The 57,671-nt window shown below is 46.9% G+C and carries 47 protein-coding genes (2 of these 47 cut by a window edge); 27 read left to right on the plus strand and 20 right to left on the minus strand.

Going from position 1 to position 57,671, the window contains the following annotated elements; translation table 11 throughout:
• From ACESTD_RS02180 to ACESTD_RS02195, 4 genes are all read left to right on the plus strand, one after another.
• Nucleotides 1-1,960 carry the 3' portion of a SusC/RagA family TonB-linked outer membrane protein gene (locus tag ACESTD_RS02180; protein WP_373158610.1) on the plus strand. Its footprint begins 965 nt before the window's first position, so only the last 1,960 of its 2,925 coding nucleotides appear in the window; its start codon lies beyond the left edge, outside the window; its stop codon occupies nt 1,958-1,960.
• 18 nt (nt 1,961-1,978) lie between these two features.
• Nucleotides 1,979-3,553, plus strand: a complete 1,575-nt coding sequence (locus ACESTD_RS02185; RefSeq protein WP_373158609.1) for a RagB/SusD family nutrient uptake outer membrane protein — start codon at nt 1,979-1,981, stop codon at nt 3,551-3,553.
• 76 nt (nt 3,554-3,629) lie between these two features.
• Entirely contained in the window at nt 3,630-5,603 is a 1,974-nt protein-coding gene (locus ACESTD_RS02190; RefSeq protein WP_373158608.1) for a glycoside hydrolase family 97 protein, read from the plus strand.
• Nucleotides 5,604-5,609: 6 nt separating this feature from the next.
• Nucleotides 5,610-7,043 (plus strand): DUF4185 domain-containing protein, encoded by a 1,434-nt coding sequence (locus tag ACESTD_RS02195; protein ID WP_005825193.1) that lies wholly within the window; start codon nt 5,610-5,612, stop codon nt 7,041-7,043.
• A gap of 70 nt (nt 7,044-7,113) precedes the next feature.
• Here the strand turns inward: ACESTD_RS02195 and ACESTD_RS02200 are convergent, their stop codons facing one another.
• Nucleotides 7,114-7,992 (minus strand): DMT family transporter, encoded by an 879-nt coding sequence (locus ACESTD_RS02200; RefSeq protein WP_117704091.1) that lies wholly within the window; start codon nt 7,990-7,992, stop codon nt 7,114-7,116.
• 526 nt (nt 7,993-8,518) lie between these two features.
• Between ACESTD_RS02200 and leuS the strand changes: the two genes are divergently transcribed.
• Genes leuS through ACESTD_RS02215 form a run of 3 tightly spaced genes read left to right on the plus strand, consistent with a single transcriptional unit; the run spans nt 8,519 to nt 12,880 of the window.
• Nucleotides 8,519-11,356: a leucine--tRNA ligase gene (gene leuS, locus ACESTD_RS02205; protein WP_215421376.1), complete on the plus strand. Its 2,838-nt coding sequence runs from the start codon at nt 8,519-8,521 to the stop codon at nt 11,354-11,356.
• Nucleotides 11,357-11,361: 5 nt separating this feature from the next.
• The gene (locus tag ACESTD_RS02210) at nt 11,362-12,264 is read left to right on the plus strand and encodes a YitT family protein (RefSeq protein ID WP_005825197.1); all 903 of its coding nucleotides are present in this window, start codon (nt 11,362-11,364) and stop codon (nt 12,262-12,264) included.
• 37 nt (nt 12,265-12,301) lie between these two features.
• Nucleotides 12,302-12,880, plus strand: coding sequence for a non-canonical purine NTP diphosphatase (locus ACESTD_RS02215; RefSeq protein ID WP_005833965.1), 579 nt, complete (start codon nt 12,302-12,304; stop codon nt 12,878-12,880).
• An 85-nt stretch (nt 12,881-12,965) separates the two neighbouring features.
• On the opposite strand, the gene nadA is transcribed toward ACESTD_RS02215, so the two are convergent.
• Entirely contained in the window at nt 12,966-13,904 is a 939-nt protein-coding gene (gene nadA / locus ACESTD_RS02220) for a quinolinate synthase NadA (RefSeq protein WP_005825202.1), read from the minus strand.
• A 464-nt stretch (nt 13,905-14,368) separates the two neighbouring features.
• Here nadA and ACESTD_RS02225 point away from each other — a divergent pair, with 464 nt between their 5' ends.
• From ACESTD_RS02225 to ACESTD_RS02235, 3 genes are all read left to right on the plus strand, one after another.
• Nucleotides 14,369-14,896, plus strand: a complete 528-nt coding sequence (locus tag ACESTD_RS02225) for an RNA methyltransferase (RefSeq protein WP_009037513.1) — start codon at nt 14,369-14,371, stop codon at nt 14,894-14,896.
• Nucleotides 14,897-15,219: 323 nt separating this feature from the next.
• Nucleotides 15,220-16,182 (plus strand): YitT family protein, encoded by a 963-nt coding sequence (locus ACESTD_RS02230; protein ID WP_373158607.1) that lies wholly within the window; start codon nt 15,220-15,222, stop codon nt 16,180-16,182.
• A gap of 129 nt (nt 16,183-16,311) precedes the next feature.
• On the plus strand, nt 16,312-17,052 hold the full coding sequence (locus ACESTD_RS02235) for a DUF5131 family protein (RefSeq protein WP_009037514.1): 741 nt from the start codon (nt 16,312-16,314) through the stop codon (nt 17,050-17,052).
• Here ACESTD_RS02235 and ACESTD_RS02240 read toward each other — a convergent pair.
• Complete coding sequence (locus ACESTD_RS02240) at nt 17,047-17,679, minus strand: DUF4294 domain-containing protein (protein ID WP_005833968.1); 633 nt, start codon at nt 17,677-17,679, stop codon at nt 17,047-17,049. The two genes, ACESTD_RS02235 and ACESTD_RS02240, sit on opposite strands and share 6 nt — an antisense overlap.
• Nucleotides 17,680-17,776: 97 nt before the next feature.
• On the opposite strand from ACESTD_RS02240, the gene ACESTD_RS02245 reads away from it, so the two are divergent.
• The gene (locus ACESTD_RS02245; protein WP_373158606.1) at nt 17,777-19,822 is read left to right on the plus strand and encodes a helix-hairpin-helix domain-containing protein; all 2,046 of its coding nucleotides are present in this window, start codon (nt 17,777-17,779) and stop codon (nt 19,820-19,822) included.
• 80 nt (nt 19,823-19,902) lie between these two features.
• Here the strand turns inward: ACESTD_RS02245 and ACESTD_RS02250 are convergent, their stop codons facing one another.
• Together ACESTD_RS02250 and ACESTD_RS02255 are read right to left on the minus strand one after the other, a co-directional pair.
• Nucleotides 19,903-20,106: a helix-turn-helix transcriptional regulator gene (locus ACESTD_RS02250; RefSeq protein WP_008662275.1), complete on the minus strand. Its 204-nt coding sequence runs from the start codon at nt 20,104-20,106 to the stop codon at nt 19,903-19,905.
• Nucleotides 20,099-20,542: a hypothetical protein gene (locus tag ACESTD_RS02255; RefSeq protein ID WP_117588639.1), complete on the minus strand. Its 444-nt coding sequence runs from the start codon at nt 20,540-20,542 to the stop codon at nt 20,099-20,101. The genes ACESTD_RS02250 and ACESTD_RS02255 overlap by 8 nt, the downstream gene beginning before the upstream one ends.
• A 250-nt stretch (nt 20,543-20,792) precedes the next feature.
• Between ACESTD_RS02255 and ACESTD_RS02260 the strand changes: the two genes are divergently transcribed.
• Together ACESTD_RS02260 and ACESTD_RS02265 are read left to right on the plus strand one after the other, a co-directional pair.
• Entirely contained in the window at nt 20,793-21,566 is a 774-nt protein-coding gene (locus ACESTD_RS02260) for a radical SAM protein (protein ID WP_005833970.1), read from the plus strand.
• Between the two features lie 10 nt (nt 21,567-21,576).
• Nucleotides 21,577-22,086: a flavin reductase family protein gene (locus ACESTD_RS02265; protein ID WP_009037517.1), complete on the plus strand. Its 510-nt coding sequence runs from the start codon at nt 21,577-21,579 to the stop codon at nt 22,084-22,086.
• A gap of 5 nt (nt 22,087-22,091) precedes the next feature.
• On the opposite strand, the gene ACESTD_RS02270 is transcribed toward ACESTD_RS02265, so the two are convergent.
• Together ACESTD_RS02270 and ACESTD_RS02275 are read right to left on the minus strand one after the other, a co-directional pair.
• Nucleotides 22,092-22,931: a DNA/RNA non-specific endonuclease gene (locus tag ACESTD_RS02270; RefSeq protein WP_005833972.1), complete on the minus strand. Its 840-nt coding sequence runs from the start codon at nt 22,929-22,931 to the stop codon at nt 22,092-22,094.
• Nucleotides 22,932-22,938: 7 nt separating this feature from the next.
• Complete coding sequence (locus ACESTD_RS02275) at nt 22,939-24,621, minus strand: SulP family inorganic anion transporter (protein WP_005825218.1); 1,683 nt, start codon at nt 24,619-24,621, stop codon at nt 22,939-22,941.
• 321 nt (nt 24,622-24,942) lie between these two features.
• Here ACESTD_RS02275 and rbr point away from each other — a divergent pair, with 321 nt between their 5' ends.
• Nucleotides 24,943-25,521, plus strand: a complete 579-nt coding sequence (gene rbr, locus ACESTD_RS02280; protein WP_005825226.1) for a rubrerythrin — start codon at nt 24,943-24,945, stop codon at nt 25,519-25,521.
• A gap of 134 nt (nt 25,522-25,655) precedes the next feature.
• Nucleotides 25,656-25,796, plus strand: coding sequence for a hypothetical protein (locus ACESTD_RS02285; protein ID WP_155517507.1), 141 nt, complete (start codon nt 25,656-25,658; stop codon nt 25,794-25,796).
• Here the strand turns inward: ACESTD_RS02285 and ACESTD_RS02290 are convergent.
• The 4 genes from ACESTD_RS02290 to ACESTD_RS02305 form a co-directional block, all read right to left on the minus strand.
• On the minus strand, nt 25,793-27,976 hold the full coding sequence (locus ACESTD_RS02290; protein ID WP_005833973.1) for a DUF3857 domain-containing protein: 2,184 nt from the start codon (nt 27,974-27,976) through the stop codon (nt 25,793-25,795). The genes ACESTD_RS02285 and ACESTD_RS02290 overlap by 4 nt on opposite strands.
• Before the next feature lie 30 nt (nt 27,977-28,006).
• On the minus strand, nt 28,007-29,755 hold the full coding sequence (locus ACESTD_RS02295; RefSeq protein WP_195288467.1) for a transglutaminase domain-containing protein: 1,749 nt from the start codon (nt 29,753-29,755) through the stop codon (nt 28,007-28,009).
• Between the two features lie 18 nt (nt 29,756-29,773).
• On the minus strand, nt 29,774-31,345 hold the full coding sequence (nadB, locus tag ACESTD_RS02300; protein ID WP_005825234.1) for an L-aspartate oxidase: 1,572 nt from the start codon (nt 31,343-31,345) through the stop codon (nt 29,774-29,776).
• Nucleotides 31,346-31,421: 76 nt separating this feature from the next.
• A complete protein-coding gene (locus tag ACESTD_RS02305; protein ID WP_175332415.1) occupies nt 31,422-33,341 on the minus strand; it encodes a tetratricopeptide repeat protein in 1,920 nt (639 codons plus the stop codon).
• Between the two features lie 221 nt (nt 33,342-33,562).
• Here ACESTD_RS02305 and ACESTD_RS02310 point away from each other — a divergent pair, with 221 nt between their 5' ends.
• A complete protein-coding gene (locus ACESTD_RS02310) occupies nt 33,563-33,937 on the plus strand; it encodes a hypothetical protein (protein ID WP_044468766.1) in 375 nt (124 codons plus the stop codon).
• 33 nt (nt 33,938-33,970) lie between these two features.
• Entirely contained in the window at nt 33,971-34,363 is a 393-nt protein-coding gene (locus tag ACESTD_RS02315) for a PH domain-containing protein (protein ID WP_373158605.1), read from the plus strand.
• A 33-nt stretch (nt 34,364-34,396) separates the two neighbouring features.
• On the opposite strand, the gene ACESTD_RS02320 is transcribed toward ACESTD_RS02315, so the two are convergent.
• Complete coding sequence (locus ACESTD_RS02320) at nt 34,397-35,002, minus strand: hypothetical protein (RefSeq protein WP_005833978.1); 606 nt, start codon at nt 35,000-35,002, stop codon at nt 34,397-34,399.
• Between the two features lie 202 nt (nt 35,003-35,204).
• On the opposite strand from ACESTD_RS02320, the gene ACESTD_RS02325 reads away from it, so the two are divergent.
• Nucleotides 35,205-35,951: a LytTR family DNA-binding domain-containing protein gene (locus ACESTD_RS02325; protein ID WP_057256730.1), complete on the plus strand. Its 747-nt coding sequence runs from the start codon at nt 35,205-35,207 to the stop codon at nt 35,949-35,951.
• Between the two features lie 153 nt (nt 35,952-36,104).
• Here ACESTD_RS02325 and ACESTD_RS02330 read toward each other — a convergent pair whose 3' ends face one another.
• Together ACESTD_RS02330 and ACESTD_RS02335 are read right to left on the minus strand one after the other, a co-directional pair.
• Nucleotides 36,105-37,319, minus strand: coding sequence for a hypothetical protein (locus ACESTD_RS02330; protein WP_272195835.1), 1,215 nt, complete (start codon nt 37,317-37,319; stop codon nt 36,105-36,107).
• Nucleotides 37,316-38,632, minus strand: a complete 1,317-nt coding sequence (locus ACESTD_RS02335; RefSeq protein ID WP_272195836.1) for a DUF4270 family protein — start codon at nt 38,630-38,632, stop codon at nt 37,316-37,318. The genes ACESTD_RS02330 and ACESTD_RS02335 overlap by 4 nt, the downstream gene beginning before the upstream one ends.
• Before the next feature lie 242 nt (nt 38,633-38,874).
• Between ACESTD_RS02335 and ACESTD_RS02340 the strand changes: the two genes are divergently transcribed.
• Both ACESTD_RS02340 and ACESTD_RS02345 read left to right on the plus strand, forming a co-directional pair.
• Entirely contained in the window at nt 38,875-39,954 is a 1,080-nt protein-coding gene (locus ACESTD_RS02340) for a kelch repeat-containing protein (RefSeq protein ID WP_005825248.1), read from the plus strand.
• 25 nt (nt 39,955-39,979) lie between these two features.
• A complete protein-coding gene (locus ACESTD_RS02345) occupies nt 39,980-40,312 on the plus strand; it encodes a DUF4907 domain-containing protein (RefSeq protein ID WP_005825250.1) in 333 nt (110 codons plus the stop codon).
• Here the strand turns inward: ACESTD_RS02345 and ACESTD_RS02350 are convergent.
• The gene (locus ACESTD_RS02350; protein WP_061412812.1) at nt 40,309-41,256 is read right to left on the minus strand and encodes a hypothetical protein; all 948 of its coding nucleotides are present in this window, start codon (nt 41,254-41,256) and stop codon (nt 40,309-40,311) included. The genes ACESTD_RS02345 and ACESTD_RS02350 overlap by 4 nt on opposite strands.
• Before the next feature lie 188 nt (nt 41,257-41,444).
• On the opposite strand from ACESTD_RS02350, the gene lpdA reads away from it, so the two are divergent.
• Together lpdA and ACESTD_RS02360 are read left to right on the plus strand one after the other, a co-directional pair.
• Complete coding sequence (gene lpdA / locus ACESTD_RS02355; RefSeq protein WP_195288463.1) at nt 41,445-42,803, plus strand: dihydrolipoyl dehydrogenase; 1,359 nt, start codon at nt 41,445-41,447, stop codon at nt 42,801-42,803.
• Nucleotides 42,804-42,837: 34 nt separating this feature from the next.
• Entirely contained in the window at nt 42,838-43,260 is a 423-nt protein-coding gene (locus tag ACESTD_RS02360; protein ID WP_061412806.1) for a DUF2007 domain-containing protein, read from the plus strand.
• 8 nt (nt 43,261-43,268) lie between these two features.
• Here ACESTD_RS02360 and ACESTD_RS02365 read toward each other — a convergent pair whose 3' ends face one another.
• On the minus strand, nt 43,269-44,540 hold the full coding sequence (locus ACESTD_RS02365; protein WP_373158604.1) for a M1 family aminopeptidase: 1,272 nt from the start codon (nt 44,538-44,540) through the stop codon (nt 43,269-43,271).
• A gap of 177 nt (nt 44,541-44,717) precedes the next feature.
• Here ACESTD_RS02365 and ACESTD_RS02370 point away from each other — a divergent pair, with 177 nt between their 5' ends.
• Nucleotides 44,718-46,220, plus strand: a complete 1,503-nt coding sequence (locus tag ACESTD_RS02370) for a D-alanyl-D-alanine carboxypeptidase/D-alanyl-D-alanine-endopeptidase (protein ID WP_005833985.1) — start codon at nt 44,718-44,720, stop codon at nt 46,218-46,220.
• A gap of 97 nt (nt 46,221-46,317) precedes the next feature.
• Here ACESTD_RS02370 and ACESTD_RS02375 read toward each other — a convergent pair whose 3' ends face one another.
• A complete protein-coding gene (locus tag ACESTD_RS02375; protein WP_005825269.1) occupies nt 46,318-47,229 on the minus strand; it encodes an AraC family transcriptional regulator in 912 nt (303 codons plus the stop codon).
• Between the two features lie 222 nt (nt 47,230-47,451).
• Here ACESTD_RS02375 and ACESTD_RS02380 point away from each other — a divergent pair, with 222 nt between their 5' ends.
• Genes ACESTD_RS02380 through ACESTD_RS02390 form a run of 3 tightly spaced genes read left to right on the plus strand, consistent with a single transcriptional unit; the run spans nt 47,452 to nt 53,211 of the window.
• Nucleotides 47,452-48,558, plus strand: a complete 1,107-nt coding sequence (locus ACESTD_RS02380; protein WP_009037532.1) for an efflux RND transporter periplasmic adaptor subunit — start codon at nt 47,452-47,454, stop codon at nt 48,556-48,558.
• Nucleotides 48,559-48,595: 37 nt separating this feature from the next.
• Complete coding sequence (locus ACESTD_RS02385) at nt 48,596-51,775, plus strand: efflux RND transporter permease subunit (RefSeq protein WP_061412798.1); 3,180 nt, start codon at nt 48,596-48,598, stop codon at nt 51,773-51,775.
• Between the two features lie 29 nt (nt 51,776-51,804).
• Complete coding sequence (locus tag ACESTD_RS02390; protein WP_117958541.1) at nt 51,805-53,211, plus strand: TolC family protein; 1,407 nt, start codon at nt 51,805-51,807, stop codon at nt 53,209-53,211.
• A 431-nt stretch (nt 53,212-53,642) separates the two neighbouring features.
• On the opposite strand, the gene ACESTD_RS02395 is transcribed toward ACESTD_RS02390, so the two are convergent.
• Both ACESTD_RS02395 and ACESTD_RS02400 read right to left on the minus strand, forming a co-directional pair.
• Nucleotides 53,643-55,139 (minus strand): acetyl-CoA hydrolase/transferase family protein, encoded by a 1,497-nt coding sequence (locus ACESTD_RS02395; RefSeq protein ID WP_117880925.1) that lies wholly within the window; start codon nt 55,137-55,139, stop codon nt 53,643-53,645.
• Between the two features lie 73 nt (nt 55,140-55,212).
• Nucleotides 55,213-55,593, minus strand: a complete 381-nt coding sequence (locus ACESTD_RS02400; RefSeq protein WP_005825277.1) for a hypothetical protein — start codon at nt 55,591-55,593, stop codon at nt 55,213-55,215.
• A 394-nt stretch (nt 55,594-55,987) separates the two neighbouring features.
• Between ACESTD_RS02400 and miaB the strand changes: the two genes are divergently transcribed.
• Nucleotides 55,988-57,361 carry a tRNA (N6-isopentenyl adenosine(37)-C2)-methylthiotransferase MiaB gene (gene miaB, locus ACESTD_RS02405; protein ID WP_120137250.1) on the plus strand — a complete coding sequence of 458 codons (1,374 nt, stop codon included), beginning with the start codon at nt 55,988-55,990 and terminating at the stop codon, nt 57,359-57,361.
• Nucleotides 57,362-57,463: 102 nt separating this feature from the next.
• On the opposite strand, the gene ACESTD_RS02410 is transcribed toward miaB, so the two are convergent.
• Nucleotides 57,464-57,671, minus strand: the 3' end of a protein-coding gene (locus ACESTD_RS02410) for a DUF3836 domain-containing protein (RefSeq protein ID WP_373158603.1). The gene runs 296 nt beyond the window's last position; the window shows 208 of its 504 coding nt (coding positions 297-504); the start codon falls outside the window, past its right edge; its stop codon occupies nt 57,464-57,466.

Here is a 57,671-nt window from a genome sequence, read left to right on the forward strand (position 1 = left end):
AGCTAAAATAGGTCTAAATCATAATATGTTCAATAATAAATTACGCTTTCAATTCAATATCAATGATAGTTATGTCACCCAACAACGTGCATGGTATGCAGCCTATTTAAATGCTTTATTAGAAAATCCTACCCGCCCTATCTATGATGAAAATGGAAATTATACGGAATATAAAGTAAATCTTAAACCTTATAATCCGGTTGCCATGATTAATGAAGAATATGATGTAGAAGGATACAATCAATTAATGATGAGCGGGAAAATAACTTTATCACCAATTGAAGGTCTTAATCTAAGTGTGATGGGAGCTATGCAACGTTTTGATCGCATGGAGAATAAAAGCAATACATTTAAACATATGACTACTGTGGTAAACGGAGATTATGGTAATGTTTGGAATTGGGCTGATAATACAATGCAAAAGAATTTAGAATTGGTAGGTGATTATACCAAATCATTAGGTTTACACAATCTAGGTGCCATGATAGGTTATAGTTACCAAGATGATGATGCTAAAGGTATATATCAATGGGCAAAAGATTTTCCAACAGATATGTTTGGACCTTGGAATATTGGTTCTATGAATGATATGAAGGATAATAAGGCAGCTATGACCAGTTATAGAAATACTCATAAACTAATTTCATTTTTTGGTCGATTGACTTATAATTACAATGAAAAGTATATGTTTATGGCCAGTTTACGCTGTGAAGGTTCATCACGCTTTGGAGATAACCATAAATGGGGTTGGTTTCCTGCTATATCAGCAGGATGGCGCATTAGCAAAGAGAATTTTATGCAAGATATCCAATGGTTAGATGACTTAAAAGTTCGCATAGGTTATGGCGTTACAGGTAATGAAGTCACATCTAATTTACTATCCATGTATTTGTTAAATTATGGTGGATATGCATATATTAATGGAAAATGGACACAAGGTGCAGGTCCATACCAAAATCCTAATCCCGATTTAAAATGGGAAACGAAGAGTGAGTTAAATTTGGGACTTGATTTTTCATTCCTAAAAAATAGACTTTCTGGTTCTATTGATATTTATCACCGTGAAACTTCAGATCTACTTTCTACCTATGAAGTACCAACTCCACCTTACATTGTATCAAGTATGATGGCAAATGTTGGAAAAATTAGAAATCAAGGCATCGAATTGTTATTAAGTGGTACTCCTATTAAAACACGCGATTTACGTTTTGACATTACAGGAACATTTTCCTATAACAAAAATAAAATCATTTCTTTATCAAATGGACTTTATCAAAAAGATTATTGGTATGAAGGAGCTACCGGTTCACCAATTCAAACCCATACTCACATAGTAAGAGAAGGTGATCCCGTTGGTAATTTCCATGGTTTCCAGACTCATAGTCTTACATCTGATGGTTTATGGATGGTATATGGTACTGATGGTCAACCCAAATTATTGACTGATGCTGATGATGGCGACAAAAAAGTTATTGGTAATGGTATTCCAACAACTTATGGAAGTCTAAATTTAGCATTAAGCTATAAAGGTTTCGACGTATCTGTTATGTTCCGCGGTGCATTCAATTTTCAAGTCTTGAACCGCCAACGTATGCATTGGGAAACAACCTCACGTATTGGAGAAGGCAATCTACCTCGCTCAGTATTGGAAAAACCATTTGGTAGTAATTCATATGTAAAAGGTGCTCCTGCTATGCAAAGTTATTATGTAGAAGATGGTGATTATGTAAAATTGGATAATATAAATGTTGGCTATACATTTAATCTTAAAAAACAAAAAGTCATTCAACGTCTTCGTCTATATGTAGCAGGCAATAATTTACTCACAATGACTGGTTATAAAGGACTAGATCCAGAAGTTAGTATTAAAGGACTTGCTCCTGGTGTTGAAGGATCTGGTGCAGGCGAATTATATCCTACTACACGTCAGTTCACTGTTGGCTTAAATCTTTTATTTTAACCTTAAAAAATTACAGCAATGTTCAAAAAACAATATATTACTGGTGCATTTTTAGCTGTTATCTCTTTATTCAGTTCTTGTACCAATTTGGATGAAGAAATTTTTAGTAGCATCCCTGAAAAAGACTTTTATAAAACTGAATCTGAATTCTTGGCAGCCATGGTTCCCATATATTCCAGTATGCGTACCTTAACAGAACATTCAAACTGGTGGGATTTAGAAGAAACTACCGATGTTTGTGTTACTCCAGTTAAAAATCATGGCTTATGGTATGATGGAAGTATTTATATTCGCTTACACCAACATTCTTGGATGGAAGAAGATGCACATCTAAACAATATATGGAATGCATTATATTCAGGTGTCTCAAGTGCTAATAGAGTTCTTTACCAATTTGAAAATTCAACAATAGAAATGAATGGTAAAGAAAATTATATTGCAGAATTAAAAGTAGCTCGCGCATTTTATTATTACTTACTACTAGAAGCTTTTGGTAATGTTCCCATTATTGATCGATTTGATGTTCCTGATGGTTATTTACCAGCAACAGAGCCACGGTCTAAAGTTTTTGAATTCGTTGAGTCGGAATTAAAAAATAATATCAATAACTTAAGTGAAGATGTCTTAAACACCTATGGACGTTTTAATAAATGGAACGCAAAAATGCTTTTGGCACGTCTATATTTGAATGCTGAAGCATGGATAGGAACTCCCATGTATAATGAATGTGAAAATTTATGCAATGAAATTATTGCTACTAATAAATATAGACTAGACGGAGATTATTCACTCCCATTTTCTACAAATAACGAATTGAGTAATGAAACAATGTTTGTAATTCCATTCGATGAAACCAAATCAGGTGGTCAAATTTATATGTGGGCACGCAAAACTTTACACTATTCTCAAATGCAAACTTTCAACCTCCAAGCCACTTGGCTTGATGGTGGGTGCGTCGGAGTTCCTACTTTCTTTGATAACTATATAGAAGGTGATAAGCGTTTAGAAAAAACATGGCGCATGGGACAACAATATGCACTTGATGGTACTCCATTATGGACAAATGGTTGGTGCGGAGACCCACAAATGCTGCTCAGTTATACCAAAGATGTTACTAATATTAGTGGAGATGCTACCATGTATCAAGGGTATCGTTTTGGCAAATATGAAATCAAAATAGGTGCAACAGGTACTCCTGATAATGATTATGTCATTATGAGATATGCCGAAGTATTAATGATGAAAGCTGAATGTATACTCCGTACAGGAGGTAGCTCACAAGAAGCTGCCGAATTAGTAAATGAAGTACGTAGAAGAAACTTCGATACAACCAATGAATTAACCGGTTCAGAATTAGAAGCTACCACAATTTATAATGGAGTTCCAGTAAAATATGGTCGTTTTCTTCAAGAACTTGGTGTAGAATTTGCATTAGAAGGCTTACGTCGAAGTCAACTTATTCGTTTTGATAATAATTTCACAAAAGGTACTTGGTGGGAACACCAGCCTACTAATGATACAAAACGTAATCTCATGCTAATACCATTTGATCAGCTACAACGTAATTCTAATTTAGTACAAAACCCTAAATAATACTATCATATTTCAAGCGGAATTTGAAAAATGTAAATTCCGCTTGTATTTTCTAACTAAATATATTATTATAAAAATGAGAAAACTTTTTATTATATGTGCCCTCCTATTCTGCCTTGGTACCGCTTCAGCCCAGCAGAAGTTCTCTGTGGCATCTCCCGACGGGAAGCTGAAGCTTGTGCTGGACATAGCACCTGAGAAAGTGGCCTACAGCGTGAAATACGGGAAACAGCAGTTGCTGGAGGACTCAAGGCTGGGATTCGAGTTCGACAGCGGGGAGTTCGGGGCAGGACTCAAGGCGGGAAAGGTACAAAGGAGGAAGATAGACGAGACATACGAGCTGGTAGTAGGAAAGATCAGTAAGGCAAGAAACCACTGCAATGAGATGATAGTCCCCCTGGTGGAGAAGAACGGGAAGGAGAGAACGGTGAACCTGGCTGTAAGGGCATTCAATGATGGGATAGCATTCAGATACGAATTTCCCAAGCAGAAAGCATGGAATTCATACGTGATGTACGATGAAAGGACACAGTTCAACTTACAAGGAAACCCGATGGCGTTGCTCATGTACCTGCCCGGGTATGTAAATACACACGAAGGGGTATACAGTCATGTAAGATATGACAAGGTCGCAAGGAAGAGGCTGATAGAGATGCCCGCCACATTCGAATTCGACAATGGGGTGGCCCTGGCAATAACAGAGGCGGCAATAAGGGACTACGCGGGAATGTACCTGGTGAAGGAGAAGAGTGGACTGGTGGGAAAGCTCTCGCCAAAACTCGGGCAGGAAAAAATAAAGGTTGAAATAGACAGTTTCCCACACCGTACCCCGTGGCGCGTGATATCCGTTGCAGACCGGGTAGGAGGATTACTGGAGACGAACATACTAACAAGTCTGAACGAACCATGCAGGATTGAAGACACTTCATGGATTAAGCCTTACCGGACCACGTTCACATGGTGGAACGGGAATGTCGTGCCGGACAGCACGTTCTCTCCAGGGAACAATTTCGACACGAACAAGTACTACATTGATTTTGCTGCGCGCAATGGCTTGGATGTACATGGAATCTACGGATATGCGGAAACTCCTTGGTACTATGATGACAACTTCAATTTCGGATGGGAGGGACCCAATGCGGACATCACAAAACCGATACCATGCCTGAACATGCCAAGAATTGTGGAATATGCAAGGAGCAAGGGGGTGGGCATACATCTGTGGGTACACTGGAGACCGCTCTATGACAAGCTGGAGGAGGCATTCACGCTGTATGAGAAATGGGGGGTCAGGGGACTCATGGTGGACTTCATGGACCGCAATGACCAGGAAATGATCCGTATCCAGGAGGAGATACTGGAATGTGCGGCAAGGCACAGGCTCTTCATACAGTTCCACGGATCGAGCAAGCCCTCAGGGCTGGTGAGGACCTATCCGAATGAGTTCACGAGGGAGGGGACGCTCAACTACGAGGTATGCAAGTGGGACACGCTGGTGAATGCGGACCATGACATTGCGATACCCTTCACCAGGATGCTGGCGGGAGCGACGGACTATCACCTGGGAGGGTTCAGGGCACTGCCGCGCTCGGAGTTCAAGATACAGTATGTAAATCCTCATGTAATGAGCACACGCTGCCATATGTTGGCCATGTATGTGGTTTTGGAAAACCATCTCACCTCGTTGTGCGATACGCCAAAGGCTTATGAAGGTCAACCGGGGTTCGAGGTGCTCCGTACCGTGCCGGGAACGTGGGATGAGATAAGAGTTCCGCTGGCAAAAATGAATGAGCATGTCACGGTGGCCCGCAGGAGCGGTTCGGACTGGTGGGTAGGCTCGCTGAACAACGGTACGGAAAAGAATCTGAAATTGAAATTGGACTTCCTTAGTGAGGGGGACTACCAAGCAACGATCTATACCGATGCGGAGGATGTGGACCGGAATCCAAACAATCTGAACAGACTGGTGCGGAAAGTTACAAGGAAGGATATCATTGAACTGAATCTGGCAAGGGATGGAGGAGCGCTATTACATATTACAAAATTATAAAAAATCATGATACGAATACATGTATTATTACTTGCAAGCCTCCTTTCTATATGGGGGCTTACAAGTTGTGAAAATTCGGATACAGATAAAGTAAATAGTTATAATTTAGAAGTTAACCTTTCTCAAAATGAAATTACTGCGATTAATGGTATAATATCTATCAAAGTATCAATAAAAGAATTCGATCAACTAGCTTATTTAGTAATAAATAAAATTAACGATACTAATAATATTTCTGAGAAATATATAAAATCAAATTTATCACCAGAATATATATTTGAATATATTATAAAAAAGGATGATTCTTCTACATTTTATTTTGAATTTATTGCAGTAGATAATAATAATCAGTCATCAGAAATTTCCAAATTGATAGTCAATAAAGGTATCGTCAATTATTCTAGAGAATTAAAATTTTCAAATTTAAAATGTGTATCCCGTATTACTGGTGCTGAAATAAATGGCACAAACGGATTACCTATTGTAGAATTTGAAGTAAATAATCGTACTAATGAATTATACAATGTAGGTGGTACAGATTTAGGTATTGTTTGGGAATTACAACCCGGACATTATGGACTTTTTTTCGGCGATACATTCGGTAGTGACTTTTATCCAAATTTTGTAAATCCAGGACCCAATGGGAGTAACTGGAGAAGTAATGTTTTGCTTTTCTCTGACGATCAAGATCTTTCTGATGGGCTCACCATTAATGGTGCTACTATGGATGAAAGTGGTAAAAATGCTCGTGAAATATGTTATGGAGGTAAAGATGGAAGTGGTAATGGAGATTGGACTTCTATTCCCACAGCAGCCATTCGTGCCAATGGCATAGATTATGTTCATTACATGAATATTCGTAATTGGGCAGGATGGATAACTAACTTTTCAAGTCTTTACAAATCTTCAGACAATGGAATTACTTGGACACGTTGCCAAAATGTAAAATTTGGTTCAACAAGTAATTTTGGTCAAGTAAGCTATTTCAAAAAAGACGGATATATTTATATGGTGGGTACAATTACTGGACGTGACAATAAGCCTCATCTTGCTCGTTTTTTAGAAGAAAATATTGAAAATCAAACAGAATACGAATTTTGGAATGGAAGTGGATGGATTAAAGGAAATGAAACTGCAGCCACTCCATTATTCAATGATATATCTGGAGAACTTTCCATCGCTTATCATCCAGAATTTAAAAAATGGATATTGCTCTATTTCAATAGTACACGCTATGATATCTCATTCCGAACAGCAGATCATATTATAGGGGAATGGAGTAAACCACAAAAACTAGTCGATGGCTGGCAATATTCACAATTGTATGGTTCTTATATTCACCCCATATCACTCAAAGGAAATATACTTTATTTCATTATGTCTATGTGGCTACCATATAATACTTATTTAATGTCTGCTGAACTCAAATGTAATCCATAAAAAGAATTTTGCTAAATCACATTAATAATGGGGCTGTGTCTTTGCAGACACAACCCCATTTATCTTGTATTTATTTTTTTCCTGCCCAATAAACTCCCCCCAATATCAGTATCGCCCCCATCAAAGCAACTATAGTAAGCTGTTCGCCAAGCAGAAAAGCAGAACCTACCAGAGTGAAGAGAGGATTCAGATAAATATAGTTGGAAGCTCTTATCGTTCCCAGCTGTTTTAATACTACGTTCCAGACTACAAAACAAATCAAGGAAGCCAATACACCCAGGAAAAGTAAATTGAACAGAATAGCCGGCTCGAGAAGACGGGCAATGTCGAAATTCCAGGGATGAATCAGAAATGCAGGAAGAATAGTCAATACTCCATAAAAAAATATCTTACGGGTAATGAAAGTTATACCATAACAATTGGACATTTTTCTCATTATCAAGCTATAGAATGCCCAGGAAAAAGCAGCAAGCAAAGTAAGGAAATCACCTAAAGGAGAAATCTCCAATACAAAACTACCATTATAAACCACCAATGCCACACCAACCAACGCCAGCAAAGAACCAGCCATCAATCCACGGGTAGCCTTTTCCTTTTTATAAATCCACAAAGAAAGAATGGTGGTGAGCAACGGAGCCGTACAGACAATAAACGACACATTCGTCGCCAATGTAATCTCCAAAGCTGTATTTTCTGTAAAAAAGTAGAATGAACCGCCTGTCATGCCTCCTAAAAACATCCAAAATTCATCTTTCCAATTGTCGGCAAACAGTTTTCGGGGAGAAATAAGCCAAATGCCCATATAAGCTATCAGGAAACGAAGCAAGAATATTTCCTGCGGAGAAAGACCGTGCCCAATCAATACTTTCGTTGAAATAAAGGTCAGCCCCCAAATACCTACCGTAAGGACGGCGACAAGATGATAAGTATAATTTTTCATTGCGTTCATACACTTCCGATAAGTCGCACAAATATACGTACTTTCTTTTTTCAATACAATGAAACCAACCATAAATAATGTTCAGGGAGGATTTACTAAAACTCGAAGGAAGATTTACTAAATCTTTCCTCCCGTTTTAGTAAATCTTTAAACCCCTTATTAGAAGCCTATTGAACGAACTCTCATTTATCGGCAGAATAATAAACAACAATCTGCCGAATACACAGACAAAAAACACAAAGGATGAAATCTTCCCAGACTTCATCCTTCGCTATATCCTAAAAATCTTTTAGTAAATATCCTATTGAATTAATTTAGCTATTATTTGTATTACAAACAAAAAATTAGTTTTAAAAGCACATCACAAATGTAAGTAATAAAAAGTGAATTATCAAGTCTTTGCCATTGTTTTTTATGTTACTTCGCTACAAATCTGAAAATAAACCCGTAACTTTGCACCGATATTAACCGAATACTAACCGGTTTTAACCATTGAATAAACAATGTTTTCAACAAAATATTAATAAGTACCACTATGGAATACAATTTCAGGGAAATTGAAAAGAAATGGCAGAAAAGGTGGGTGGAAAACAAAACCTACCAAGTGACGGAAGACGAAACGAAGAAAAAATTCTATGTACTGAACATGTTCCCCTACCCCTCCGGTGCGGGATTGCATGTAGGTCATCCGCTGGGATATATTGCTTCGGATATTTACGCCCGCTACAAACGACTGCAAGGTTTCAATGTACTGAATCCCATGGGATATGACGCTTACGGACTTCCAGCAGAACAATATGCCATACAAACGGGACAGCACCCTGCAATTACGACCGTCAACAATATCAACCGATACCGTGAACAGTTGGATAAGATAGGTTTCTCTTTCGACTGGAACCGCGAAATCCGTACCTGCGAACCGGAATATTACCATTGGACCCAATGGGCATTCCAAAAGATGTTCAACAGCTACTACTGCAACGATGAAAAGCAGGCACGTCCCATCCAGGAACTGATTGAAGCATTCAGCCAAACCGGTACCGAAGGAATAAACGTGGCTTGCAGCGAAGAACTGAGTTTCACCGCCGCAGAGTGGAATGCCAAGAGCGAAAAGGAACAACAGGAAATCCTGATGAACTACCGTATAGCCTATCTGGGCGAGACGATGGTAAACTGGTGCCCTCAGCTGGGAACCGTACTTGCCAACGATGAAGTGGTGGACGGCGTAAGCGAACGAGGCGGCTTCCCCGTCATTCAAAAGAAGATGCGTCAATGGTGTCTCCGTGTATCTGCCTATGCACAACGCTTGCTGGACGGACTCGATACCATCGACTGGACCGAATCCCTGAAAGAAACCCAAAAGAACTGGATAGGACGCAGCGAAGGCGCTGAAATAGAATTCAAGGTAAAAGACAGCGATTTGGAATTCACTATCTTCACCACCCGTGCAGATACCATGTTCGGCGTCACCTTCATGGTATTGGCTCCCGAAAGCGAACTGGTACAGCAACTTACCACCGACACACAGAAAGATGAAGTAAACGCTTATCTGGAACGCACCAAGAAACGTACCGAACGCGAACGTATTGCCGACCGTAGCGTTACCGGTGTATTCTCCGGAAGCTATGCCATCAATCCCTTTACCGGTGAGGCAGTTCCCATCTGGATAAGCGACTATGTACTTGCAGGATACGGTACGGGTGCCATCATGGCTGTGCCTGCGCACGACAGCCGTGACTATGCTTTTGCCAAGCACTTCGGTCTCGAAATTCGTCCGTTGGTAGAAGGCTGCGATGTAAGCGAAGAGAGCTTCGATGCCAAGGAAGGCATTGTATGCAACTCTCCACGCGAAGGCGTTACTCCCTATTGCGACCTCTCACTGAACGGGCTGACCATCAAGGAAGCGATTGCCGCTACCAAGAAATATGTGAAAGAGCATAACTTGGGACGTGTAAAGGTGAACTTCCGTCTGCGCGATGCCATCTTCTCACGCCAGCGCTATTGGGGCGAGCCGTTCCCGGTTTACTACAAGGACAACATGCCTTACATGATTGACGAGAGCGCCCTGCCCTTGGAACTGCCCGAAGTAGCCAAATTCCTGCCTACCGAAACCGGTGAACCTCCATTGGGACATGCCGCAAAATGGGCTTGGAATACCGTAAACAAATGCGTCGTAGAAAACGAAAAGATAGACAACATCACCGTCTTCCCGCTGGAACTCAATACTATGCCCGGATTTGCCGGTTCAAGCGCCTATTATCTGCGCTACATGGACCCACACAACAACCAGGCACTTGTAGACAAGAAAACGGATGAGTACTGGCACAATGTAGACCTTTACGTAGGCGGTACCGAACATGCCACCGGTCACTTGATATACTCCCGTTTCTGGAATAAGTTCCTGTACGACCTCGGCATTTCCGTAGCCGAAGAACCGTTCCAAAAGCTGGTGAACCAGGGCATGATTCAAGGACGGAGCAACTTCGTCTATCGCATCAAAGATACCAATACATTCGTGTCCCTGAATCTGAAAGACCAGTACGACACTACCCCACTCCACGTGGATGTGAATATCGTATCCAATGATGTTCTGGACCTTGAAGCCTTCAAGGCATGGCGTCCAGAATACGAAACTGCCGAGTTTATTCTGGAAGACGGCAAGTACATCTGCGGATGGGCTGTGGAAAAGATGAGTAAATCCATGTTCAACGTTGTCAATCCCGATATGATTGTCGACAAATACGGTGCCGACACTCTCCGCATGTACGAAATGTTCCTCGGCCCGGTAGAACAATCAAAGCCGTGGGATACAAACGGAATAGACGGTGTGCACCGCTTCATCAAGAAGTTCTGGTCACTGTTCTACGACCGCAACGACAATTATCTGGTAACGGATGAACCTGCCACCAAGGAAGAACTGAAATCCCTCCATAAACTGATTAAGAAAGTGACGGGAGACATCGAGCAATTCTCTTACAACACAAGTATCAGTGCCTTTATGATTTGTGTAAACGAGCTGTTCGGAATGAAATGCAGCAAGAAGGAAATCCTGAACCAGTTTATCATCGTTCTGGCTCCCTTTGCTCCGCATGTATGCGAAGAGTTGTGGGAGACACTGGGCAATGCAGGCTCCGTATGCGATGCCAAGTGGCCGGTATGCAACGAAGAATACCTGGTGGAAGATACGGTCAACTATACGGTTTCCTTCAACGGAAAAGCACGGTTCAACATGGAGTTCCCGGCAGATGCGGCATCGGATGCCATCCAGACTGCTGTATTGGCCGACGAACGTTCTGAAAAATGGATGGAAGGCAAGTCCATCGTCAAAGTAATCGTAGTGCCGAAGAAGATTGTGAACATCGTTGTCAAATAACAGATATGCAAATTACAAAACCAACCAAAGCGGAAGTGACGAGAGAGCTGAAGGATTATATCTTCATCACTCTGGGACTCATCAGCTATGCACTGGGATGGGCGGCATTCCTCATTCCCTATCAGATTACGACCGGAGGTACTACCGGTATCGGTGCCATCATCTATTATGCCACCGGATTTCCCATCCAGTGGTCATACTTCATCATCAATGCCGTACTGATGACTTTTGCCATCAAGATACTCGGACCGAAGTTCAGTATCAAGACTACGTTTGCCATCTTCGGACTCACTTTCTTCTTATGGTTTTTTCAGTTGCTGGTGAACGGTTCGGACGGCGTCCCTCCCCAACTGCTGGGCGAAGGACAAGACTTCATGGCTTGCCTGATAGGTGCGGCAATGTGCGGTGCCGGACTGGGTATCGTGTTCAACTGCAACGGCAGCACGGGAGGTACGGACATCATTGCAGCCATCATCCATAAATACAAGGATGTCACTCTGGGACGCATGATTATGGCTTGCGACTTCATTATCATCAGTTCCTGCTATGTGGTATTCCATGACTGGCGACGCGTGATATTCGGTTTTGTAACTTTGTTTGTCATCGGATTTGTACTGGATTACATAGTCAACAGTGCCCGGCAATCCGTTCAATTCTTTATTTTCTCCAAAGAATATGAAAAGATTGCCGACCGCATCACCAAAGAAACCCATCGCGGTGTAACGGTACTCGACGGTATCGGCTGGTACAGTAAACACAACGTGAAGGTACTGGTCGTCCTTGCCTACAAACGCCAATCGGTAGAAATATTCCGGATGGTGAAAGATATAGACCCGAACGCTTTCATTTCCCAAAGTTCCGTCATCGGTGTATACGGAGAAGGTTTCGACCGGTTGAAAGTGAAATAGGGACTTGTATAAGCCACAAGTATAAGGAGAACATAATATGAGAAAGAAATTTGTATTTGCCACCAACAATTCACACAAACTGGAAGAAGTGACTGCCATTTTGGGAGAGAAGGTCGAACTTCTCAGCATGAAGGATATCAAATGCGATACTGACATTCCGGAAACTGCAGACACACTTGAAGGAAATGCTTTGCTGAAAGCAAGATATATCTTCGATAACTATCATCTGGACTGTTTTGCCGACGATACCGGTTTGGAAGTGGAGGCCCTTGGTGGGGCACCGGGTGTATATTCCGCCCGTTATGCCGGCGATGCACACAATTCGGAAGCAAACATGAAGAAGTTGCTGAAAGATATGGAGGGCATCGAGAACCGTAAGGCACAATTCCGTACCGTATTTGTACTTATCATCGACGGAAAGGAACATCTGTTTGAAGGCATCGTGAAAGGAGAAATCACGAAAAACAGAAAAGGCGCTTCAGGCTTCGGTTACGATCCCATATTCATTCCCGAAGGATATACGCAGACTTTTGCAGAAATGGGGAATGAACTGAAGAATAAAATCAGTCACCGGGCATTGGCCACTAACAAGTTGTGTAAGTTCTTAATGAGATAATGTTTTTAATGTGCTGATATGCCAATGTGCTAATTGGCTGCGCTGTCACGCCGAAAGGTCATTGGCACATTGGCATATCAGCACATTATAACCCCAGTTGAGCCGATATTTCCAACATCCTCTTAATCGGTTTCACTGCTTTTTCTGCAATCTCAGCATCCACCTTTATTTCCGGTGATTCGTTTTTCAAACAATCATAAAGCTTTTCCAGTGTATTCAGCCGCATGTAACTGCATTCATTGCAGGCACAAGTGCTGTCGTTGGGAGGAGCCGGAATAAATGTTGTCTGCGGGCATTGTTTCTGCATCTCGTGCAGGATACCGCTTTCGGTAGCTACAATGTAGCTCTTTTCGGGATGTGCCACTGCGTACTTCAGCAAAGCTGCCGTAGAGCCTACCACATCAGCCAGTTTCAAGACTGTACTCTTGCATTCGGGATGTGCCAGTACCACCGCATCGGGATGCTGCCGTTTTATTTCAACAATCTTTTCAACCGAGAATTCCTCGTGTACATGGCATGCGCCATCCCATAATAACATATTTCTTCCGGTAATGGAGTTGATATAATTACCCAAGTTCCGGTCCGGGCCAAAGATTATTTTCTCATCTTTGGGGAAGCTTTCCACAATCTGCTTTGCATTGGTAGAAGTTACCACCACATCGGTCACCGCCTTTACGGCAGCCGTTGTGTTCACATAGGATATCACCGTATATCCGGGATGCTCTTTGACAAACTGACTGAATTTGTCTGCCGGACAACTGTCTGCCAACGAACAGCCTGCCGCCATATCGGGCACCAGTACCTTCTTGTCGGGACAAAGCACCTTTGCCGTTTCTCCCATGAAGTGAACGCCGCACATCACGATAATGTCCGCTTCCGTCCGGGCTGCCCATTGTGCCAAAGCCAGACTGTCGCCCACGTAATCGGCTATATCCTGTATTTCACCTTTCTGGTAGTAATGGCCCAGAATGATTGCGTTCTTCTCCTTCTTCAGCTGCTTGATAGCTTCTATAAGATTATCCATAATTATATTTTTTAATTTCTCTTTCTTCTTTAAAAATCCTTTGATAGTGATGATAGGCTGTTAATAGTGTGGACAAATAAATACGATTTTTCTTGCCCATGAAGTTATTAGTATCAAGCTGAATTTTACTCTTATGCTTATAAACCGGGGTTTTTAAGTTTATCCGTTGATAATAAGACTTCTGCTAAACAGCATTAACATGTTGTTAATAATATGCAAAGTTAATAACTTTAGAGTTATAAACCGATGAAACCAGGCTGAAAAATATGTTGAATGAAGCCTGGAAAATTCTCCTTAACTTTTTTGGTTTGTTCGTTTCACTGCTGTAATATGCAGACCTTTGAATAATGCAAGGATTATTTTTAAAATTGTTTCCCTATTATATTGACACCTTTTCAACGGTTATTAACCGGGATATAAACGGAAAAAAGTATCTTTGCAGGGAGATTTAAAAGTATATTGTCATGCGTAAACTGAAGATAACTGAACTGAATCGTATTAGTGTAGAGGAATTTAAGGAAGCCGAAAAACTGCCTTTGGTAGTGGTATTGGATAATATCCGCAGTCTCCATAATATAGGTTCCGTTTTCCGTACTTCGGATGCTTTCCGCATCGAGTGCATTTATCTTTGTGGCATTACAGCTATCCCACCCCATCCGGAGATGCACAAAACAGCTTTGGGAGCGGAATTTACCGTAGATTGGAAATATGTTGATAACTCTGTTGAAGCTGTTGATAACCTAAAATCCGAGGGATACATCGTTTATTCTGTAGAGCAGGCAGAAGGTAGTGTGATGCTGGACGAACTGGTGCTGGACAAGACTAAAAAGTATGCTGTGGTAATGGGAAATGAAGTGAAGGGTGTTCAACAAGAAGTGATTGACCATTCGCACGGTTGCATTGAAATTCCTCAATACGGCACAAAGCATTCGTTGAATGTATCGGTTACGGCGGGTATTGTTATTTGGGATTTATTCAAGAAACTGAGATAATAACAGGGCTGTTAATAAGCTGTCAATATATCGGGTTTGTTGGAGCTATAGATCGAACACGGTGCATCTATAGATCCAGCGTGTTGCATCTATAGCTCCAATAAACTAGTTCTATATAGGTATGATGAGAGATTTTATGAACAGTGGTTTATTTTTATAATCAACCACTTCATTCATTGTAAATTAATGCTTTATCTCCTAATTTATCCTTTTTGTTAACCATGTATTCAACACATATCGGTTGTATGTGGAAAACTTGCTGTACAGTTGGTGTCTTTTCTTATTTTTTGTATATTTGCTGAATATATATAAATCATATCGATATGAAAAAGATAATATCTTCATGGATAGGCATTTTTGTAGGTTGTACTATTCTGGCAGCAGGTTTTGTTTACTTTATCAATCCTTATAATCTTGTTCCTGGCGGGGTGTATGGAGCCAGTATTGTGCTTCATAATCTGTTCCCTTCTATTCAGGTAGGTACTTTCGGTTATATGTTTGATATTCCTTTGCTTATCATTTCCGTGCTGGTACTGGGAGCAAAATTGGGAGCACGTACTATCGTGGCGGCACTATTCACTCCGCTTGCCATGAATGTGCTGTCTCTCCTCTCCTATCCTTCTGAAGAAGCGCTCCATCAGTTGGACCCTACACAGTTGCTGGGTGGCAGTCTGAATATGTCCGACCATTTGATGCTGACTTCTGTGATTGGTGCGGTGGTTATCGGTATAGGCTGTGGTATTGTAGTGCGTAGCCGGGCTACTACAGGAGGTACGGATATTGTGGCGATGATATTGCAGAAATATTGCCATATACGTTTTTCAAAGGCGATACTGCTGGTAGATGGTATTGTGGTGGGATTCGGCCTATTGGTTATCGGTTTCGGTATCGGAAATCCGGATGATGCTACACAACCTTCGTGGCATTTGTCTTTCTATTCACTGATAGCTATTTTTGTCACTTCGAAGGTATTGGCCTATGTGATAAATGGGGAGAAGAATGACAAGATACTGTTTGTCATCAGTGATATGCGCCTTACCGCTTTGCACGACTATATTCTTAAAGATTTGGACCGTACAGCCACTTGCATCAAGAGTAGTGGTCTTTATACCAATGTAGACAAGGAAATGCTGTTTCTTGTGGTGAGTTACAAGGAAGTGGTAGGTATCAAGCAGAAGATAAGGGAAGTAGACCCAAAGGCTTTTGTAGTGGTTACCGATGCTTATGATGCATTTGGTGAAGGTTGGAAAGAGCTTCCGATGGCAGGAGAGGTACAACCCGAATAGGTAGTAATAAACAATTGTTCATTCTATTATTAACTGAATATATAGCTTAATATCAATTGTTTAATAACTAATTATTTGTGTTGCTAACATAGTTTTCAACATGGTGTTAACGATAAGTTTTTTGTTTGAATGAACGGTATTGTTGCGAAGTCGATGATGTGGAACTTATGGCATGGTTGCCATAAATTGAGTGCAGGTTGTAAGCATTGTTATGTTTATCGTGGTGATGCCCGGCGAGAGGTGGACAGTTCGGTGGTGGTGCGGACAAAAAACTTTGACCTGCCTTTGCGTAAAAAGCGTAACGGAGAATTCAAGATACCACCTGGAACATTTGTCTACACCTGCTTTACTTCCGATTTCTTTGTGGAAGATGCTGACAAATGGCGGGCCGAAGCATGGGAGATGATTCGTTGTCGCAGTGACCTGCATTTTATGATGATTACCAAGCGTATAGACCGTTTTTCTGACTGTCTGCCCGATGATTGGGGAGACGGATATGATAATGTAACCATCTGCTGTACGGTTGAAAACCAGGCTTGCGCCGATTATCGCTTGCCCATTTATAAGAGGGCTCCCATAAAGCATAAGATAATAATCTGTGAACCGCTGCTGGAAAGGATAGATTTAAGTACTTATGCTGTTGGCGAATGGATTGAACAGATAGTTGCAGGGGGAGAATCCGGTTACGAAGCCCGCCCTTGTGATTTTGAATGGGTGATGGACCTTCGCAGAATTTGTGTGGAAAATAAAGTGGACTTCTGGTTCAAGCAGACCGGTTCTAAGTTCGTCAAAGACGGAAAGACATATAATGTGAAACGCCAATTTCAACATTCGCAGGCACGCAAGGCGGGAATAAACATCAGTTTATAATTGTCCGCTTTCTACCATCAATATCACCCGTTCGGTCAATGCATCGTCTCCCATAGGGTCGTATTGCTTCTTTAGACTGGCGCCGAAGAGTGCGGCAAAAGTCTGGTAGAAACCGGCTTTGAAAGGGCCCATAAAAGCTTTTACCAGTTCATATCCGGTGGAGTTGGTCTGTCGGTCTACCAATTTTATTAACAGTTTGCCTTGGGCAAAGGTAAGTTTCTTCATGCGGGGAGTGTATTGCTCCTTCAAGCTTTTCTCTACTGCTTTCATGTGTTTCTGGCGGGCTTTCTCGGTGGGCAGGGTCATCATGTATTCGTAGGTTTCAATGATGGCACGGTTAATCTCCTTGGAGATGGGAAGTACCTTCTTTACGTCACGAATGAGTTTGTAGTACTTGTTCATGTCGCGCTTGTTCTTGAATTTAAGCGGCTTGAAGATGTAGACAGTGGGGAGCTTGACATAAGGGATGGTATCTCCTTCGTAAACGCACATGGGAGTAAGATAGACACTCTTTTGCGCAGCAGACTGTGGTTGCTGCTGTGCAAAGCATTTCAGGCTTCCGAGAGAAAGAAACATGATGAGTATTACTATGTTAAGCCTTGCGTTCATGTTGCAAAAGTACACCATTCTGTGTAATGTTGTTGCATCATGTTGATTTTTCCTTGCTCAATTAACTTATTTAAGGTAACTTCGCTTCCCAAAACATGAAAGTGACCTACTATTAATGGAATTACTCAAGATAGGAGTTTTTGTAAGTATGCTGTCAATGACTCCTATGCTTGAAGCTCAAAATATATCCGGCCTTCAGAAAGAACAGCCTTTACTTCTTTTGGAAGAAAATTTGGAACAACTCTCCATCGGGAATGAGGAAGAATACGGTTGGGAAGATGAATTGGAGGAGTTGTCCCGACGTCTGCAAGAGCCTGTCAACCTCAATGCCGCCACTAAACGGCAATTGGAGCAGTTTCCTTTTCTTACGGATATACAGATAGAGAATCTTCTGGCTTATGTCTATATACACGGACAGATGCAGACCATTTATGAATTGCAGCTGGTGGAGGAGATGGATAAACGTACCATCGACCTACTGTTGCCCTTTGTCTGTGTGCAGGCAGTGAAAGCGGGTAGGGGGTATCCTGCTTTAAAATCTATACTGAAATACGGGAAACACGAAACATTGGCACGTTTGGATGTACCGTTCTATATCCGTAAAGGATATGAGAAGAATTACCTGGGACCTTCCCTTTACCATTCTTTGCGCTATAATTTTCATTATGGAGATTATCTCCAAATAGGCGTGACGGGAGAGAAGGATGCCGGAGAACCCTTCTTTGCCCTGCACAACAGAAAAGGCTATGATTACTATTCTTTCTATTTTCTGATAAAGAATCTGGGGCGGCTGAAGGCTTTGGCATTGGGCAATTACCGTCTGAGCTTCGGGCAGGGACTGGTACTTAGTACGGATTTTCGTTTAGGAAAAACATTCTCTATGTCTACAACAGAATATCGTACCGGAGGCATCCGTAAGCATAGTTCTACTGATGAGTACAATTATTTCCGGGGAGTGGCGGCAACGGTGGGAGTATTGCCTTACTTGGATATTTCGGCTTTCTATTCGCATCGCTCCATGGACGGTGTGGTGGAGGATGGCGAGATAACTTCCATTTACAAGACGGGATTGCATCGCACGCAGAAGGAGGCAGATAAAATGAATGCCTTTGCCTTGCAGGTGATAGGTGGAAACATGACCTATGAAAAGAACTCTCTGAAGGTGGGAGTGACGGGGATTTACTATTTTTTCGACCGTCCTTACAAGCCTCGGTTGAACAAGTATGCAAAGTACAATCTTCATGGAAGTGATTTCTATAATGTGGGCATGGATTATAGGTATCGTCTGGGCCGTTTTGTCTGGGTGGGGGAAGCGGCAACCGGCAGTAAAGGCTATGCGTTGCTGAACCGGCTGAAGTATAATCTTTCTTCCGATTATCATCTGCTACTTGTTCACCGGTATTATTCATATGATTATTGGACTTTGTTTGGGCGTTCCTTTGGCGAAAGCAGTATGCCGCAGAATGAGAACGGATGGTATCTGGCAGCAGAGGCCACACCTTTCGCCCGGTGGAAGTTTTTCACTTCACTGGATGTGTTTTCTTTTCCTTGGTGGAAATACCGTATAAGTAAGCCCTCAAAGGGAGTGGATGCCATGTTTCAGGTTACTTATACTCCTCGAAAGAGCCTTTCGATGTATTTTAATTATCGGTACAAACAGAAAGAAAGAGACGTGACGGGTACAAGCGGTGCAGTTATCGAACCTATCTATCACCATAAACTCCGTTATCGGCTGACCTATATGCCGGGAAGATATATCTTTCGTACTACAATAGATTATAACCACTTCCGTCAGCAGGATGGGAAAGGGTATCGCTTTGATAGACGGCAAGGTTATCAGTGTACTCAACTTTGCTCGTACACTTTCCCCTTCCCTCTGTCAGTTTCCGTGCAGGGAACCTGGTTTCATACGGACGATTACGATTCGCGTGTTTACGCCTCCGAGCGTGGATTGTTATATACTTTCTATACCCCTTCCTTCTATGGCAAAGGGTTCCGTTACTCCGCTCATCTGCGATATGATTTGAGTAAGAACTTCATGTTTCTTGCCAAATTCGGACAGACGGTTTATCAGGATAGGGAGACGATTGGTTCGGGCAATGATGAGATACCGGGAAATAGGAAAGCGGACTTGCAGATGCAACTGCGTATCAAGTTTTAGAAACTGTTTTAATTTTATTTTTCAGGTTGCCTCAGAAGAAAACTGAAATAAAATTAAAACAGTTTTTTAGAGTCTTCTCTTTATCTGTCACTTTCTTCCAACATGAAAATTTCATTTACAGTCTTTCCGAATATCTCTGATATTTTCAATGACAGCAAGGTGGAAGGGACATACTTTCCCGATTCTATGGCATTGATGGTTTGCCGGCTCACTCCTATGGCTTCAGCCAATTGCTGTTGGGTCATATGCTTGATGGCTCTTTCTACCCTTAATGTATTAGTCATTGTTGCTCCTCCTAAATTTATAAAGTTCAATGTTGTACTTTATGATGAACAGAAACAATATCATGAACAAGTCTATAAATACAAAATTAAGATATTGCATGTCATAAATCAGCATAGTGCATACTATCAGTAGGGAATACGCTGTTATGGTAGCCCAGATAAGAGAGTTTGAACGAATATTGGCAATGCATTCATCTTCGTCCTTTTCTTTTGAGAAAGCTATGAACAAGAGTGAAACCGTAAGCCCTATCATACTCAACTCGTCGAATAAAGAGTTCTTGATAATACCCCAGGGAATTACTGACAACGCGTTTACCTTCAACCAATCTTCATTGCTGCCGTCGAAAAGGCAGATGAAGGACGTGATGGCGAATGGGACAAATAAACACCAACCTATCTTTCTGAAAGTGGTTGGAAATAAATAGTTCTTTCTCATAATACTATGCATTTAGATGCTATCTGCAAATGTAATGTATACTTTACATATAAACAAGTAAAATAGATAAAATGTAATGTATGATTTACTTTTTTAACATGAGATGTATGCTTTATAAAGGGAATATTTTCTTTTATGGGTAAACTTTTGCAAGCCGAACATTGCCAGATACCATAGTTTTCACTTAACTTTGGAGCGGTAAGATTGTTTAAGCATTAATCAAACCGTAAATCGTCAAATCGTAAATAGTATGACTGTCATTTATCCATCCCCCATATTCGGTCCCGTTCATTCCCGCCGTCTGGGAGTATCTTTGGGAATAAATTTATTGCCGGCAGACGGCAAAGTATGCACCTTCGACTGTATTTACTGTGAATGTGGTTTCAATGCCGACCATCGTCCCAAACAGCCGTTGCCTACGCGCGAAGAAGTCCGTTCGGCCCTTGAAGCCCGTCTGCGGGACATGCAGCAAAACGGACCTACACCGGATGTACTGACTTTTGCCGGTAATGGAGAACCGACGGCACATCCCCGTTTCCCTGAAATCATAGAAGATACACTTGCCTTGCGCGACAAGTATTTTCCGAATGCAAAGGTGAGCGTACTGAGCAATTCTACCTTTATTCATCGTCCTGCCGTATTCGAGGCTTTGAACAAGATTGACAACAACATCCTTAAACTGGATACGGTGGATGAAGAGTATATCCGTGTACTTGACCGTCCTACCGGACATTACTCCATCCGGGAGATTATAGAAGGGATGAAAGCGTTCAAAGGGAACTGCATTATCCAGACCATGTTTCTCAAAGGAAGTTATAAAGGACAAGATATGGATAATACATCCGATAAATTTGTTCTTCCCTGGCTGGAAGCTGTCAAGGAGATTGCTCCCCGCCAAGTGATGATTTATACCATCGACCGCGAAACGCCCGACCATGATTTGCAGAAGGCCACCCGCGAGGAACTGGATCGCATTGCGGAACGGATACGGGAAACGGGTATATCGGTAAGTGTTTCTTATTAATAATATACTTATGAAATCAATAGCAATTAAAGATTTAAGCGAGAACTTCTTCGAAGTGATAGGCAAAGAGTGGATGCTGGTTACGGCAGGCAGTAAAGAACATTTCAACACCATGACTGCCAGTTGGGGAGGTATTGGCTGGCTTTGGAACAAGCCGGTGGTGTTTGTCTTTATTCGTTCCGAACGCTATACGTATGAGTTTATGGAGGAGAACGAATATTTCACCCTTTCTTTTTTAGGAAAGGAAAACCGGAGCATTTACAACCTTTGTGGCAGTAAATCGGGTAGGGAAGTGGATAAGGTAAAGGAAACTGGTCTGAATCCTATCGTTACCGAGCGGGGAAACATTCTCTTTGAGCAGGACCGCCTGGGATTGGAGTGCCGCAAGCTTTTCATTACCGATATGAAAGAAGAACTCTTTCTCGACCATTCCGTCTACGAGCGTTGGTATGGCGGTGACCACGGTGGATTGCACCGGGTTTATGTAGCCGAGATTGTAGATGCCTGGGTAAAGGAATAGCTCCTTTACCACAGTTTCAAGTCATATTCGGCTTCCACCTTCTCTTCTATTTCATCCGGAAGGGCGGGGAAGAAGTCGATACCTGTAATACGTTCCACTTCGTCCACTGTATTGACGTAGCTGTCCAACGGATGATTCCCTGATGCATTCTTATAAATGAAGCCGATGGCTTTGGGAGGATTGCTGTCTGCACACAGAACGACCTTGAAGAATGCTTCGGGCACTGTAATTTTGTGCTTCTTACCAATGGTGCGGTGACGTTGGTCATAGAGAATAGGACCGCATACAATGTATATCTTGCCTTCTTCTTGTGCCCAACGGCGGCATGACTCTTCCAGTTCTTTCCAGTCGCCACGGTTTAGATTGTGGTTCTGCGGGCAAATGTTTGTCGTGTAGAAGCTCTCTTGCATGGCTTTCCAGTGCCAGCGGTTGTCACCGGCCGGACACATATGTCCGCGGTCCATGCCGGCTCCTTTGTAGTCATCGGTGGTTACTGCCTCGTGCTCAGGCAGGTCGGGGTCGGGCAGGAACTTGTCTGTACGGCTTTCACGCTCCACCAGTTTTTCGGGAGTGAGTTCCCAGGCTACCCAGTTGGGTATCTTTAAATCTTTGTTGTAGGATACTGTGTAGCCTTTCCGCTGGAGAATCTGTTCGGAGACGTTCTTCAGCTTTGCCGGTATTTCAAGGCGTGTGCCTGCCGTGAGTTCTATTTTGGCAGGCGTAGAACTCTTTTGCCTGGCATCCGAAAGTATCTTTGCAACGGGTTCATAGGCAAGGCAGACCGCACATATAAACAATATAAGATAATAGACGCCTTGCGATTGTTTCTTTTTTTTTCGTGCCATGCCGGGATTAGTGTTGGATAATCATTTTGGCCCTTTCCAGTGCCACATTTATGTTCGGACAGATATTTTCTTCGCCCAACAGCTCATAGAAGCCCGATTTTTCCAGTACCTTATGTACCTTTTCATTGACACCGGAGAGCACAATGGTTATTTTTTCCTTTTGGGACATCTCACAAAGGCTTGTCAAGTTGTGGATACCGGTAGAATCGATGAACGGAACTTTACGCATGCGGATGATGCGCACTTTGGGGCGGTCGCCCAGCCGCGCCATGATTTCTTCGAATTTGGTGGCGATGCCGAAGAAGTAAGGACCGTTTATTTCATATACTTCCACATCCTCGGGGATTATCAGGTGCTCGTCATTGCTTGCAATGTCCGATTCTGCATTCGGGTCTATTTCATCTTTGATGACGGATATTTCGGTAGTCTCCATGACGCGGCGCATAAACAGCACGCAGGCAATCACCAGACCTACTTCAATGGCAATAGTCAGGTCGAAGATGACGGTCAGGAAGAAAGTAATCAGCAGTACCGTGACATCCGATTTAGGATTCTTCAATAATGCCTTGAACGTACGCCAACCACTCATGTTATAGGATACTATGACCAGTACACCCGCCAGGCAAGCCATTGGGATATACTGTGCCAGCGGCATGAGGAACAGTAGGATAAGCAGCAATACCACTGCATGCACCATGCCTGCTACGGGAGTTTTTCCTCCGTTGTTGATGTTTGCCATGGTACGCGCGATGGCTCCGGTGGCAGGGATACCGCCAAACAGCGGGGTAGCCATGTTGGCAACACCTTGTGCTATCAGTTCCGTGTTGGAATCGTGTTTGTCGCCTATCACACCATCGGCCACGGTGGCAGACAGCAAAGATTCGATGGCACCCAGTACAGCGATTGTAATGGCTACGGGGAACAAGTTCTTTATCGCTTCCCAATCCAGGGCAGGCATCACGGCATCCGGCAGTTCGGCACGGATGCTGAAACGGTCGCCGATGGTATCGATACAATCAATGCCTCCATATACTTTCATCAGCCAGACTGCCACTGTCACCACGATGATGGCAATAAGTGACCCCGGAATCTTCTTCGAGAACCGCGGTGTAATGGCAATGATGAAGATGCTGACAATACTTACAATCGTGTTCCACCAGTTTACGGTATCGAAATGTCGGAAATAAATCATCCATTTTCCTACAAAGTCTCCCGGAACTTTCTCTCCTCCGAACGTCAGCCCGAAAATGTCGGCAATCTGCGTAGTGAAGATGGTGACGGCAATACCGCTTGTAAAACCTACGATGATGGGATAGGGGATAAACTTAATGACAGCTCCCAGCTTGAAAACTCCCAGCAGGATAAGCAGTACGCCTGCCATCAGTGTGGCGACAATAAGCCCCGATTCACCGTATTGCTGGATGATGCCATAGATAATGACGATGAACGCACCGGTCGGTCCTCCAATCTGTACCTTGCTCCCACCCATCAGGGAGATGATGAAACCGGCTATGATAGCCGTAATGATACCTTTCTCCGGTGATACGCCGGAGGCGATACCGAATGCAATGGCAAGCGGGAGGGCAACGATACCTACAATGATACCTGCCATCAGGTCTGCCATGAACAGTTCTTTAGAGTAATTTTTTAAAGCCGTGTATAGCTTTGGTCTGAATCCGAACGCTTTCATTATAATCTACTTTTTTATACGTTTTTTTATACAGAATGTAATGTATATATTGCAAATTGCCTGCAAAAGTAGATAAAATAATGGATATTAGTGAACACAACTGTGATGTATTTTGTTTTCCTTATCAGATATGTGCTATTAATTATGTCTGAAATGCCTCTTCGGGTTATCGGTGAAGATAGATTCTTTCTATAAGACGATAAATAAATCCGATGGGGAAGAGGTGTGATTATTCCAAATTAAATTCGTAATTTTGTGTTGTTTATAAACAGTACGAACGACATTTATACGTAATTATATTAACTAATAAAAAAAGAGACTATGGCTAAAAGTGTTAAAGGAACTCAGACTGAGAAGAATCTGCTGACTTCATTCGCTGGTGAATCACAAGCAAGAATGCGTTACACTTATTTTGCAAGTGTAGCCAAGAAAGAAGGTTACGAACAAATCGCCGCTATTTTCACAGAAACGGCTGACCAGGAAAAGGAACACGCTAAACGTATGTTCAAGTGGCTGGAAGGCGGTATGGTGGAAATCACCGCTTCTTATCCTGCAGGTGTTATCGGCACTACCCTGGAAAATCTTCAGGAAGCTGCTGCCGGCGAACACGAAGAATGGTCATTGGATTATCCTAAGTTTGCTGATATTGCAGACGAAGAAGGTTTCCCCGAAATCGCTCTTATGTACCGTAACATCGCCATTGCCGAAAAGGGACACGAAGAACGTTATCGCGCTTTTATCCAGAATATAGAGACTGCCAGCGTATTTGCCAAGGAAGGCGAAGTGGTATGGCAGTGCCGCAACTGTGGTTTCATCTACACCGGTAAGGAAGCTCCTCAGGTATGTCCGGCTTGCTTGCATCCGCAGGCTTATTTCGAAGTAAAGAAGTCAAACTATTGATGATAATTTCCTCATAGAGAGAACAAAGTCCCGCAGAGCGAAAGCAAGCTCTGCGGGGCTTTTTGTTTGCTGTGACAGTCATATAGCTTGTAATTGCTGCACATTTGCTGCAGCGTCACTGCAAACAAATTGCAGTGCGACTGCAAAACTGTTGCAGTGCTGCTGCAAACCGGTATGCAGTGACGCTGCAAAAAGTATGCAGTCGTTTTGCAGTGGCTGTACAGTACGACAGCAAGCTGTGTATGGCGATGCTGCAGCGGGCAGAGAAGGATTAATAGCCGGTTGTTGGCGATGTAGGGGGATTAATGGTTGCTTGGAACACTATTGAAAGTGCTTCATAACTGTTGGCAGCATCGGTTATTTCAAGCAGTTTCTCCCAGTTGGCTACCGGTTCCGTCTTGTGGTTGATGCGTTTTTCGGCTTTTATTCTTAATGTTCCGTCTTCAGTGGTGGCTTGGACAATGAAAGCGCCGCAGTCGTTTTCTACTTTTACGTTCAGTCTTTCCAGGCCTTCGGGAGAAATTCGATAACCTTCCGGCAGATTGACTGTGATGTCCCATTGGTAACAACGGGGCATCTCCCAATAAATGTCCTCCTTGCGCAGGCGTTGTTCGCCTTTCAGCTCTGGCTGTGATCCTATCAACCGACCTACGGAGAGAACAAAGTTTGTACCCGCTTTCTTTACGTATCCGTCCAGTACATAGTCCACTTGATAGGCAAGTGCCGCACTGTCTGCCCGGTTTCCGATGCTGAAAAGCTGGTAGCCGAGGAGTGTTTCCAGTCCTTCTTCCGAGCCATGATAACCGATGATTTCATTACGGTAACGCTCTTTCTCCTGCTCCCGTTCACGGCGGTAACTTTCGCGCAGGTCGGCATGGAATTTTTCTTTGGTTTCGTCGTAGATGGTGGCTGTAATACCCAGTTGGCGACGAACGGAGTTGTAAAGGTCCTCGTCCATAATGAGGTAGGGTTGGAAGTGTTCTTTCAGAGCACCGCTCATCTCTTCCCGGCGGCTGATGTGGAGAGTGGTGCCGCTTATAGAAGCGTTTATGGTAGCCATATCCCGGTTGTCTTGGGGGGTGGTGGAGGGAAGGGTAAGGCATGTGTTGTCTTCCAGTATGGCTTCTTCGCCTTGCAGGCTGGCAGGCACTTCACCGGGAACAGCATAGCAGGCCGGTGGAGTATAGCATTTTCCGTTGGATTCCAGATAGATAAACCAAGTGGTATTGCTGTAGTTGATGAGCTGGTCCAGAGGCTCCCGAGTATCTTTGGTCGTGATTCCTGTCCGGTGGGGAATACCTGCTTTTTCCAGAAGTTCGTGCATCAGCAGGATGAAACTGGCGGGAGTATAGTCTGCACCGTTTTCCATATACCGGTAATAGCAGTATTGGTAGAGGTAGTCCATCAGTTTCTTATCGCTCCATCCTTCGGCTTGACGGGCTTTGAGGGCTTTGGATATTTCGCCTTTCCGTCCGCTGCGCAGACCGGACCAGTTGGTGCCGGGAGCCTTCATGGAGGCACGTGTGTCATCTGTCATCAGTTTTGGATTGGGGTTGGCATATAGTCCCGGCTTGCGGGCGCTGGGTGGCATCCAGGCATAGGGTGTCTTGCTGTTGTAGATGTACATCAGAATCATGGGCGTTTGCCGGGCACTGTTGTACCAGAAGTCGGGAATGACACGTCCGGAGTCTCCGGTATGCAAGTCGAGGATATGGTTTCCTTCGGTATCGGTGCTATGGTCGAAGTCCCTTGCTCCGTTCAGGCAACGGTAGAAAGTGCTCAGCTTCGGGTCTATCTCGCAATGGACGGAATAGGCAAGCAGAGGATAGCTGTCCATAAAGTAAAAACCGAAAGGTTCGGGATTCTGGTTGTTCAGTATGGTGTATCGTACGAAGAACAAGTCGATGATGTCTCCGATTTCCAGTCCGGGTACGGCCAGCTTGTTCCATTTCTCTTGGATGTTGCGGCTACGTGGGTGGCCGCCTTCATCGGTTTCCATGTACTCCTGCGGGTCTGTTTCCTGAATTGTTCCGTCCGGTTTGATGATGCGCACACCCAGTATACGCTGTTGTTCATTACGGGTGTAGCGTTCTTTTTCCTGGGAAAGGAAGCTGAACTGTGACATCTCTTCCAGTGCACTTTGGCTGTTGATGTATACCATTTGGCGGTAGATGCTGCGGCAGGTTATCTGTTGTTTGGTCAATCCCATTCCCCACCAGTCCAACTTGGTTTTCCGGGTTACCTCCAGACGGCTGTGTACGGCAAGGATAACGGCGGGTTCGTTTCTGTATTTCTCGGGTACAGTCATATTTTTAAAGTCGGGCAGGTTCAGCGACCATACTTCATTGCGCACTTCGCTTACGAGCGCAGCATATTTGTCTTCTTCCTTTTGGGCATTCAGTCCCGAAGTGGCAAGTAACATCAGCAGCAGTAGGAAAAAACGTGTTGTTTTCATGGTGATGGCGTTTTATGTTCAATTATTTGTTTAAAGGGTGCTTTGCCGGATTACTATCTGTTCGTTGCAGGCTTTTTTCCATTGTCGCAGGGCATCATTCCAAGCAGGGATAAGAGCAAGTGGAATACGTTTTCTGCGTATCTCCATCACTTTTCGGAAGTGGATATATCCTGCTCCGGCGCGGTAGGAGCAACTGAGGATGCCCTGATTCGTTTCAATGTGAAAGTCTGCAGGCAAATAAGACACGGCATATCCTTGTGGAATATCAATCGTTACCTCGCGTATAATACGGCATCTCCACGGCAGTAGGTAATCCTGCTTGCGGCGGGTGGTGTCAATGGGCTGGTGGAAGAAATCTTCGTGCGGGTCTGCTTCGAGGCAGTACTCTCCATCGGCCGATTGTACGGCAGCGGTATTGTTTATCTGATTGTTTAGCAGGTCTGTCTGCTTCTCCTTGGGGGTGTCATGGTAGAGACTGAGCAGGTATTCCTTGTATTCGCCCGTACTTACGCGGATGGCGGTGCCTTTCAGGGTAGGGGGATTGCTGTCCGTCATCAAGCGATAGTGATAATTGAGACTGTCCGTAGAGGTAGAGGCATCCTGCTGGGGAAGAGTCAGTATCAGGCAGCTGTCTCCGTTTTCTACCAGTGCTTTTCGGCCTTGTATACCTTGGGGGATGTCTTCGGGCGGTAGGTATCGGTAGGTGGCATCCAGGCAATATCTTTTCCCTTGATGGAAAAGAAGGCAGAAGGCATGGTTGATGGCAGCCAGTGTCGGCACTTCGTCGGGAGAACTGGCGATGTCGTCCGTACCGATATAGGCCATTCGGGCATCGAATCCTTGGGCTTTCAGCAATGTGCGCAGCAGGAGTGCCATTCCCTTGCAGTCGCCGTAACGCTTGCGCAGCACTTCGGCAGGCCGGTCGGGCCGATGTCCTGCCAATCCGTTTTCAAAGGCGATGTAGCGTATGTTCTGCTGTACGTAGGCATAGGTGCGGCGTATCTTCTCCAGTTCATCGGTGCATCCGGCAGTAATTTCATCCGTCAGCATTTCGGCTTGGGGGAGAGTGCAGTCCACCTCGGCCAGTCCGTTCAGCCAGCGGTACATGGCCTGTACATCGGCAAAGGGACCGGTCACCAGCAGATGGGGATAGAGGCAGTTGTCTGCGGGAGCAGCTTCTTCCTTTCGGGTGGCAGGCACTCCTTTTAAGGTGTAGACAAAAAGGGAATCCCCTTCCTTATTCACGCTCTTTTCACACCGGATGCCGGGACCGAAGTTCTTCTCCACCAACCGGAAACGGGACAGTGCGGCAGGAATGGTGACGGTGATACGTTTCTTGCGGATGAAGTATTCCTCCGGAAAGTAGATGCGTGTAAAGTAGCGCAGGTCATGGAAGGTACGGCTGAACTGTACGGCCGCCTTTTTCCCCTGCCGGCTTAGGGAGAGGTTGAAGTAGCAGATGCGGGTATCGTCGAAGAATACATTTTCCGGTGTGGCATGGCGGTGGATGGCTTTGGGGGCAAGTACTCCCTTGGCTTTGGCTTCGTCCAGGGAGATGAATTCGCCATAGAACATATGAGGTTGTACGGTAGCTCCCATCCGCAAGGCTTCATATTCGGTCTTTCGGGTGTTTTGTACGATGGGGTTGTTTCCCGGGCCTTCTTTAAAAACATAGCTGTCTTCACAGCAGTTGATGATGATATTGTCGTCCATCGTCTGACTGTAGAGACAGCTTGAGAAAATATACAAAAAAATGAAAGAGAAATATTGTTTCCTCATGATGGAGAGGATTTATGTTTATTTCTTGGCGTGCGGATAGTCTATCGTGTAATGCAGTCCGCGGCTTTCCTTGCGTTCCATGGCTTGCTTTGTTATCAGGTATCCTACGTTTATCATGTTGCGCAGTTCGCACAGCTCTCGGGTAGCCTTGCTACGCTTGAAGAGTGCTTCTGTCTCCTCGTAAAGGATGTCCAGGCGGTTCCATGCACGTGTCAACCGGGTATTGCTGCGGACAATGCCTACGTATGCCTCCATAATCTGGTTCACTTCCTTCATGCTTTGTGTGATGAGGACACGTTCTTCGGTGGAGATGGTACCTTCGTCGTTCCATTCGGGAATGTCTTCGTTGAAGTCATAACGTTCCAGTACGCTCAGCGCGTGTTTGGCTGCCGCGTCGGCATAAACCACGGCTTCAATCAGTGAGTTGCTTGCCAGACGGTTGCCGCCATGCAGTCCGGTGCACGAACATTCGCCGATGGCGTACAGGCGGCGGATGCTGCTCTGTCCGTCCAAATCCACCTTGATGCCACCGCAGAGATAATGGGCGGCGGGGGCTACCGGTATGTATTCCTTTGTAATGTCTATACCGATGCTGAGGCATTTCTTGTATATGTTAGGGAAGTGCTTCTTGGTTTCTTCGGGGTCTTTGTGGGTGACGTCCAGATACACATGGTCCTCACCGCGCTGTTTCATTTCGTTGTCGATGGCACGCGCCACAATGTCACGCGGGGCCAGTGAGAGTCGCGGGTCGTACTTCTGCATGAATTCTTTTCCGTCTTTGGTACGCAGCACGCCGCCATAACCGCGCATGGCTTCGGTGATGAGGAACGAGGGGCGGTCTCCCGGATGGAAAAGGGCTGTGGGATGGAACTGGATGAATTCCATGTCTTTCACTGCTCCCTTGGCACGGTAGACCATGGCAATGCCGTCTCCCGTGGCCACCAGCGGGTTGGTGGTATGGCGGTAAACGGCTTCGCAACCGCCCGTTGCCATGATGGTGACTTTGGAAAGGAAGGTATCCACCTCGCCCGTCGCTTCGTTCAGCACATAGGCACCGTAGCACTTGATGCCGGGGGTGTGGCGGGTAACGATGATTCCCTGGTGATGCTGGGTAATGATTTCCACAGCGTAATGGTCGGTCAGTACGGTGATGTTGGGGTGTTGCTTCACAGCTTCAATGAGGCTGGTCTGTATCTCTGCACCCGTATTGTCCTTATGGTGGAGGATGCGGAATTCGGAGTGGCCGCCTTCTTTGTGCAGGTCAAACTCTCCGTCCTCCTTTTTGTCGAAGTTCACTCCCCATTTGATAAGCTCCTTGATTTGTTCGGGGGCATTGCGCACCACCTTCTCTACAGCTTCACGGTCGCTTATCCAGTCACCCGCAATCATGGTATCTTCGATATGCTTTTCAAAATTGTCTACGGCCAGATTGGTGACAGAGGCGATACCTCCTTGTGCAAAATAAGTGTTTGCCTCTTCCAAACCTGCCTTACAAATGAGGGCTACTGTTCCTTTATGCGCTACTTTCAGCGCAAAACTCATACCGGCAAGTCCGGAGCCGATAACGAGAAAATCGAACTTTCTTACCATAGGTTTTGTGTATTAAACGCCGCAAAGATAGTGTAAACCAAACGTAGAGCAAAATAAGCGGGCTTATTTTTATTTGTTATGTAAGGTATTGTTTCAATACTTCATCCAGGGATTTTTCTTTGGGCAATTCCATGTTCTTGCGCATGCGCGAACGGACTACGTTTACACTATTCCGGTTGATTCCCATGATAAGGGCTATTTCGTCGGTACTTTGGTTCATGCAGATGAGCATGGCCAGCAATTCTTCGTTGCGGGTCAGTTGAGGATAACTTTCGCGGAGCTTGGGCAGATAAGAAGGATGTATGGTGGCAAACGACCGGCGGAATGTGTTCTCATCTTCCCTGCTGAGCAGGCTTTGCACGGTGAGCTGGCGAATGGAGTTGAGGTTATTGGTAGCCATGGCCCGTTCTATTTCTTCCGTCAGTTGTTCGTTGCGGCGGTTCAGGTCTTGCTGCCGGGTAATGAGGGTCTGTATTTCCCGTTTGTTGTTTTCTATAAGCTGGTGGTTGGCCTTCCTTCGGATGATGAAATAGGCTGTAGTGGTGATAAGTAGCAACAGTAATGTAATGGAGATGCAGATGTTGTAGAACAACTGCTGTTGCTGCCATTGCACTTGTGCCGAGAGCAGTTTGTTTTCTTTCTCTTTTTGGTTGGCATCAAACCGGATGTTGGCTGCTGCCACAGCACGTTTCTTTTCGTTATTGTCCAGAGAATCGGCAAACTGTCGGTTACGGATGTAGCAACGAGCAAAATCGTCGTTCATGCCTTTGGCCAGATAGTAATCCATTAATATCTCGTTGGCATCGCGGCCTTCCATGAACTTCATGTTGATGAGGTCTTGTGCAGCCCGGTCTATCAGGCGTATGCCGTTTTGTTCCTTCCCGGTTTGCAGTAAGGCCCGGCCTAGGTGGAGGTTGAGTTGGTATTTGGCCCATTGGGGCATCCGCACGGTATCGGGACAGATGCTAAGGGCAAGTTGCAGTGCTTTTTCCAAAGAGTCGGGATAGTCCAGATAACTGTTTACCGTTTCTACTTTGTTTACGAATACGCCCTTAAAGCTGTTTTGTATCATTGACAACTTTTCTCCCAGCCTGAGGTAGTGGAATACAGAGTCCTTTTGATTCATGTTACGAAAGATCTGGGCACGGTAGCGGTACAAGTCTCCCAGTCCGAAGCTGTCTTTCAGCATGGAGTAGTATTGGGCTTTTTTGTTCATTTCCAGGGCCTGGTCGTACATACCCAGTTCGGCGTAGAGATTAGCTTGTTCTCCGTAGGCAATCACTACATTTCCAGGTGCTATGCTGTCGTTGTAAGTGGCTATGGCCTCTTGGTTAGTGGCTATAGCTTTCTCGTATTCACCACTGAGGTGGTAATAGATGCCCAACCGTGACATTATCCGCAGCATGTTCGGGAAGTTTCCGCCTTTCCGGTAGACATCTATTGCTTTTTCCAAGATTTGGATGGCTTTGGGTAGATTGTTTCCGGAGTACATGTAGACACCGCTTATGATTTCTGCCTGCCGGATAAAGTCATTGGCACTGGTACAGACCGGTAACTGGAGGTAGTCTTCTGCCAGTCGGACAGCTTCCGGGTTATTGCCATACAGTTGGTTCAGTCCGGCCTTGAAGCTCAGCAATTCGTGTGGGCAATGTTCGCGGATGAGGGGATGGTTTCCAATGCTGTCCATATAGTCGATGCCGTCTTTGTATTGTTTGGTGTTTATGTAATTGTTCCCGCAGGCATTAAATATCTTGCGGGCATAGTAAATCAGGGTATCTGTAGTTCCGTTTTTTTCTGCCGATTCCAGGATTTCGGGCAAGGTCTGTTTGGCAAGATCCAACGTTTGTTGCGCTTTGTTTTCGAGTAGTAAGGCATTGATTTGTTGAAGGACATTGTTCCAATGCCTCACTTCGTCTTGTTCCGAAGAGGTGGAGCGGTTGGTGCAGGCTACAGCTACGAGAATCAGAAGTAAAAATGAAAGTTTTTTGGCATTCATATTTTGTGGACTGTTTGTTTTGTAAGGCAAAGATATAATTTCTTAATTTAAAATTTACAACAATGGACTTGTTTTTTTGTTTCTTGTTAATTATTTGATAATAAATATAATATGAAATTGTATATCAGATTGTATATCGTATTCTTATGGTTAGGTTGTGCATATTTTGCAAATTTGTATCAAAACGATTGTAAATATGTATAATGGTGAAATAAGATACAATGAAAACAAAGAAAACAGTGACACCTTTTAATATGCAGGAGATTGCCAGAGCTTTGCGCGAAATGATTTCGGAAGATTCTCCCAATGCTTCGGAGGCTTTGTTGTCCGGAACTCGTGAGGCTGTATTCCGTGAAATCTTTATTTTTCATTATCCTTCTTTTTTAGAGAAACTTTATCAGTCTATTCCGGAGGTGGATAAGGATGAAGAACTGATATGTATGCTGGTAGCTCTTGGACAGTCTGTAAAGGAGATTGCAGAATTGATTTATTTTTCGCCGGAACGGGTAGAATTGTTATGTGCTTCGGTCTGCCGCAAGCTGAATGTGACGGAAGTTCGAGAAATGGAGATGCTAATGAAGAAGTTGTTATCATAAAAATACGTACCTTAGCGGCAAAAATCAGATAAAATGAATCGAATCTTTCATGCGCGCATTGCTATGGGGCAGTATCTGTTTCTCATCCTGATAGGTATTCTCGCCGTCTATATGCTTTGGTACAAGTCTCCGTTCCTGGCTGCTATTTTCATGCTTTGGCTGGTGGTTATTATCGAGAAGGTGATTCATACCACCTATACCGTAACGCCCGACGGGAAGTTGGTGCTGTCCTTCGGCCGTTTCTCCCGGAGTAAGGAAATTCTGATGAAAGACATCACTTCTGTGGAGCGTGCTTCTTCCATGCAGGTAGGGCGGTTTGCGGTGATGCGCTATGTGCTCGTGAAATATGGCGAGGGCAAGTGTGCAGTGCTTCTTCCCGTCAAGGAGGAGGAGTTTATCCGGTTACTAGAGGAACGGAGAGGGTGAGCAATAGGGTGTGCCCACGTATGCGATTCCGTTTTAATCTGCCGTTATCGGTTCCATGGTAATGTCTCCTGTGTAGCTTTCCGGAGTTGTTTGTATGAACTTTCCCTTTATCTGTTTTTCCGTTTTTGTATATTCACCTGCGAATGTCAGCGTATAGGTAGCTACAAGCTTGCTGTAGTGTAGTGTTCCTTTTATGATGAGCCGACAGTGAGGTTGTATGCTGATGGTGGAAGTACTGCTGTTTGGACCTTTGGCTTTTGTTGTTTCGCTGCCATATTTTATGGTTGCCCCACTTAACAATAGTTCATCTCCAAACATGTAAGGGGTATTGACGAACACATCTTCTTCCCCCATCCATACAAATGCTTCGGGGTCGTTGCTCTGGAAGGTGGTTTCCTGCCATGTGTCTTCGAAGGGGGAGTTTGTGGTGGTGATACTATTGTTTAAATTGTTTTCCATGATGAAGGGCAGGAGCTCTACATCATACGTACTGAATCCATCCCCTTCTTCAAAAGAGTATTGAATATCTTTGAACAGATATTTTTCAGCATCTTTAATTTCGTCTTTATCATAACAGCCGGTCGTGCAGACAATCAGCATGGCGGACAATACGAGGTGGAATAGTTTCTGTTGTTTCATAGCCTTTACTTTTTGTGGGGATGTACATGCAAAGATAAGTTTATTTTTTGAAACTGTTCATAATAAGTACTTTATTTTCCTGATAATATAGTCTTTCCGTAGAGGCAGATTGTTTTTGAATCATAAATAAAGCTTAATTTTAGCTCTTCTGTTTGCAGTTTTTCGGATATGGCAGCGTCCATTATGTAAAAGAGAAACGAATATGAATTTGAATTGCGCCATTTTACATGCAGACCCGGAGATTGCCGGAAGGTTGGAAGAGTATATCGACAAGGTTCCTTTTCTCTCTTTGCACGGAAAGTACGGCAATCCTCTTGAAGCGCTGAAGGATTATTATGAGACAAAAGTGGAAGTTTATTTTATCGGCATCTATCCGGTGGAAGAAGGTGAAATCAACGGAATGGATTTTTGCAGGCTCTTGTCCTCGTCCACTCGTGTCATTTTCATTACAGACACCGACCGCTATGCTGCCGAATGTTTCCGTCTGGATGCGTTGGACTATCTGATGGACGGGCTCAATTTCTCCACGTTTTTCCAGTCTGTCAGCAAAGCGGCACGCTGGTTCTCTTTGCAGGATGCAGGTACGTCCGACTCCAAACACAGGCAAGGTCCGGAAGAGGTTCCGAAGGTGATTTACATGCGGTGTGACAACCGCATCATGCGGCTCGACCTGGAACGGATAAACTATATAGAAGGTATGGGCGATTATGTGAAGATTTTCTGTAAAGATTCCCCTAAGCCTATCTTGAGCCTATGCAGTATGAAGTACATGGAGGAAAAACTTCCGGCGAACGAATTTATCCGCGTGCACCGTTCTTTTATTGTCCGCATGGACTGCATCAGCGCCATCGGGCGCAGCACATTGCTCATCGAGCAGAAGGATGTCCCCATTGGCGATGCTTACCGCGAAAGGGTGAAAGGGTATGTGTCCAGGCTGGCAATGTTGTAATACCCTGTTTTCAGATACTATATACTTTGTTTGTTGGATCTATAGTTCCAGCGTGCTGCATCTATATATGCAACGCGTTGCATATATAGATCCAACAAATGATAATCATTCGGTGTAAAATCCGTGTAATCTGTGGTGAACCGGAACCTTGTATTACTTTAGTTTTGCTCTCGAAATCCTTTCCCCGAACGTCAAGTTCAGATTCAGGCTGAATCGGCTTTCCTGCATCAGATTGCTGCGTGTGTTCAGTTGTTTCCGCCAGGTGGCGCCCAGCGAAAGATAGGAGTACCGGAGATGGGGGAAGCTCGCCCCTACACTGGCTTCCAGATACTGCATCTTCCCGCCTTTCAGGTTGATATAGGAGTTGCCGAAACCTATTCCGCCCATCAGCTCGGTGGAACGTGCCAGACGTGGCTTGGTAATGTAGCTGCCTCCCAGGTTCACTTTGTGCTGGTTCTCGTATTTCATGGAAGTGTAGGAGGAGGAGTTGCGGCTCCAGTCCAGGTAGTTGTAGTCGGCGGTCAGCACCCAGCGTTCGGTGACCATGCTGAGGCCGGTGCCGAGGTGCATGGGCAGATATTGTGTACGGCTGTGGTATCCTTTATCGAGGTTCTCGCTGGTAGATGAGTTGCTGTAAGTCAGTGTATTGTCGTGGCTGATGGGAAGGGAGGGAGCAAATACCAGCCCTGCCGCCCACTTCCGTTGTCCGGTCGCACCCCATTCGTAATGTATGCCGAAGTCCGCATAAAAGGCCTGTTTAGAAGATTCGTACTTTACGACGGCGCTTTCCTGCGTTTCGCTTTGCGTCACTGTGCCCGCTATCATCCCCAGGTTGATGCCGACCGACAGTTGCCTGCTCAGTGCAAAGGCATTGGTGACGTAGCACCGGTATAGTCCGCCCGTACCCTCAAAGAGCGAGTAGGTGTAGTTGCCGGGCATTCCCTCTATCTCTTCTTCGGTCTGGATGACATAGCCCACACTGCTGTATGGTGCTGCACCTACAAGGGCATACCAGCGCGGCAGGACACGGAAGCCCATGCTGATGCGGTTGGGGTTGCCGGTGAAGTTGGAGCTGTGTTCGCTCAGAAAGGAGTAGCGGGCATATGAGGCAGATACACCCACATCGAACGTGAAGCAGGCGGTGTCCATGCGGGTGATGGCTGCGGGGTTCAGCGTGTTCAGAAATCCGGTACGGTTCAGGGCGATGCCCGTGTTGCCCATGCCGGCATAACGTCCGCCGTCACCGGCACTCAGTTCGCCCACTCCGTACATGGAGGTGGGCAGGTTGGTGGTGTTCTGGGCCACGGCGGTGAGGCTTGCCGTACACAGACTGCACAGCAGAAGGGGAATCCGGTAATGGCGTTTCATTGCTCGTTGTATATTTTGAATCTTACGTCTAATCTGCATTGTCTCTCTTGTTCGGGGTCGTTGGTGAAGATGACCTGGTTGAAGGTGGTGGTGCTTTCTTCGTCTGTCAGACTCATCAGCAGTTTCTGCCGCTTGATGCCCGAAGTGCCGTAATTGTTGCGGATGAATTCGGTGAGGTCGAAGGAGTAGTAGGTCTCTTTCCCGTACATCTCGTCGATGGTCAGGTCGCCGGTCTGTACGGTTACGCCGTCACTGCCGTATACGTAGTCCTCCAGCACATTGTTCTCGTCCGTGATATAAAGGCGGATGTCATTGGGAAGCTGGCTCACTTCGTTGTAGCTCCGGGCCAGAGGATAGAGGTAGAGTGTGGCGCTCTCTATGGAGACTATCTGTCCGGCACTTCCGAGGCTGTTGAGGTAGGGGAATTCCAGTTGGTTGTAGTAACCCGTCAATCCCTGCATATAGGCCAGGCAACCCATGTCGTTGGAGTGGACGAGGTTCTCTATTCCGCTTTTCAGGGAAGCAAGGTGGGTGCCGGTGGGGTCGTGCCGGATACCGGTATAGGCATAGTCGGTGTTTACGTTGAAAGTCAGCACTTGTCCGGTACGTTGGTTGGAGACTTCCTGGTAGTGGAGGTTGATGCTCATGGCAGAGTCGTTCACCATGAATCCGGTGATACACTGCCCGTCGTTTTCGGGAACAAAGACCAGTCCGGGGAATTTCTTCTTGAACTTGTCTTGGGTATCGAAGTAGTCATCTTGGGCCACGAGGTCATTCAGCAGTTGTTGTCCCCATGAGTCGGGCAGGCGGACGCTTACTTCCTTCTTCCGCCCCGGGCAGGGGGTGAAGGTAAAGCTGAAGAGTGGGGCATCTTCCGTCGGGAGTACGGTGCTGTTGTAAAGGTCCTCGTCGTTGTCCAGCACGATAGGGCTTTTCAGCCGGTAGATGGAGATGCGCTGTTGCGTCAGGGTATCTCCCCAGAAATGGCCCGAAGGTATCATTCGCAGTACGAGGGAGTCGAGGGTATAGGTATAGTCTGTGTTGGGGGTGAAGTCGGACGTGGAGTATTCGGCATAGTAGGTGGCGGATACTTCTCCCCAGGCGCTGCTCCGGTAATGTCCTAGCTGGCAGATGCTGTCGCCCCGGGTCTCTATGGAGTCTAGCAGGATGGTGCTGATGTCTACCGAGCAGGTGTCTGCGTATACATTATAGAAGGAGCTTTCCACGAGGCTCTTTCCAAGCTGCGAGTTCTCGTCCTGGCAGGCGCAGAAGATAGCGAGGACTGCGAATAAGCTGTACAATGACTTCTTCATTTCTGTTCTTTTAGTTGGCGGCAAAGGAAAGGCAAAACTTTTATATCTTCCTACAAAAATCGGCGTTCGGACGGTTTTTATCGGTAAAGGCGTTTAACGGGAATTTCGGACTGTTCGTCGGTTATTTTTGTCGGTGTGGTTGCGGTGGTTTACTTTTGCGGACAGACAAAAAGGACCTCCCGCAGCTTCTTGTTTTGGAAAGTGGGAAGTATAAAGCTTAATCATTAAAAAAACAATAAACAATGAACAGACTATTGGTAGGAATAATGTTGCTGGCCATCGTGTGCATTGCCGGCAGTTGTACGGACGAGGATGAATACACTCAGGGGCAGTGGATGAAGAAAGCCAGCTATAACGGTGTGTACCGCGCTTATGCCTCCGGCTTCACCATCGGCAATTATGGATATTTGTGTGGCGGCTTCTACGGAGCGAACAAGGATTACCTGAACGACCTTTGGGAGTATGACATGAGCCGGAACAGCTGGACGCAGTGTGCCGACATGCCCGTTGCCGGGCGCAAGGCTGCCGTGGGCTTTGCCGTGAATGGCAAGGGATACATTACGACCGGTTCCGTAAAGGACGGCTCCTCGTCCTACTGTGTAGCAGATACCTGGGAGTATGACCCTGCCACGGATACCTGGACACGGAAAGACGACTTCAAAGGTGGAGTACGCGATGGTGCCCTGGCTTTCAGTATAGGCGGATATGGCTATGTCGGTACGGGCTGCAACAGCGACGCTACCGGCAGCGAGAGTGCCTACAAGATGGACTTCTACCGTTTCAACCCCAATGGCGCCGAAGGTTCGCAATGGGAAGCGGTGAGCGGGTATGGAGGCGAGAAGCGCTACTTCGGTACGGCATTCGTCATCGATGAGGTGGCCTACATCTGTTGCGGGCGAAACAACAGTACCGATCTGGTGGATTTCTGGAAGTTCGACGGAAGCAACTGGACCCAGTTGCGTGACATTGCCGATACGGACTCCGACAATGACTATGACGATGACTACGCCATCACACGGTCCGAAGCCGTATCTTTCGTCATCGGTGGAAGGGGATTTGTGGCTACGGGAATACGTAACAGCACTTCCCTGAGCAGCGACTACTGGCTGTACGACCCTGACAAGGACTTATGGTACGGCGATTCCGATGACGACTTTACCCCCATTACAGATGTACATAATTATCCTTCCGGTGCTTCTTCGCGCAGGGCTGCCGTTGGTTTCTCTACCGGTGAACGTGGTTTTGTGCTGACGGGAACAAGTGGTACCAGCTACTTTGATGATGTGTACGAACTTCTACCCGATGAGGAAGAGGAAGTCTGATTCGCCCCATAACTGAACGGAACTTATGAAGCTGATGTTTATTATGATAAAGATAGGTGTACCGGCTGTGATGGCGGTATGCCTTTCTTGCTGTTCGGGTCATACTGCCGGCGGTGGCAATGAGTTGAAATGCCGGGTGATGGAGGTGGAAGGCGGTTACGGCTACGTGGTGCTGCATGGAGCCGATACCCTGATATATCAACCTTTTATACCTGCTTTGAGCGGTCGCCTGCCATTTGCAACAAAGGTGGAAGCGCTGGCGGCCGGTCGGCTGGTATGCCGTAAGCTTGCCGATGGGCAAGCTCCGGCATTGAGCAGGGAGGAGGTGGAGTCTTGTCTGACAGACACCGGACTCTAATCTTCTAAAGAATCCTTTACTTCGTGATGTATTTCCGAGCAGTCATAAGGGTATCTCTGCATGAATTTACCCTTGAGTACCTTCTTTGTATCGCTACCGGGACGTGAAAGAGTGGCGGTGAATGTCACTTGAAGCCGTTTGTAGTAGATGGTTGAAGTGTATATGTTCCATTTCATACCTACTATGTCTACTTCAAAATGTTTATATCTCAGTTCGTCTTCTTTGTAATACTTGCCTTGGTTGATGAAGAATAACAGTTGTTGTCCCATGATTATTTTTCCGTCTTCTATGTGGTTGGGCAGATAGATGCTACGTTTCTCCGGGTCTATGCTTTTGAAGGTTTCATCAGAGTGCCCATCGGGTATGAATGCGTATTCTGTCCATTTATTGATGAATGGATAGTAGTCATGCTTGTCGGTTGTGTTTCCCAGATTTTCATTTTTATAGGTACTCTTATCAGGTCCTGTTCCGGCTTCTTTCACTCCGTCACCTTCTTCCACGCTGTATTCGATGGACTCTATCTGATAGAAGTTAGTGCACGGTTCTTGGTGTATGATGATTTGTTCCTTGTAGAGTCCCGTTTTCATCTCAAGGTTGATGATGAGGCTACGGGATTCACCTAAGTCAAAGTTGTCTTTAAAGTGCAGGATGAGATGGCTGTCGGTGTCCCGTTCCAAGTCCCACCATTTATAATGCAGGCTTCCCGTACCTTCCAGTTGTGGGAGCTTGTTGCCATCCATCATGAGGTCTCCCCATGGGGTGGTGATGGAGGTTATGCGCCAGTCGCCGCGTGTTAGGTCTATCTGCAGGGTAGAGGCTTCGCCCTTCACGGTAGTTTCCTGAAAGGGCGAGAGGCGGATTTCATCGCTATCATTGCAAGCCGTCAGGCCGCAAAGGAAAAGAGCGAACAAAAGGATGGATTGGAATAAGTCAGTCGTTTTCATGTTGGTTATTATTTGATTATGTCCATTGGACGTGGCATTCTTTGTAAATGCTGCACGACAAAGATAATTATTTCCTCTTTACGCTGTATTCTCCGAAAGAAAGAAGTACTCTTTTTTGCCGGATAATACGGGTTTTATTAACTTGCGCACAAATTATCGCTAATCATTAACCACTAACCATTAATTCCATGAAATACCAAGTTGCCATTATCGGTGGAGGTCCTGCGGGATATACTGCTGCCGAAGCTGCCGGAAAAGCAGGATTGAGTGTCGTACTATTTGAGAAGCAGAGTCTCGGTGGAGTGTGCCTGAATGAAGGGTGTATCCCTACCAAGACCTTGTTGTATTCGGCCAAGACCTATGACGGAGCCCGCCATGCTTCGAAGTATGCGGTCAGTGTGCCCGAAGTATCGTTTGATTTGCCCAAGATTATTGCCCGCAAGCAGAAGGTAGTACGCAAGCTGGTATTGGGAATCAAAGGAAAGCTGACTGCCCATGGTGTGACGATTGTCAGCGGAGAGGCCACAGTGACGGACAAGAATCATGTGGAGTGCGGCGGAGAAACCTACGAATGCGAGAACCTGCTGCTCTGCACCGGTTCCGAAACCTTTGTCCCTGCCATTCCCGGCATAGACAAGGTGCCTTACTGGACCCATCGTGACGCGCTGGACAACAAGGAACTGCCCGCTTCGCTTGCCATCATCGGCGGCGGTGTCATCGGTATGGAGTTCGCTTCTTTCTTCAACAGCCTGGGAGTGCAGGTAACCGTCGTCGAGATGCTGGACGAGATACTGGGAGGCGGTATGGACCGAGAGCTGGCGGGTATGCTCCGTGCAGAGTACGCCAAGCGGGGAATCAAGTTCATGCTGAGTGCAAAAGTAGTGTCTGTCATGCCGGATACTGCCGAAGCTTCTTCCCTTATCCAGGTGAATTATGAAACAGCCGATGGTCCCGGTTCCGTCGTTGCCGAACGGCTTCTGATGAGTGTCGGGCGCCGTCCGGTAATGAAAGGCTTCGGATTGGAGAATCTGGGCTTGGAAAGAACGGAGCGCGGAAATGTCTTTGTCAACGGACAGATGCAGACTTCAGTTCCCGGAGTATATGCTTGCGGCGACTTGACGGGATATTCCTTGCTGGCGCATACAGCCGTCCGCGAGGCGGAAGTAGCCATACATTCCATCATTGGCCGGAAGGACACTATGAGTTATCGTGCCATCCCCGGCGTGGTGTATACCAATCCCGAAATAGCCAGTGTGGGCGAGACAGAAGAATCCCTGCAGAAGAGAGGCATTGCCTATCGTGCCGTAAAGCTGCCGATGGCCTATAGTGGCCGTTTCGTCGCCGAGAACGAAGGTGTGAACGGTGTCTGCAAGTTACTGTTGGGCAGTGACGATACCGTATTGGGAGCACATGTCTTGGGCAATCCCGCTTCAGAAATCATAACGTTGGCAGGCATGGCCATCGAGCTGAAACTTACTGCCGATGAATGGAAGAAGATTGTCTTTCCGCACCCCACGGTGGGAGAGATATTCAAGGAGGCATTGTAGACCCCATGACTATTGTTTCATATAAACATAAAAGATGAAAACCGTAAAGCTAATCACCTGTGACGATGCCTTCCAGGCACACGTCATTCAGGGTGCCTTGGAGAATGAGGGCATTGCGTCTGTTTTGCATAATGAAAACATGTCTTCCGTGATGCGCGGATATGTCCGTGATGTCACGGGAGTGGATATATTTGTCTATGAGGACGAATATGACAATGCCCTCCGTCTGCTTGAACGGAACCAGATGATTCCGGAACAGTTGAGGTACTGCCCCCATTGCGGTTCGGATGAGATTAAGTTTGTGCTGAAGAAGAGCCATCGGGTGCGTGCTGTGGTGGCTGCTGTTATTGCGGCATTGTCGGCCGCACCTCCGGGCACTGAGCATTGGGAGTATGTATGCAGGAAGTGCGGCACTCATTTTGAGAAGCCGGTGGCGAAAGGAACAGTTGAAGAATAATCAGGTGTTTATTCTTTTAACCGCTTTTCAATCCAGTCCCGGTTTTTACGTCCCAATCGGCTTTCCGCAAAATCCAGGAAAGCCGATGTGTCTGTTATATGGGCTTGGATGACACCTGCCAGAAAGTTGAAGAAAGGTTCTTCACCCACTCGGACAAGCAGGTCGGCGAGTAGTACTGACCCTTTCCTATAGAGGGCAAGATGCGCTTCGCGGTCGTTGCGGTCAATACCCCAGATAGGACGGATATGGCGTGTTTCCTTACGGTAGACGTCGATGTAAGCGGCATAGGCTTTTTCGCCGCGGGCGTGGCGTATGTATTGCAAAGCACTGAATTCGGCAAAAGATTCGTTCAGCCAGTCGTGCCAAGATTCCACCGGAGCCTTGTTCCACCAGAAGTGGCCGATTTCGTGGGCGGTGTTCTTGAGTACATATTCATTGAATGTTCGGGAACTGAGCATAATGAAATTTTTACGGCTGTACCCTCCTGAGGTGCCGGAAGCTGAAAGCAGGAATTTCATGTAAATATCCTCATCTCCCGCAATTTTATAAAGGCGTCGGAAGAATTTCAAGGCATTGTGGCAACATTGAAGTGCCGAGTCTGCACCGGCATCCGGGAAGTCTGTATAGATAAGTTCAATGGTAGTTCCGTTATCATTGATGCGGCGGCTTTTCAGCATGGGTGAAGCCAGGATAACATTGTCGAAATTCTCCCAAGGTTGTTCCATTTCCCACATCCCTTCTTCTGTATGGGAAATAATACCTGAGCCGCTCACCGTATAACCGTCAGTGATGCCGATTCGTAAGTGCGAATAATCTGCCCGGTTACCGTTGCAGACAGGATACCATCCCGTATAGTAACCAAGTTCAATCCAATGGTCATTGAATGATTTTGCAGGGCCCTGCACTTCCTGCATGTAGAGTGTGTAACGGGTATTTATGCGGCAGCGGTCATCGGCTCCTGCCGGCCGGTAGAGGGTCAAGGTCCGTCCGTCGGGAATGAATTGGGCAGGTGCCGGGGCAAGCGTATCGAAACGGTAGGTTATCTCCCGGCTGCTGTGGCGTAGTGTGTCGATACGGGCATGGCGCCATAGTACCAACGAGATTGAGTCACTGTCCTGGAAATCAACTTCAAACGAACCGCCAACTTCGACTTGTCGGTTCGGTACATCAATCTGTACGGTTAAGTCATAACTGACAATGCGCGGAGATTCTTGTGCCCGAAGCATGGGGGAGAAAAGGAGGCATATTGTAAAGCTGGCAATTGTAAGTTGTAGTTTCATGGTACATCAATTTTAGAGTGATAGTAACTGGGAGATTTTGCCTATGCAATCTATGCAAAAGTAGTATTTTTAAAGGAATATTAAGATGGATGGCTGGATATAATTTATGAAAAGACTACCTCGTTGTTGTTCATTTGTAAGATTGTCGTACTTTTGCCTTTAAAGATAAATATATTTATGAAAAGGATATTGTTGCTGTTAATTTTATCCGTCTGCCTGCTCCCATTATGGCCCCAAGAGACGGTAACTCCGGTGAAGCCGCTCTCTGCGCGGATTGATGCGTTGATAGAACACAAACTTCCCGCAGGCTCTAATGTGGCCATTTCGGTCTATGACCTGACTGCCGGAAAGCCCTTGTACGGCTATCAGGCGGACAAGCTTTCCCGTCCCGCTTCCACCATGAAGCTGCTGACCACCATTACCGCCCTTTCCCGTCCCGAAGCCGACGAGCCGTTCCGTACGGAAGTGTGGTATCAGGGAACCATTGAGCGCGATACCTTGCAGGGGGATATGTATGTGATAGGCGGTTACGACCCGGAGTTTGATGAAGAGGCATTGGATTCCCTGGTGGCTACCGTGGCCCGTTTCCCCTTCTCTGTCATCAAAGGCAAGGTGTATGGAGATGTCTCCATGAAAGACTCCTTGTACTGGGGCAGCGGCTGGTTGTGGGATGATACTCCCTATTCCTTCCAGCCCTACCTCTCACCGCTGATGCTGAATAAAGGAGTGGTGAAGGTTACCGCCACACCCGGCGAACGGGGCGACAGCGCACGCCTTGAATGCACTCCCGCCTCTTCCTATTATACACTGACGAACAAGACCCAAAGCCGTACCCCTTCTGCCGGACGTTTCCGTGTGTCGCGCGACTGGCTGGTGAACGGGAACAACATCACCGTGACGGGCAACGTCGATGCCCGCCGTGCAGGTACGGTCAATATATTTTCTTCGCAGGACTTCTTCATGCATACCTTTATGGAACGGTTGCAGGCACGAGGCATCCGGTGCATTCCGGCGGCAGAAGCGGAAAGTCCGGAGAATGAAGTAGCGGAATCCGAAGCTTTTGAAACGGGTAAGCCCTCTTCCACTGCTTCTTCTTACCTCTTCGGTGAGTTCCGGCAAGACAGCCTCTCCGTACGGATGGCTTCCTATGAAACTTCCGTGCAGGATGTGGTGAAACAGATAATGAAGGAGAGCGATAATCTCAATGCCGAAGCCATGCTCTGCCGGTTGGGTGTGCAGAGCAGCGGAAAGAAGCGTGTCTCTGCCGAGGACGGGCTTTCTGCCATCCGCATGCTGATAAAAGAGATGGGATATAACCCCGATAGGTATAATCTGGCAGATGGTTGCGGTCTTTCCAATTACAACTACATTTCACCGGAACTCTTGGTTTCTTTCCTGCGATATGCCTACTCGCGTACGGATGTTTTCCAGAAACTTTATAAGGCTTTGCCCATTGGCGGCGTGGACGGTACACTGGAGTTCCGCATGAAGAAAGGCACCCTTTCCCACAGAAATGTACATGCCAAGACGGGTTCCTTTACCGCCATCAACTGCCTGGCCGGCTACCTTAAAGCCCGCAACGGACACGAGATAGCCTTTGCCATCATGAACCAGAATGCACTGTCGGGCAGGGAAGCACGCGCTTTCCAGGATGCGGTGTGTGATGAGATGATACGTTGAGGTTTAGCCATCGTAAAGTTGACCTTTAGCGTCGTAAAGTTAAGGTTTAGCTTCCTAATGCAGACCTTTACGGAGTGAGCCCCAAGAGTAGGGGAAATCATTCCTCTTTCGTATTGCGGTAGCGTGCCGGAGACATACCCAGATAAGACTTCACATACTTCCCGAAGAAAGACTGGTTGGGGAAATTAAATTCTTCTGCAATCTCCTTGATGGACTTGTCCGAATGCTTCAGCCGGTACTTGATGTGCTCGATGGCACTTTCGTTAATCAAGTCCAGCGGTGTACGTCCGCATGCCTGCTTGATGACCTTCGAAAAGTGTTTGGGACTATAGCATAGTGCATCGGCATAATATCCTACAGAACGGTGTATGCCGTTGTCTTTGGACAACATCTCTATAAACTTACGCAGGATATAGTCGGACTGTTTGATGCTTTCTTTTGTATCGACTGTCATTTCTGAAGGGTTCACTTCTTTGTTGAGGTGTCCCAACATCTCACAGAAAATGGCAGAAAACAAGTATTGCATCACTTCCCTGTGATAGTGATGAGGCTCGTCGTTTATCTTTGCCATAAGCAGTTCCCGGTAGAATTTGAAGATTTCCTTGTCCCCTTCCTCCCCGACAGACTTTATGGGATTGTTGTGGATATGCATAACGGTATTCCATGTATCCTTCTCCATCTTGACCACGCGTTGTAGGAACTGTGTGGAGAATGCGGCAAGCCTTATCTTGTGCTTTGGGCTTACCATCGCGTGGCTGATAATGGTATTGGGAAGGCCGAGCAGTAAGTCGCCTGCTTCCAGTTGGTAGGTTTTGTAGTTGACGTCCAACTGGATGCAGCCTTCTAGACAGATAGCGATAAGGAAGCATCCCAATCTTATTGTATCTTCATTGTAGGGGCTTCCCTCCAGACTGTTGATTATGACAAAGTCATTGTCTACATAGTCAAGGACATGTTCGCTGTTTTTAAAGTCCGCGATTTCTACGATTTTTATGTTCCCTTTCTCCATATTCTTCCTTTTTCGTTTTGCAAAGTTGGTGAATAATGGGAAATATGGGATGTTCCATTATGCGGCTTTCTTGTTCTATATGTCATTTATAGACAATTCATTAGCCTTAAAAAAGATGAATGTCGAAAAAGGAACATCTTTGGAGTGTAATTGGTCATTATGGCGTTGTTCCTTTCTCCTACTTTTGCCACCAGTTTTAACAAAAAGACAATGAGAAAAAGTATGATTACATTGAACAGGAAATGGATACGGCTGATAGGGATTGTCGGTTGTACAATGTGTTTGGCATCTTGCAAGCAGGCATCGGATGCTTCCGGAATGAAACCTTCTTATGCTACCATGAAAGTGGAGGCGACGGACAAAGAGCTTTCCACTTCGTACTCAGCAACGATACGCGGACGGCAGGACATAGATATTTATCCGCAAGTGTCGGGTACCATCGAGAAGTTGTGTGTGACCGAGGGGCAGAAGGTGCGCCGGGGACAACTGCTTTTCATCATCGACCAGGTTCCCTACAAGGCTGCACTCAAAACGGCCGTTGCCAATGTGGAAGCGGCACGTGCCGCACTGGCTACTGCCGAACTGACTTATAACAGCAACAAGGAATTGTATGCGCAGAAAGTGGTTTCGGAATTCAGCCTGAAGACTGCCGAAAACAGCTACCTTACCGCCAAGGCGCAACTCTCGCAGGCCGAGGCCCAGGAGATAAGCGCACGCAACAACCTCTCCTATACGGAAGTGAAGAGTCCCAGCGACGGGGTGGTGGGGGCATTGCCCTACCGTGCAGGGGCATTGGTCAGCCCCAGCTTGCCGCAACCGCTGACAACGGTCAGTGACAACAGCGACATGTACGTTTACTTTTCCATGACCGAGAACCAGTTGCTTGCCCTGACCCGCCAATACGGAAGCATGGACGAGGCATTGAAGAACATGCCTCAAGCGGAACTGAGACTGAACGACAATTCCGTCTATGACAAGAAAGGAACCATCGAGTCCATCAGTGGCGTCATTGACCGTCAGACGGGTACGGTAGTGGCACGTGTGGTATTTCCCAATGAATCGCGCCTGCTCCACAGTGGGGCGTCGGGCACGGTGGTGGTGCCTACCACTTATAAGAACTGTATTGTGATTCCGCAAGAGGCCACCGTGCAGTTGCAGGACAAGACAGTGGTATATAAGGTAGTGGATGGCAAGGCCGTTTCTGCCTTGATTACCGTGGCCGGAATAAATGACGGACGCGAATACGTAGTGCTGGACGGACTGGAAGTCGGCGACGAGATTGTTTCCACCGGTGCCGGACTGCTGCGCGAAGGGACACAGGTGAAATAATGAACTGCTATTTATCAACTATCAATGACCCATTAAGATGAAAGGAAATATATTTATAAAGCGGCCGGTGATGGCTATCTCCATATCCGTACTGATTCTGGTGATAGGGCTTATCTCGCTCTTTACGCTGCCGGTGGAACAGTATCCTGATATTGCACCTCCCACGGTGTACGTCAGCGCCAACTACACCGGTGCAGATGCCGAAGCCGTATTGAACAGTGTCATCATGCCGTTGGAGGAGAGCATCAACGGTGTGGAGAACATGATGTACATCAGCTCTACCGCCACCAATGCCGGTTCTGCCACCATACAGGTCTACTTCAAGCAGGGCACGGACCCCGACATGGCTGCGGTGAACGTACAGAACCGCGTATCCAAGGCGCAGGGACTGCTGCCTGCCGAAGTGACGAAAATCGGTGTGACTACCCAGAAGCGCCAGACCAGCTTCCTGCAAATCGGTGCTTTGGTAAGCACCGACGGACGCTACGACCAGACTTTCCTAGCCAATTACCTCGATATCAACGTGATTCCGCAGATTAAGCGTATCGAAGGTGTGGGTGATGTAATGGAGCTGGGCGATACATACAGCATGCGTATCTGGCTGAAACCGGAACGGATGGCGCAGTATGGACTGGTTCCTTCGGATGTGACCGCCGTATTGGGCGAGCAGAACATCGAAGCGCCTACCGGTTCGCTGGGCGAGAATTCAAAGAACGTGTTCCAGTTTACGATGAAGTATCGCGGACGTCTGAAGAGTGTGGAGGAATTCCAGAACACGGTGGTACGCTCGCAGAGTGACGGTTCCGTGCTCCGTCTGAAGGACGTGGCGGATGTGGAGCTGGGTACGCTGACCTATGGTTTCCGCAGTGAGATGGACAGCAAGCCGGCGGTACTTTTCATGATGTTCCAGACGGCAGGCTCCAACGCAACCGCCGTCAACAAGCAGATTACCGCACAGATAGACGAGATGAGGAAGAGCCTGCCCGAAGGGACGGAATTTGTGACGATGATGAGTTCCAACGACTTCCTCTTCGCTTCCATACACAATGTGGTGGAGACACTGGTCATTGCCATTATACTGGTAATTCTGGTGGTGTATTTCTTCCTGCAGGACTTCAAGAGTACGCTTATACCCTCCATTTCCATTATCGTGTCGCTGGTCGGCACGTTTGCCTGCCTGGTGGCTGCGGGGTTCAGTCTCAATATCCTGACGCTGTTTGCGTTGGTGCTTGCCATCGGTACGGTGGTGGACGATGCCATCGTGGTGGTGGAGGCGGTGCAGTCCAAGTTCGATGCCGGATACAAGTCCCCTTACCTTGCCACGAAGGATGCGATGGGCGATGTGACGATGGCCATCATCTCTTGTACCTGCGTGTTCATGGCGGTATTTATCCCCGTGACGTTTATGGGCGGTACTTCGGGCGTGTTCTATACGCAGTTCGGTGTCACGATGGCAACGGCGGTGGGCATCTCCATGATTTCGGCATTGACGCTTTGTCCCGCCTTGTGTGCCATCATGATGCGTCCGTCGGACGGTACGAAGAGTGCGAAGAGCATCAACGGACGGGTGCGTGCGGCATACAATGCCTCGTTCAACGCCGTGCTGGGCAAATATAAGAAAGGTGTGATGTTCTTCATCCACCACCGCTGGATGGTGTGGACTTCATTGGCGGCTACCGTCGTATTGCTGGTTTACCTGATGAGTACCACCAAGACGGGGCTTGTGCCGCAGGAGGACCAGGGTGTCATCATGGTGAACGTCAGCACGTCTCCGGGAAGCACGCTGGAAGAAACTACGAAGGTGATGAGCAAGCTGGAGGACATCCTGAAAAACACTCCCGAGATAGAACACTATTCCAAGGTGGCAGGATACGGACTGATGTCCGGTCAGGGCACTTCCTACGGTACCATCATCATCCGTCTGAAGGACTGGGGCGAGCGGAAGGGGAGCGAACACACGTCCGACGCTGTGGTGGCCCGTCTCAATGCCCAGTTCTACGGCGTGAAAGAGGCGCAGATATTCAGCTTCCAGCCGGGTATGATTCCGGGCTATGGTATGGGTAACTCCCTGGAGCTGAACCTACAGGACAGAACGGGTGGTGACATGGCTACGTTCTACGAGGCAGTGATACAGTTTCTGGGTGCGTTGAACCAGCGTCCTGAGGTGGCTATGGCGTATACCTCTTATGCTATGAACTTCCCGCAGGTATCGGTAGATGTAGATGCGGCCAAGTGTAAGCGTGCGGGCATCTCGCCGGGTGCGGTGCTCGACGCATTGGGCAGCTATTGCGGCGGTGCCTATATTTCCAACTACAATCAGTTTGGCAAGGTGTACCGCGTCATGATGCAGGCATCGCCCGAATATCGTCTGGACGAACAGGCACTGGGTAATATGTTTGTGCGCAACGGTACGGAGATGGCTCCGGTCAGCCAGTTCGTGACGTTGAACAAGGTGCTCGGTCCGGAGACGGCAAACCGTTTCAATCTGTACAGTGCCATCACCGCCAATGTGAACCCCGCCGAAGGATATTCCTCCGGCGAAGTGCAGAAAGTGATTGCGGAAGTGGCAGAACAGACATTGCCGCTGGGCTACGGTTACGAGTACGGAGGTATGGCACGTGAGGAAGCCAATACTGGTGGTGCGCAGACTGTCTTTATTTATGCCATCTGTATCTTCCTTATCTATCTCATCCTGGCATGTCTTTATGAGAGTTTCCTGATACCGTTTGCGGTCATCTTCTCCGTACCGTTCGGGCTGATGGGTTCATTCCTCTTTGCCAAGGTTCTGGGATTGGAGAACAACATCTATTTGCAGACGGGTGTGATTATGCTGATTGGCTTGCTCGCCAAGACGGCCATCCTGATTACGGAGTATGCCATCGAGCGGCGCCGCAAGGGAATGGGCATTGTGGAATCAGCTTATTCGGCCGCCCAGGTCCGTTTGCGTCCTATCCTGATGACGGTGCTGACGATGATATTCGGTATGCTTCCGCTGATGTTCTCGAGTGGTGCGGGCGCCAACGGTAACTCTTCGCTGGGTACGGGCGTAGTAGGCGGCATGCTTGTGGGCACATTGGCGCTGCTATTTGTGGTTCCCGTATTCTATATCATCTTTGAGTACTTGCAGGAGAAGGTTCGTCCGCCAATGGAGGAAGAAGCCGATATGCAGGTATTGCTTGAAAAGCAGAAGAGTGAGGCAGAACGGGCGAAAGATTGAGGAAAATAAAATAAAAACAGATTGGAACAATGAAGAAACATATCATCCTATTGTCCGCCGCCGGTTTGCTGTTCAGCAGTTGCGGCGTGTACACCAAATACAAACCCGCTACCGAGGTCCCCGACGGCCTCTATGGGGAAGAAATGGCAGCTTTTACGGAGAGCCTCGCCGGTTCTCCGGCTGCCACCGAAGACAGCCTGGACCTTGGCCTGGGCGGCATGGACTGGCACGAGCTTTTCACCGACCCGCATCTGCAGGCACTCATCGGACAAGGGTTGCAGAACAATACCGACTACCAGTCGGCACAGCTCCGCGTGGAAGAGGCTGAAGCCACCCTGCTGTCCGCAAAGCTTGCCTTCCTGCCCTCCTTTGCCCTTGCGCCGCAGGGCACGGTGAGCAGCTTTGACAGCCGCAAGGCCACACAGACCTATTCGCTGCCCGTTACTGCCAGTTGGGAGCTGGATGTTTTCGGCCGCATGCGCAATGCCAAGAAACAGTCGAAGGCGCTCTATGCGCAGAGTCAGGACTATCTCCAGGCCGTGCGTACCCAGCTCATTGCCGGGATAGCCAATACTTACTATACCCTGCTGATGCTGGACCAGCAGCTTGCCATCTCCAGGCAGACCGAAGAGACATGGCGGGAAACCGTTGCTTCCACCCGTGCCCTGATGAATGCGGGCATGGCGAACGAGTCCGCCGTGTCGCAGATGGAGGCCACGTACTATCAGGTGCAGACTTCCGTGCTTGATTTGGAAGAACAGATAAACCAGGTGGAGAACAGCCTTGCGCTGTTGCTGGCAGAGACGCCCCGTCATTACGAGCGCGGTGTGCTGGCAGAGCAGCAGTTCCCTGTGGGCTTTTCTATAGGGATTCCTGTTCAGATGCTTTCCTGCCGTCCTGATGTCCGCTCGGCTGAGCGGACACTGGAAGCGGCGTTCTACGGCACCAATGCGGCGCGCTCTGCCTTCTATCCCTCCATCACGCTGGGCGGGAGTGCGGGCTGGACCAATTCTGCCGGTTCAATGATTGTGAATCCCGGCAAGTTCCTGGCTTCGGCAGTGGGTTCGCTGACGCAGCCGCTCTTTGCCCGCGGGCAGGTCATTGCACAGTACCGCATAGCCCGTGCCCAGCAGGAGGAGGCTTCCCTTGCCTTCCAGCAGACATTGCTGAATGCAGGCAGCGAGGTGAACGATGCCTTGACTGCCTGGCAGACAAGCCTATCCAAAAGCGAACTGCTGGACAAGCAGGTAGCTTCCTTGCAGACAGCTGCCCGCAGCACTTCCCTGCTGATGGAGCATGGCAACACCACCTATCTGGAGGTGCTTACCGCCCGGCAGACATTGCTCAACGCACAACTGGCACAGACGGCAAATCGATTTTCTGAAATACAAAGCCTGATTAACCTCTACAAGGCGTTAGGGGGAGGTCAGGAATAGAGTGTCATCATACTACTCTCTCTGCATCTTCATTTTAAATGTGAAGGAAGGGCTGTCCGGGAAGTGATTCCAGGCAGCCCGTTTTCAATGAATAGGAGGGATCAAATGGAGGCAAGTATTTCTCTAGACAAATTATTGCAGTTTTTCACTCAATGCGAACGATAAGCGTTGGCTCGGTGAGAGATCGATTGAAGAAACTGAAAAGGAAACTGAAGCAAAAGATAGTGAGTTTACCGGTAAGAAGGAGGTTTTGCCAGGAATTGATACAGGGATGTAGTAGGTACTGAAATAGCTTGTTGTTGGAACTATAGATGCAGCGTGTTCCATCTATATATGCAACGCGTTGCATATATAGATCCAGCAAACCGGAAATATACATGCAACGCGGTATATCTTTCGGGCGGTTTTTCTCCGCCTTTTTAGGGAGCAGTTTATTTATACTGTGCCCAGTCTACATTCTTCATGTCTCCACTTTTGGCCAGCTCAGCGTGCATAGCCAGTGCGGCGCGCAGGGCATGGGGAGTCTGTGACTTGCCGTCGGTCAGTTTCAGGTAATCCCACAGAATGTTCTTGTAGTCCGGATGAACACAGTTTTCGATGATGGCTTGTGCACGTTCTTTCGGACTCTTGCCGCGGAGGTCGGCCACACCTTGTTCGGTGATGATGATGTTGACGTCATGCTCCGTGTGGTCCATGTGCGAAACCATCGGCACGATAGCCGAGATTTTACCTTCCTTGGCAACGGACGGACAAGTGAAGATGGAGATATAGGCATTGCGGGTGAAGTCACCGCTTCCGCCGATGCCGTTCATCATCTTGGTTCCGCCGATGTGCGTGGAGTTTACGTTGCCGTAGATGTCGGCTTCGATGGCGGTGTTGATGGAGATGATACCGAGCCGGCGCACCACTTCCGGGCTGTTGGAGATTTCCGACGGACGGAGCACCAGTTTGTTGCGGAAGAAGTCCATATCCTGGTAGATACCTTCCAGACAGTCGTTCGTTACGGTCAGTGAGCAGGCGCTGCCGAATTTCACGCGGCCTTCGCGGATAAGTCCGATAACGGAGTTCTGGATGACTTCTGTGTACATTTCAAAAGCGGGGATGGTCTTGTCACGTCCCAAAGCACCCAATACGGCATTGGCAATGTTACCCACACCGGATTGCAGCGGCAGGAAGGTAGGCGGAATGATTCCGCGTTTCATGTCGGCGGCAAGGAAGTCGGCCACGTTCTGTCCGATTTTGTCGGTCAGCGGGTCGGCGGCGGCAAACGAACGTGCCTCGTCCGGCCAGTTGGTCTCCACTACGCCGACAATCTTTTTCGGGTCTACCTGGATGTAGGGCAGGCCGATACGGTCACTCGGTTTGTAGATGGGGATTTCGCGGCGGTAAGGAGGGTCGAGGGGTTCGTAGACGTCGTGCAGGCCCATGGCGTTCTTGCTGTGGGCGGCATTCAGTTCCACGATAATCTGGTCGGCCAGGCGGCAGACAGTCGGAGCGATACCGCCGGCTGCCGTCAGGTAGATTTTACCGTCGGGAGTAACCTCGCATGCCTCGATGATGGCAACATTCACTTTTCCCATGAAACCGTAACGGACTTCCTGAGCCATCTGTGAAAGGTGGATGTCGTTGTAGGCTATTTCACCGTTGTTCACGGCTTTACGGAAATCGGCGTTGGTGGTGTAAGGAGCACGGTAGCGGATAGCTTTGGCGCGTGAAAGGATACCGTCGCAGGAATCTCCGGTAGAAGCACCGGTGAAGATACCTATCTGGAACGGGTTTCCTTTTGCATGTTCTGCTTCCGCGATTTTTGCTAATTCAGCCGTAACGGCTTTGGCTGTTCCTGCGGGGGTAAATCCGCTCAAGCCGATGTTGTAGCCATGTTTAATCAGGCTCGCAGCTTCTGCTGCCGAAATGTAATTGAGTGCCATAATATAAATAGTTATTTTTTCGTGTAAAGATTCTGAAGGGGCTCGTAATTGGTTCTGCAATTATCGACTGTCTTTAATATTTCCGTTGAAGTATTTCTGACCAGATGATGGCTTTCCTCGCTTCTTCTGCCGAGTGGATGCCGTATTCGGACGTTACTTCATCGGATTCCTGCGGACGGGATGCCGGGGAGGGAGGGGAAGCCTTTATGGAAGTGTGCTTGGATTTGGCAGACGGTTTGGATACCGGCTTGGGCTTTTCTGCCGGCTTGGGGCCTTCGGGAATAAAGCCTCCGTAAGTATCTCCGCCCCAGTATTCGGGCAGTGGGTTGTCAACGTCGGGCATAGGTATGTCGGGACTCTTGTCAGCATTTTTATTTGCTTCTTTCTTAAACTGCTTGACGAGTCCGATTACTATGACAGCCGCAACTAACAGAAACTTGAAGACATCTTCCATATTCTTTTTGATTTTCCACCCAAAGATAGTGCAATTATCTCTTATCTTTGCTTTTGGGCAAAGTTAATTATTTAATCTGATTACAGCCAAGGAATTGGTAATAAAAAAGGGCAGCTTCACAGCTCCCCTTAATTTTTTTAACCTAAACCTTAACTATGAAAAAATCTAATGTTTCTTTCATTCCACAAATTTGTGAATTAATTTGCTCTATGCCAAATTAACACTCGGAAAATGTTTGCTCTCTTAACATAAATTAGCTGATAAGGCGCAGATTGACAACTTGTAATGGCATTTTTCTTTCATTTCATCCGTTTATTGGGAGGGAAGAAGTATCTTTGCGCTCCGGATGACAGATACCAACTTATGATATAAACTGATTTTAAACGAACTGATTATGGAAAAAGTAACGGGAGCAGACTTTAAATCTGCAACTGCTGATGACAACAAGAAGTTGTTTATCGAGACTTACGGCTGCCAGATGAATGTGGCCGACAGTGAAGTGATTGCATCCGTCATGCAGATGGCAGGATATTCGGTGGCCGACACCCTGGAGGAAGCCGATGCAGTGTTTATGAACACCTGCTCCATCCGCGACAATGCGGAGCAGAAGATTCTGAACCGTCTGGAGTTCTTCCACTCGCTCAAGAAGAAGAAACGCGGCTTGATAGTGGGTGTGCTGGGCTGTATGGCAGAGCGTGTGAAGGACGACTTAATCACCAACCATCATGTGGACCTGGTGGTGGGGCCGGATGCCTACCTTACTCTGCCCGAACTGATTGCCTCGGTAGAGGCCGGTGAGAAAGCAATGAACGTGGAGCTCTCCACCACAGAGACCTATCGGGATGTCATCCCCTCGCGCATTTGCGGAAACCACATCTCCGGCTTCGTCTCCATCATGCGTGGGTGCAATAATTTCTGTACTTACTGCATCGTTCCCTACACCCGTGGCCGTGAGCGTAGCCGTGATGTGGAAAGCATCCTCAATGAAGTGGCCGACCTCGTGGCAAAGGGTTATAAGGAAGTCACCCTGCTGGGACAGAACGTCAATTCCTACCGCTTCGAGAAGCCGGACGGAGAGACGATTACTTTCCCAATGCTGCTGCGCACCGTGGCAGAGGCAGCGCCGGGCGTACGTATCCGTTTCACTACCTCGCACCCTAAAGACATGAGCGACGAAACTCTCCAGGTCATTGCCGACATGCCCAACGTATGTAAGCACATCCACCTGCCGGTACAGAGTGGGAGCAGCCGCATCCTGAAGCTGATGAACCGCAAGTACGACCGCGAGTGGTATATGGACCGCGTGGCAGCCATCCGCCGCATCATCCCCGATTGTGGCTTGTCTACGGATATATTCTCCGGTTTCCATAGTGAGACGGAGGAGGACCACCGGCTTTCCCTCTCGCTGATGGAGGAGTGCGGATACGATTCCGCCTTCATGTTCAAGTACAGCGAACGCCCCGGTACGCATGCTTCCAAGCACCTGCCGGACGATGTGCCCGAGGAGGTGAAGATTCGCCGTCTGAATGAAATCATCGCCTTGCAAAACCGTCTCTCTGCCGAGGCGAATGCCCGTTGCGTGGGCAAGACGTACGAGGTGCTGGTGGAAGGTGTTTCCAAACGCAGCCGCGACCAGCTGTTCGGCCGTACGGAGCAGAACCGTGTGGTGGTGTTTGACCGTGGCACGCACCGTGTGGGCGATTTTGTGATGGTGAAGGTTACCGAATCCAGTTCGGCTACGCTGAAAGGAGAAGAGGTAGCCGGCTGACGGGATAGAAAAGTCTCGATGACATCAGTATGATGACACCGGTATATAGAATAAAAGCACGAGCCGTGAGGCTCGTGCTTTTCATATTATAAACTTTAAATTTTATTCTGCCATGGCCAGAATATTCGCTACGTAGTCGGTCTTGTTGTAGCTTACCAGGGTCAATTCGGACTTTGGCGCGTCCTGATTGTAGAGTTTGTAAGCTACCGGCATGTTTTCATCGTTCAATTCATACACACTTTTCTTTATGTCTTTGTCATAAGCCTTGTGAGACTCGTTCCAACGTGCGTAGGACATGGTGATTTCATCA

The organism is Bacteroides sp. AR20 (genome assembly GCF_964250605.1).
In the GTDB taxonomy this organism is placed as follows: domain Bacteria; phylum Bacteroidota; class Bacteroidia; order Bacteroidales; family Bacteroidaceae; genus Bacteroides; species Bacteroides uniformis.

What these genes read in the sequence shown, in the direction of transcription:
- ACESTD_RS02185 (WP_373158609.1), top strand. Translation starts at nt 1,979, where the DNA reads ATGTTCAAAAAACAATATATTACTGGTGCATTTTTAGCTGTTATCTCT.
- ACESTD_RS02190 (WP_373158608.1), top strand. Translation starts at nt 3,630, where the DNA reads ATGAGAAAACTTTTTATTATATGTGCCCTCCTATTCTGCCTTGGTACC.
- ACESTD_RS02195 (WP_005825193.1), top strand. Translation starts at nt 5,610, where the DNA reads ATGATACGAATACATGTATTATTACTTGCAAGCCTCCTTTCTATATGG.
- ACESTD_RS02200 (WP_117704091.1), bottom strand. Translation starts at nt 7,992, where the DNA reads ATGAACGCAATGAAAAATTATACTTATCATCTTGTCGCCGTCCTTACG.
- leuS (WP_215421376.1), top strand. Translation starts at nt 8,519, where the DNA reads ATGGAATACAATTTCAGGGAAATTGAAAAGAAATGGCAGAAAAGGTGG.
- ACESTD_RS02210 (WP_005825197.1), top strand. Translation starts at nt 11,362, where the DNA reads ATGCAAATTACAAAACCAACCAAAGCGGAAGTGACGAGAGAGCTGAAG.
- ACESTD_RS02215 (WP_005833965.1), top strand. Translation starts at nt 12,302, where the DNA reads ATGAGAAAGAAATTTGTATTTGCCACCAACAATTCACACAAACTGGAA.
- nadA (WP_005825202.1), bottom strand. Translation starts at nt 13,904, where the DNA reads ATGGATAATCTTATAGAAGCTATCAAGCAGCTGAAGAAGGAGAAGAAC.
- ACESTD_RS02225 (WP_009037513.1), top strand. Translation starts at nt 14,369, where the DNA reads ATGCGTAAACTGAAGATAACTGAACTGAATCGTATTAGTGTAGAGGAA.
- ACESTD_RS02230 (WP_373158607.1), top strand. Translation starts at nt 15,220, where the DNA reads ATGAAAAAGATAATATCTTCATGGATAGGCATTTTTGTAGGTTGTACT.
- ACESTD_RS02235 (WP_009037514.1), top strand. Translation starts at nt 16,312, where the DNA reads ATGAACGGTATTGTTGCGAAGTCGATGATGTGGAACTTATGGCATGGT.
- ACESTD_RS02240 (WP_005833968.1), bottom strand. Translation starts at nt 17,679, where the DNA reads ATGGTGTACTTTTGCAACATGAACGCAAGGCTTAACATAGTAATACTC.
- ACESTD_RS02245 (WP_373158606.1), top strand. Translation starts at nt 17,777, where the DNA reads ATGGAATTACTCAAGATAGGAGTTTTTGTAAGTATGCTGTCAATGACT.
- ACESTD_RS02250 (WP_008662275.1), bottom strand. Translation starts at nt 20,106, where the DNA reads ATGACTAATACATTAAGGGTAGAAAGAGCCATCAAGCATATGACCCAA.
- ACESTD_RS02255 (WP_117588639.1), bottom strand. Translation starts at nt 20,542, where the DNA reads ATGAGAAAGAACTATTTATTTCCAACCACTTTCAGAAAGATAGGTTGG.
- ACESTD_RS02260 (WP_005833970.1), top strand. Translation starts at nt 20,793, where the DNA reads ATGACTGTCATTTATCCATCCCCCATATTCGGTCCCGTTCATTCCCGC.
- ACESTD_RS02265 (WP_009037517.1), top strand. Translation starts at nt 21,577, where the DNA reads ATGAAATCAATAGCAATTAAAGATTTAAGCGAGAACTTCTTCGAAGTG.
- ACESTD_RS02270 (WP_005833972.1), bottom strand. Translation starts at nt 22,931, where the DNA reads ATGGCACGAAAAAAAAAGAAACAATCGCAAGGCGTCTATTATCTTATA.
- ACESTD_RS02275 (WP_005825218.1), bottom strand. Translation starts at nt 24,621, where the DNA reads ATGAAAGCGTTCGGATTCAGACCAAAGCTATACACGGCTTTAAAAAAT.
- rbr (WP_005825226.1), top strand. Translation starts at nt 24,943, where the DNA reads ATGGCTAAAAGTGTTAAAGGAACTCAGACTGAGAAGAATCTGCTGACT.
- ACESTD_RS02290 (WP_005833973.1), bottom strand. Translation starts at nt 27,976, where the DNA reads ATGAAAACAACACGTTTTTTCCTACTGCTGCTGATGTTACTTGCCACT.
- ACESTD_RS02295 (WP_195288467.1), bottom strand. Translation starts at nt 29,755, where the DNA reads ATGAGGAAACAATATTTCTCTTTCATTTTTTTGTATATTTTCTCAAGC.
- nadB (WP_005825234.1), bottom strand. Translation starts at nt 31,345, where the DNA reads ATGGTAAGAAAGTTCGATTTTCTCGTTATCGGCTCCGGACTTGCCGGT.
- ACESTD_RS02305 (WP_175332415.1), bottom strand. Translation starts at nt 33,341, where the DNA reads ATGAATGCCAAAAAACTTTCATTTTTACTTCTGATTCTCGTAGCTGTA.
- ACESTD_RS02310 (WP_044468766.1), top strand. Translation starts at nt 33,563, where the DNA reads ATGAAAACAAAGAAAACAGTGACACCTTTTAATATGCAGGAGATTGCC.
- ACESTD_RS02315 (WP_373158605.1), top strand. Translation starts at nt 33,971, where the DNA reads ATGAATCGAATCTTTCATGCGCGCATTGCTATGGGGCAGTATCTGTTT.
- ACESTD_RS02320 (WP_005833978.1), bottom strand. Translation starts at nt 35,002, where the DNA reads ATGAAACAACAGAAACTATTCCACCTCGTATTGTCCGCCATGCTGATT.
- ACESTD_RS02325 (WP_057256730.1), top strand. Translation starts at nt 35,205, where the DNA reads ATGAATTTGAATTGCGCCATTTTACATGCAGACCCGGAGATTGCCGGA.
- ACESTD_RS02330 (WP_272195835.1), bottom strand. Translation starts at nt 37,319, where the DNA reads ATGAAACGCCATTACCGGATTCCCCTTCTGCTGTGCAGTCTGTGTACG.
- ACESTD_RS02335 (WP_272195836.1), bottom strand. Translation starts at nt 38,632, where the DNA reads ATGAAGAAGTCATTGTACAGCTTATTCGCAGTCCTCGCTATCTTCTGC.
- ACESTD_RS02340 (WP_005825248.1), top strand. Translation starts at nt 38,875, where the DNA reads ATGAACAGACTATTGGTAGGAATAATGTTGCTGGCCATCGTGTGCATT.
- ACESTD_RS02345 (WP_005825250.1), top strand. Translation starts at nt 39,980, where the DNA reads ATGAAGCTGATGTTTATTATGATAAAGATAGGTGTACCGGCTGTGATG.
- ACESTD_RS02350 (WP_061412812.1), bottom strand. Translation starts at nt 41,256, where the DNA reads ATGAAAACGACTGACTTATTCCAATCCATCCTTTTGTTCGCTCTTTTC.
- lpdA (WP_195288463.1), top strand. Translation starts at nt 41,445, where the DNA reads ATGAAATACCAAGTTGCCATTATCGGTGGAGGTCCTGCGGGATATACT.
- ACESTD_RS02360 (WP_061412806.1), top strand. Translation starts at nt 42,838, where the DNA reads ATGAAAACCGTAAAGCTAATCACCTGTGACGATGCCTTCCAGGCACAC.
- ACESTD_RS02365 (WP_373158604.1), bottom strand. Translation starts at nt 44,540, where the DNA reads ATGAAACTACAACTTACAATTGCCAGCTTTACAATATGCCTCCTTTTC.
- ACESTD_RS02370 (WP_005833985.1), top strand. Translation starts at nt 44,718, where the DNA reads ATGAAAAGGATATTGTTGCTGTTAATTTTATCCGTCTGCCTGCTCCCA.
- ACESTD_RS02375 (WP_005825269.1), bottom strand. Translation starts at nt 47,229, where the DNA reads ATGGAGAAAGGGAACATAAAAATCGTAGAAATCGCGGACTTTAAAAAC.
- ACESTD_RS02380 (WP_009037532.1), top strand. Translation starts at nt 47,452, where the DNA reads ATGATTACATTGAACAGGAAATGGATACGGCTGATAGGGATTGTCGGT.
- ACESTD_RS02385 (WP_061412798.1), top strand. Translation starts at nt 48,596, where the DNA reads ATGAAAGGAAATATATTTATAAAGCGGCCGGTGATGGCTATCTCCATA.
- ACESTD_RS02390 (WP_117958541.1), top strand. Translation starts at nt 51,805, where the DNA reads ATGAAGAAACATATCATCCTATTGTCCGCCGCCGGTTTGCTGTTCAGC.
- ACESTD_RS02395 (WP_117880925.1), bottom strand. Translation starts at nt 55,139, where the DNA reads ATGGCACTCAATTACATTTCGGCAGCAGAAGCTGCGAGCCTGATTAAA.
- ACESTD_RS02400 (WP_005825277.1), bottom strand. Translation starts at nt 55,593, where the DNA reads ATGGAAGATGTCTTCAAGTTTCTGTTAGTTGCGGCTGTCATAGTAATC.
- miaB (WP_120137250.1), top strand. Translation starts at nt 55,988, where the DNA reads ATGGAAAAAGTAACGGGAGCAGACTTTAAATCTGCAACTGCTGATGAC.